The organism is Campylobacter sp. RM9331, from assembly GCF_020137685.1.
In the GTDB taxonomy this organism is placed as follows: Bacteria; Campylobacterota; Campylobacteria; order Campylobacterales; family Campylobacteraceae; genus Campylobacter_E.
Genome location: NZ_JACGBA010000001.1, coordinates 1 through 57,671, shown reverse-complemented (window position 1 = coordinate 57,671; position 57,671 = coordinate 1). Strand labels below are relative to the sequence as shown.

At 27.7% G+C, this 57,671-nt stretch carries 62 protein-coding genes (1 of these 62 running past the window's edge); 53 read left to right on the top strand and 9 right to left on the bottom strand.

Features of this window, described 5'->3' with window-relative positions:
• Both AVBRAN9331_RS00310 and AVBRAN9331_RS00305 read left to right on the top strand, forming a co-directional pair.
• On the top strand, window positions 1-65 hold the 3' portion of the coding sequence (locus AVBRAN9331_RS00310) for a molybdopterin-dependent oxidoreductase (RefSeq protein WP_336612188.1). Its footprint begins 2,329 nt before the window's first position; 65 of the gene's 2,394 nt are visible here — the last part of the coding sequence; its start codon lies beyond the left edge, outside the window; the stop codon is at window positions 63-65.
• A 1-nt stretch (window position 66) separates the two neighbouring features.
• Window positions 67-648, top strand: a complete 582-nt coding sequence (locus tag AVBRAN9331_RS00305) for a hypothetical protein (RefSeq protein ID WP_336612187.1) — start codon at window positions 67-69, stop codon at window positions 646-648.
• Window positions 649-692: 44 nt separating this feature from the next.
• Here AVBRAN9331_RS00305 and topA read toward each other — a convergent pair whose 3' ends face one another.
• Entirely contained in the window at window positions 693-2,780 is a 2,088-nt protein-coding gene (topA, locus tag AVBRAN9331_RS00300; protein ID WP_336612186.1) for a type I DNA topoisomerase, read from the bottom strand.
• Window positions 2,777-4,519 carry an invasion protein CiaB gene (gene ciaB, locus AVBRAN9331_RS00295; protein ID WP_336612185.1) on the bottom strand — a complete coding sequence of 581 codons (1,743 nt, stop codon included), beginning with the start codon at window positions 4,517-4,519 and terminating at the stop codon, window positions 2,777-2,779. The genes topA and ciaB overlap by 4 nt, the downstream gene beginning before the upstream one ends.
• A gap of 93 nt (window positions 4,520-4,612) precedes the next feature.
• On the opposite strand from ciaB, the gene AVBRAN9331_RS00290 reads away from it, so the two are divergent.
• The 4 genes from AVBRAN9331_RS00290 (at window position 4,613) to AVBRAN9331_RS00275 (ending at window position 9,007) form a co-directional block, all read left to right on the top strand.
• Window positions 4,613-5,428 (top strand): flagellar hook capping FlgD N-terminal domain-containing protein, encoded by an 816-nt coding sequence (locus tag AVBRAN9331_RS00290; protein ID WP_336612184.1) that lies wholly within the window; start codon window positions 4,613-4,615, stop codon window positions 5,426-5,428.
• Window positions 5,425-6,972, top strand: coding sequence for a flagellar hook-basal body complex protein (locus AVBRAN9331_RS00285; RefSeq protein WP_214115776.1), 1,548 nt, complete (start codon window positions 5,425-5,427; stop codon window positions 6,970-6,972). The genes AVBRAN9331_RS00290 and AVBRAN9331_RS00285 overlap by 4 nt, the downstream gene beginning before the upstream one ends.
• Before the next feature lie 845 nt (window positions 6,973-7,817).
• Window positions 7,818-8,693 (top strand): permease, encoded by an 876-nt coding sequence (locus AVBRAN9331_RS00280; RefSeq protein ID WP_336612183.1) that lies wholly within the window; start codon window positions 7,818-7,820, stop codon window positions 8,691-8,693.
• Window positions 8,694-8,701: 8 nt separating this feature from the next.
• Window positions 8,702-9,007: an ArsR/SmtB family transcription factor gene (locus AVBRAN9331_RS00275; RefSeq protein ID WP_214115774.1), complete on the top strand. Its 306-nt coding sequence runs from the start codon at window positions 8,702-8,704 to the stop codon at window positions 9,005-9,007.
• A gap of 12 nt (window positions 9,008-9,019) precedes the next feature.
• Here the strand turns inward: AVBRAN9331_RS00275 and gltS are convergent, their stop codons facing one another.
• The 5 genes from gltS to nth form a co-directional block, all read right to left on the bottom strand.
• The gene (gene gltS, locus AVBRAN9331_RS00270; RefSeq protein WP_239803479.1) at window positions 9,020-10,321 is read right to left on the bottom strand and encodes a sodium/glutamate symporter; all 1,302 of its coding nucleotides are present in this window, start codon (window positions 10,319-10,321) and stop codon (window positions 9,020-9,022) included.
• A 178-nt stretch (window positions 10,322-10,499) separates the two neighbouring features.
• Window positions 10,500-10,688: a hypothetical protein gene (locus AVBRAN9331_RS00265; RefSeq protein WP_214115772.1), complete on the bottom strand. Its 189-nt coding sequence runs from the start codon at window positions 10,686-10,688 to the stop codon at window positions 10,500-10,502.
• Between the two features lie 212 nt (window positions 10,689-10,900).
• Window positions 10,901-11,701, bottom strand: coding sequence for a YihY family inner membrane protein (locus AVBRAN9331_RS00260; RefSeq protein ID WP_214115771.1), 801 nt, complete (start codon window positions 11,699-11,701; stop codon window positions 10,901-10,903).
• A complete protein-coding gene (locus AVBRAN9331_RS00255) occupies window positions 11,698-12,942 on the bottom strand; it encodes a ComEC/Rec2 family competence protein (RefSeq protein WP_336612182.1) in 1,245 nt (414 codons plus the stop codon). The genes AVBRAN9331_RS00260 and AVBRAN9331_RS00255 overlap by 4 nt, the downstream gene beginning before the upstream one ends.
• A complete protein-coding gene (gene nth, locus AVBRAN9331_RS00250; protein ID WP_336612181.1) occupies window positions 12,905-13,546 on the bottom strand; it encodes an endonuclease III in 642 nt (213 codons plus the stop codon). The genes AVBRAN9331_RS00255 and nth overlap by 38 nt, the downstream gene beginning before the upstream one ends.
• 74 nt (window positions 13,547-13,620) lie before the next feature.
• Between nth and AVBRAN9331_RS00245 the strand changes: the two genes are divergently transcribed.
• The 8 genes from AVBRAN9331_RS00245 to AVBRAN9331_RS00210 all read left to right on the top strand — a co-directional run bounded on the left by AVBRAN9331_RS00245 (window position 13,621) and on the right by AVBRAN9331_RS00210 (window position 20,640).
• A complete protein-coding gene (locus AVBRAN9331_RS00245; protein ID WP_214120118.1) occupies window positions 13,621-14,430 on the top strand; it encodes a peptidylprolyl isomerase in 810 nt (269 codons plus the stop codon).
• Between the two features lie 9 nt (window positions 14,431-14,439).
• Window positions 14,440-15,489 carry a class II fructose-bisphosphate aldolase gene (gene fbaA, locus AVBRAN9331_RS00240; protein ID WP_336612180.1) on the top strand — a complete coding sequence of 350 codons (1,050 nt, stop codon included), beginning with the start codon at window positions 14,440-14,442 and terminating at the stop codon, window positions 15,487-15,489.
• 2 nt (window positions 15,490-15,491) lie between these two features.
• Window positions 15,492-16,571 carry a MotA/TolQ/ExbB proton channel family protein gene (locus AVBRAN9331_RS00235; protein ID WP_214115766.1) on the top strand — a complete coding sequence of 360 codons (1,080 nt, stop codon included), beginning with the start codon at window positions 15,492-15,494 and terminating at the stop codon, window positions 16,569-16,571.
• Window positions 16,564-17,553, top strand: coding sequence for an OmpA family protein (locus tag AVBRAN9331_RS00230; RefSeq protein ID WP_214115765.1), 990 nt, complete (start codon window positions 16,564-16,566; stop codon window positions 17,551-17,553). The genes AVBRAN9331_RS00235 and AVBRAN9331_RS00230 overlap by 8 nt, the downstream gene beginning before the upstream one ends.
• Window positions 17,534-18,481, top strand: a complete 948-nt coding sequence (locus tag AVBRAN9331_RS00225; protein WP_336612179.1) for a glycosyltransferase family 9 protein — start codon at window positions 17,534-17,536, stop codon at window positions 18,479-18,481. Before AVBRAN9331_RS00230 ends, AVBRAN9331_RS00225 begins: the two co-directional genes overlap by 20 nt.
• Window positions 18,478-19,353 carry a lipid A biosynthesis lauroyl acyltransferase gene (locus AVBRAN9331_RS00220; RefSeq protein WP_336606781.1) on the top strand — a complete coding sequence of 292 codons (876 nt, stop codon included), beginning with the start codon at window positions 18,478-18,480 and terminating at the stop codon, window positions 19,351-19,353. Before AVBRAN9331_RS00225 ends, AVBRAN9331_RS00220 begins: the two co-directional genes overlap by 4 nt.
• Window positions 19,350-20,231 (top strand): glycosyltransferase family 9 protein, encoded by an 882-nt coding sequence (locus AVBRAN9331_RS00215; RefSeq protein WP_336608427.1) that lies wholly within the window; start codon window positions 19,350-19,352, stop codon window positions 20,229-20,231. Before AVBRAN9331_RS00220 ends, AVBRAN9331_RS00215 begins: the two co-directional genes overlap by 4 nt.
• Window positions 20,232-20,292: 61 nt before the next feature.
• Window positions 20,293-20,640 carry a cupin domain-containing protein gene (locus AVBRAN9331_RS00210; RefSeq protein WP_336606779.1) on the top strand — a complete coding sequence of 116 codons (348 nt, stop codon included), beginning with the start codon at window positions 20,293-20,295 and terminating at the stop codon, window positions 20,638-20,640.
• 30 nt (window positions 20,641-20,670) lie between these two features.
• Here AVBRAN9331_RS00210 and glnA read toward each other — a convergent pair whose 3' ends face one another.
• Entirely contained in the window at window positions 20,671-22,101 is a 1,431-nt protein-coding gene (gene glnA / locus AVBRAN9331_RS00205) for a type I glutamate--ammonia ligase (protein WP_214115760.1), read from the bottom strand.
• A gap of 83 nt (window positions 22,102-22,184) precedes the next feature.
• Between glnA and AVBRAN9331_RS00200 the strand changes: the two genes are divergently transcribed.
• The 37 genes from AVBRAN9331_RS00200 (at window position 22,185) to AVBRAN9331_RS00020 (ending at window position 55,079) form a co-directional block, all read left to right on the top strand.
• On the top strand, window positions 22,185-22,901 hold the full coding sequence (locus tag AVBRAN9331_RS00200; RefSeq protein WP_214115759.1) for a chemotaxis protein: 717 nt from the start codon (window positions 22,185-22,187) through the stop codon (window positions 22,899-22,901).
• The gene (locus tag AVBRAN9331_RS00195) at window positions 22,901-24,148 is read left to right on the top strand and encodes a peptidase U32 family protein (RefSeq protein WP_214120110.1); all 1,248 of its coding nucleotides are present in this window, start codon (window positions 22,901-22,903) and stop codon (window positions 24,146-24,148) included. Before AVBRAN9331_RS00200 ends, AVBRAN9331_RS00195 begins: the two co-directional genes overlap by 1 nt.
• A gap of 8 nt (window positions 24,149-24,156) precedes the next feature.
• Window positions 24,157-24,639 (top strand): DUF3972 domain-containing protein, encoded by a 483-nt coding sequence (locus AVBRAN9331_RS00190; RefSeq protein ID WP_214115757.1) that lies wholly within the window; start codon window positions 24,157-24,159, stop codon window positions 24,637-24,639.
• A 2-nt stretch (window positions 24,640-24,641) separates the two neighbouring features.
• Complete coding sequence (locus AVBRAN9331_RS00185) at window positions 24,642-25,358, top strand: tetratricopeptide repeat protein (protein WP_336608423.1); 717 nt, start codon at window positions 24,642-24,644, stop codon at window positions 25,356-25,358.
• 99 nt (window positions 25,359-25,457) lie between these two features.
• Window positions 25,458-25,901: a 50S ribosomal protein L9 gene (gene rplI / locus AVBRAN9331_RS00180; protein WP_336612178.1), complete on the top strand. Its 444-nt coding sequence runs from the start codon at window positions 25,458-25,460 to the stop codon at window positions 25,899-25,901.
• On the top strand, window positions 25,901-26,437 hold the full coding sequence (gene hslV / locus AVBRAN9331_RS00175; protein WP_214115754.1) for an ATP-dependent protease subunit HslV: 537 nt from the start codon (window positions 25,901-25,903) through the stop codon (window positions 26,435-26,437). The genes rplI and hslV overlap by 1 nt, the downstream gene beginning before the upstream one ends.
• 2 nt (window positions 26,438-26,439) lie before the next feature.
• Window positions 26,440-27,759 (top strand): HslU--HslV peptidase ATPase subunit, encoded by a 1,320-nt coding sequence (gene hslU / locus AVBRAN9331_RS00170; RefSeq protein ID WP_214150108.1) that lies wholly within the window; start codon window positions 26,440-26,442, stop codon window positions 27,757-27,759.
• Window positions 27,756-28,625: a GTPase Era gene (gene era, locus AVBRAN9331_RS00165; protein ID WP_336612177.1), complete on the top strand. Its 870-nt coding sequence runs from the start codon at window positions 27,756-27,758 to the stop codon at window positions 28,623-28,625. The genes hslU and era overlap by 4 nt, the downstream gene beginning before the upstream one ends.
• Window positions 28,626-28,643: 18 nt before the next feature.
• Window positions 28,644-30,332: a hypothetical protein gene (locus AVBRAN9331_RS00160; protein ID WP_214150106.1), complete on the top strand. Its 1,689-nt coding sequence runs from the start codon at window positions 28,644-28,646 to the stop codon at window positions 30,330-30,332.
• Window positions 30,329-31,024, top strand: coding sequence for a hypothetical protein (locus AVBRAN9331_RS00155; RefSeq protein ID WP_214115750.1), 696 nt, complete (start codon window positions 30,329-30,331; stop codon window positions 31,022-31,024). The genes AVBRAN9331_RS00160 and AVBRAN9331_RS00155 overlap by 4 nt, the downstream gene beginning before the upstream one ends.
• Window positions 31,024-31,392: a hypothetical protein gene (locus tag AVBRAN9331_RS00150; protein WP_214115749.1), complete on the top strand. Its 369-nt coding sequence runs from the start codon at window positions 31,024-31,026 to the stop codon at window positions 31,390-31,392. The genes AVBRAN9331_RS00155 and AVBRAN9331_RS00150 overlap by 1 nt, the downstream gene beginning before the upstream one ends.
• Window positions 31,370-32,992, top strand: a complete 1,623-nt coding sequence (gene mshL, locus AVBRAN9331_RS00145) for a pilus (MSHA type) biogenesis protein MshL (RefSeq protein ID WP_214115748.1) — start codon at window positions 31,370-31,372, stop codon at window positions 32,990-32,992. The genes AVBRAN9331_RS00150 and mshL overlap by 23 nt, the downstream gene beginning before the upstream one ends.
• Window positions 32,993-33,001: 9 nt before the next feature.
• Window positions 33,002-33,829, top strand: a complete 828-nt coding sequence (locus tag AVBRAN9331_RS00140; RefSeq protein ID WP_214115747.1) for an ATP-binding protein — start codon at window positions 33,002-33,004, stop codon at window positions 33,827-33,829.
• A complete protein-coding gene (locus AVBRAN9331_RS00135) occupies window positions 33,822-34,694 on the top strand; it encodes a CDC27 family protein (RefSeq protein WP_336612176.1) in 873 nt (290 codons plus the stop codon). The genes AVBRAN9331_RS00140 and AVBRAN9331_RS00135 overlap by 8 nt, the downstream gene beginning before the upstream one ends.
• Window positions 34,691-35,227, top strand: coding sequence for a hypothetical protein (locus tag AVBRAN9331_RS00130; protein ID WP_214115745.1), 537 nt, complete (start codon window positions 34,691-34,693; stop codon window positions 35,225-35,227). Before AVBRAN9331_RS00135 ends, AVBRAN9331_RS00130 begins: the two co-directional genes overlap by 4 nt.
• A gap of 44 nt (window positions 35,228-35,271) precedes the next feature.
• Window positions 35,272-36,963 carry a GspE/PulE family protein gene (locus tag AVBRAN9331_RS00125; protein WP_442862230.1) on the top strand — a complete coding sequence of 564 codons (1,692 nt, stop codon included), beginning with the start codon at window positions 35,272-35,274 and terminating at the stop codon, window positions 36,961-36,963.
• 3 nt (window positions 36,964-36,966) lie between these two features.
• Entirely contained in the window at window positions 36,967-38,202 is a 1,236-nt protein-coding gene (locus AVBRAN9331_RS00120; RefSeq protein WP_214115743.1) for a type II secretion system F family protein, read from the top strand.
• Window positions 38,203-38,435: 233 nt separating this feature from the next.
• Entirely contained in the window at window positions 38,436-39,113 is a 678-nt protein-coding gene (locus AVBRAN9331_RS00115) for a response regulator transcription factor (protein ID WP_214115742.1), read from the top strand.
• On the top strand, window positions 39,110-40,363 hold the full coding sequence (locus AVBRAN9331_RS00110) for an ArsS family sensor histidine kinase (RefSeq protein WP_214115741.1): 1,254 nt from the start codon (window positions 39,110-39,112) through the stop codon (window positions 40,361-40,363). Before AVBRAN9331_RS00115 ends, AVBRAN9331_RS00110 begins: the two co-directional genes overlap by 4 nt.
• A 120-nt stretch (window positions 40,364-40,483) precedes the next feature.
• Window positions 40,484-41,254: a 30S ribosomal protein S2 gene (rpsB, locus tag AVBRAN9331_RS00105; RefSeq protein WP_214115740.1), complete on the top strand. Its 771-nt coding sequence runs from the start codon at window positions 40,484-40,486 to the stop codon at window positions 41,252-41,254.
• Window positions 41,254-42,318, top strand: coding sequence for a translation elongation factor Ts (gene tsf, locus AVBRAN9331_RS00100; protein WP_214115739.1), 1,065 nt, complete (start codon window positions 41,254-41,256; stop codon window positions 42,316-42,318). Before rpsB ends, tsf begins: the two co-directional genes overlap by 1 nt.
• On the top strand, window positions 42,318-42,938 hold the full coding sequence (locus tag AVBRAN9331_RS00095; RefSeq protein ID WP_336609571.1) for an ABC transporter ATP-binding protein: 621 nt from the start codon (window positions 42,318-42,320) through the stop codon (window positions 42,936-42,938). Before tsf ends, AVBRAN9331_RS00095 begins: the two co-directional genes overlap by 1 nt.
• Entirely contained in the window at window positions 42,931-43,638 is a 708-nt protein-coding gene (locus AVBRAN9331_RS00090) for an SIR2 family NAD-dependent protein deacylase (RefSeq protein WP_336612175.1), read from the top strand. Before AVBRAN9331_RS00095 ends, AVBRAN9331_RS00090 begins: the two co-directional genes overlap by 8 nt.
• Window positions 43,626-44,384, top strand: a complete 759-nt coding sequence (fliR, locus tag AVBRAN9331_RS00085; RefSeq protein WP_214115736.1) for a flagellar biosynthetic protein FliR — start codon at window positions 43,626-43,628, stop codon at window positions 44,382-44,384. Before AVBRAN9331_RS00090 ends, fliR begins: the two co-directional genes overlap by 13 nt.
• A gap of 9 nt (window positions 44,385-44,393) precedes the next feature.
• Window positions 44,394-46,214 carry a hypothetical protein gene (locus AVBRAN9331_RS00080; RefSeq protein WP_336612174.1) on the top strand — a complete coding sequence of 607 codons (1,821 nt, stop codon included), beginning with the start codon at window positions 44,394-44,396 and terminating at the stop codon, window positions 46,212-46,214.
• 2 nt (window positions 46,215-46,216) lie between these two features.
• Window positions 46,217-46,828, top strand: coding sequence for a guanylate kinase (gene gmk, locus AVBRAN9331_RS00075; protein WP_214115734.1), 612 nt, complete (start codon window positions 46,217-46,219; stop codon window positions 46,826-46,828).
• A gap of 1 nt (window position 46,829) precedes the next feature.
• Window positions 46,830-47,060, top strand: a complete 231-nt coding sequence (gene tatA, locus AVBRAN9331_RS00070) for a twin-arginine translocase TatA/TatE family subunit (RefSeq protein WP_214115733.1) — start codon at window positions 46,830-46,832, stop codon at window positions 47,058-47,060.
• Window positions 47,060-48,652, top strand: coding sequence for an arginine--tRNA ligase (gene argS / locus AVBRAN9331_RS00065; protein ID WP_336612173.1), 1,593 nt, complete (start codon window positions 47,060-47,062; stop codon window positions 48,650-48,652). Before tatA ends, argS begins: the two co-directional genes overlap by 1 nt.
• The gene (locus tag AVBRAN9331_RS00060; RefSeq protein ID WP_239803498.1) at window positions 48,649-49,710 is read left to right on the top strand and encodes a YeiH family protein; all 1,062 of its coding nucleotides are present in this window, start codon (window positions 48,649-48,651) and stop codon (window positions 49,708-49,710) included. The genes argS and AVBRAN9331_RS00060 overlap by 4 nt, the downstream gene beginning before the upstream one ends.
• Window positions 49,710-50,645, top strand: coding sequence for an agmatine deiminase family protein (locus AVBRAN9331_RS00055; protein ID WP_336607558.1), 936 nt, complete (start codon window positions 49,710-49,712; stop codon window positions 50,643-50,645). The genes AVBRAN9331_RS00060 and AVBRAN9331_RS00055 overlap by 1 nt, the downstream gene beginning before the upstream one ends.
• A gap of 78 nt (window positions 50,646-50,723) precedes the next feature.
• Entirely contained in the window at window positions 50,724-51,632 is a 909-nt protein-coding gene (gene cysK, locus AVBRAN9331_RS00050) for a cysteine synthase A (protein WP_336612172.1), read from the top strand.
• Window positions 51,625-52,146 (top strand): serine O-acetyltransferase EpsC, encoded by a 522-nt coding sequence (gene epsC / locus AVBRAN9331_RS00045; RefSeq protein ID WP_214115729.1) that lies wholly within the window; start codon window positions 51,625-51,627, stop codon window positions 52,144-52,146. Before cysK ends, epsC begins: the two co-directional genes overlap by 8 nt.
• A 42-nt stretch (window positions 52,147-52,188) precedes the next feature.
• On the top strand, window positions 52,189-53,127 hold the full coding sequence (locus tag AVBRAN9331_RS00040) for a carbon-nitrogen hydrolase (protein WP_442862284.1): 939 nt from the start codon (window positions 52,189-52,191) through the stop codon (window positions 53,125-53,127).
• A 61-nt stretch (window positions 53,128-53,188) separates the two neighbouring features.
• On the top strand, window positions 53,189-53,659 hold the full coding sequence (locus AVBRAN9331_RS00035; RefSeq protein WP_336612171.1) for a hypothetical protein: 471 nt from the start codon (window positions 53,189-53,191) through the stop codon (window positions 53,657-53,659).
• Between the two features lie 37 nt (window positions 53,660-53,696).
• Window positions 53,697-54,128, top strand: a complete 432-nt coding sequence (locus AVBRAN9331_RS00030) for a hypothetical protein (protein ID WP_214150257.1) — start codon at window positions 53,697-53,699, stop codon at window positions 54,126-54,128.
• 2 nt (window positions 54,129-54,130) lie between these two features.
• The gene (locus tag AVBRAN9331_RS00025) at window positions 54,131-54,538 is read left to right on the top strand and encodes a hypothetical protein (RefSeq protein WP_336608416.1); all 408 of its coding nucleotides are present in this window, start codon (window positions 54,131-54,133) and stop codon (window positions 54,536-54,538) included.
• Between the two features lie 229 nt (window positions 54,539-54,767).
• Window positions 54,768-55,079 carry a hypothetical protein gene (locus AVBRAN9331_RS00020; RefSeq protein ID WP_336612170.1) on the top strand — a complete coding sequence of 104 codons (312 nt, stop codon included), beginning with the start codon at window positions 54,768-54,770 and terminating at the stop codon, window positions 55,077-55,079.
• 97 nt (window positions 55,080-55,176) lie between these two features.
• Here the strand turns inward: AVBRAN9331_RS00020 and AVBRAN9331_RS00015 are convergent, their stop codons facing one another.
• Entirely contained in the window at window positions 55,177-55,578 is a 402-nt protein-coding gene (locus AVBRAN9331_RS00015; protein ID WP_214150614.1) for a hypothetical protein, read from the bottom strand.
• Window positions 55,579-55,803: 225 nt separating this feature from the next.
• Between AVBRAN9331_RS00015 and AVBRAN9331_RS00010 the strand changes: the two genes are divergently transcribed.
• Both AVBRAN9331_RS00010 and AVBRAN9331_RS00005 read left to right on the top strand, forming a co-directional pair.
• Window positions 55,804-56,802, top strand: a complete 999-nt coding sequence (locus AVBRAN9331_RS00010) for a c-type cytochrome (RefSeq protein ID WP_214150613.1) — start codon at window positions 55,804-55,806, stop codon at window positions 56,800-56,802.
• Window positions 56,803-56,915: 113 nt separating this feature from the next.
• On the top strand, window positions 56,916-57,671 hold a 756-nt coding region (locus AVBRAN9331_RS00005), incomplete at its 3' end, for a cache domain-containing protein (RefSeq protein ID WP_336612169.1).

The following is a 57,671-nucleotide window of genomic DNA, read 5'->3' as shown; positions in this document are numbered from 1 at the left end:
TAGGTAAAAACGAAGCTGTTAAACCATATAAAAACACAACACCACCAACAATTATAGGAGCGTAAAATGAGAAAAATTATAGGATTATCATTAATTACTTTAAGTGCTTTTGCATATAAGCCTGATTATCAGCAAATATTTTTACCAACTCCTGCAAAAGTTGAGATAAAAAAGCAAGAATTTGCTAAAGATATTAGATTTATCTTAGATGAAAAAGCGACAATGCTAGATGAAAATCAAAAGCAAATCGGAACGATTTATGAAGGAACTATGGTAAAGCTAATTGAAACTAAGGGAGATTTAGCTAAGGTTAGCATTAGTGGAGAAGTTGTAGGAGATAAATTAGCATTTAATAAAAATGCGGAATTTGTCTATTTAGAGAGTAAAGACGCTAAGCCTGAAATGAGCTTTTGGGTAAAATCAAGCTCTTTAACTACTGATAAAGACGCTGCTTTTGAAGGTGTTGAGGTGTTTTATTATGATTCTTGCACGAGTTGTCACGCAGCACACGCTCCAAGCGAACACGCAATAGATGAATGGGACGCTTATTTAGGAGCAATGCAAATGAATGCAAAAATTACTGACGAGCAAAAGGATAGAATATTACGCTATATGCAAGCACATTCTAGCAATGGAGCTTTTAAGTAAATTAAAATAGAATTTGTAATTAGGATTAATTACAAATTCTTTTATTATTTTTCTATTTTTGTTTTACAATCTAAGCACTCTATAAATGTGCCTTTTTTAAGTTCTTTTATAATCATTATTCCGCCACAATTAGCGCATTTTTCTTTAGCTAGTGGGTATGAGCTAATGAAATTACACTTAGGATAAGAACTGCACCCATAAAATGCACCCCTTTTAGAAAATCTTTGCACCAAATCGCTACCACATTTAGGGCAAGGGACATCTAGTTTTACTAATTCTTTTTTAGGTTTTTCTTCTTTGTTTTCGGTTTTTGTATCGTTTAAATTCCTTGAATATTTGCATTTTGGATAACCACTACAAGCTACGAATTTACCGAATTTGCCTTCACGAATTAGCAATTCTTTACCACAATCAGGGCAATTTTCTCCTAGTTTTTCTACTTGTTTTTGACTTTGAATACTTGTTTTTCCATCGTTGATTTTAGTGATAAATGGCTCATAAAATTCATTTAAAACCTCATCTAAATCACGCCCATGAGTTGCAATCTCATCTAAACGCTCTTCCATATTGCTAGTAAATTTCGCATCTACTATTTGCATAAAATGTTCTTCTAAAAATTCTATGATTTTTTCGCCTTTTTCTGTAGGGATTAGTTGTTTTTTCTCTAACTTCACATAATCTCTATCAATTAAAAGGCTTGTTGTAGGTGCGTAAGTGCTAGGACGACCTATGCCTAATTCTTCAAGTTGCTTAATAAGACTTGCTTCGTTGTATCTTGCAGGTGGTTCTGTGTGTAAGGTCTTTATTTTTGAGCTTTGTAAAGTCATTTTATCGCCTTTATTTAAAGCAGGTAAAATCTTATCTCCACTAGCATCATCATTCAATCTTAAATGCCCATCAAATAGCACTCTTCTTCCACTTAGTTTAAACTTCGCCTTATTACTTGTGATATAAATTGTATTGTTTTCTATCTTCGCATCAGACATTTGAGTCATTAAAAATCTATCATAAATTAATTTATACAATTTATATTCATCAGACTTTAAATACTCTTTAGCAATTTCAGGAGTAAAGCTAACATTAGTTACACGAATAGCTTCGTGAGCTTCTTGAGCGCCTTTGCTTTTAGTCTCATAAACTCTTGCTTTAGTCGGTAAATATTCTTTGCCATAGTCTTTTGCGATTTGTTCTCTTGCTGATTTTATTGCTTCTTCGCTTAAGTTTAAGCTATCAGTTCTCATATAAGTAATTGCACCCATAAATCCTGCGTGAGTTTGAACGCCTTCATATAAAGTCTGTGCTAACATCATAGTTTTTTTAGGAGAAAAACCTAATTTAGAACTAGCAGCTTGTTGTAAAGTAGAAGTCATAAAAGGTGGCTTTGGACTATCTTTACGCTCTTTTATACTGATTTCATCTACGATAAAATCCGAGCTTTTAATATGTTTTAGGATTTCTTCGGCTAAGGCTTTTTCAGTAATGCTTGTTTTTGATAATTTCTTGTTATCAAATTCTATTAATTCTACTTCTAAATCTGTTTTAAACTTAGTATCAAGTTCATAATACTCAATGCTTACGAAATTTCTTATTTCTCGCTCTTTTAAGATAATTAATCTTAAAGCCGCACTTTGAACCCTACCAGCACTAAGCTTGCTTGCTACCTTGCTTGATAATAAGCCACTTAATTTAAAACCCACAATTCTATCTAGCATACGCCTAGCTTGTTGAGCATTTACGCTATTTAAATCTATTTTTCTTGGGTGTTTAATAGCGTTTAAAATAGCGTCTTTTGTAATTTCGTGAAAAACTATTCTATCATAGCCTAAAACATCTCCGCCTAAGATATTTGCTAGATGATATGCAATTGCTTCTCCTTCTCTATCTTCATCGGTTGCTAGTAAGACTTTAGCACCTTTGCTAAGGCTTTTTAATTCTTTTACTATGCTTGAGTGAGTTTTACTGATTTCATAATTAGGTTTAAAATGTCCGTTTTCTATATCAATTCCTAATTTATTTTTAGGCAAATCCCTAATATGACCTTTAGATGCAATTACACTATATTCACTACCTACAAATCTTGAAATTGTTTTAGCTTTGCTTGGTGATTCTACTATTATTAGGGTATTACTCATTCGTTCTCCTTGATTAAAACATTGGCAAATTCATCATATAATTTTCTATATTCATCGCCAAGTTTTACTAAATCTTTATTTGTGCTAATGTATTCTAAATCCTTTAACACTGCATAATCTTTTAAAAAATTATTTGCATTTTCTTTTTTAAGATAAGTTTTTGCAAGTTCGTTATATACATTTAAAAATTCCTTTTGAAAATCTTCAAATTTTTCTAAATCAACACTTAATAAAGTATCATTTGAAAAGCTTAAAACCTTGCTTTTAAATAATATTGCTAAAAATATCAAACCTTCACAATAATAAGGCTCTATTTCTTTAGTGCTTTTATAAGCCATTAAAGATACTGCTCTACTTGTTATATTTGCTAATAAGGCCTTTTTGTATTTTTCATCAAAATGATTGCAAAAATCATATATCCCACCAGCACTTGCTTTAAATTCTTCAATATTTTTAAATACCCCATTAGTATTCATTAAGCTTTCTGTATCGCTACCTATAAAGAAAATATGTCCTGCTTCGTGTCCAATGGTGCTAATCTCATAAATCTTTTTCCATAAAAACTCATTATTTAATACGCTTTTATTGTAGTCGTTAAAGGCTTTATCAAATACTTTTTGATTTAGCATTGTTCTTGGTTTTGATTTTGTTTTTTTATAGACAAAATCTAAAAATGCAAATATTTTTTTGCCATAATTTGCTGATACAAATTCATCATTTGGCACAACTTGAGCTGAAAATAAGCCATTTAATTCTGCTCCATAATAAAGTATAGGTTTGCTAATATGAAGCTCAATTTTGTCTAAATTAGCTAAGCTTAGATTTAATGCGTTTTGATTAGTTATATTAGCGTTTTTATAAGCTTTATTTAAGCTATTTTTCATCTTATTAACAAAACTTTCACTATTAAAATCATAATTATCATCAATTCTAATATCCCACTCAAGTGCTACTGAATGAGTAAAAGCGTCTTCGTAATATTCTAAAAAATGCCCAACTTGAATGAAGTCTTTTGCCCCCATCCAAGCTATTTCAGCATTTTGCCAAGGCTTTAGGCTAAGCTCTTTACTCATTAAAGCATTTTGCAAGGCTTTAAGATATTTTATATATGCTTCATTTTTATGATTTAATTTAAAAAACTCATTAAAGTATTCATCAATCTTTTTAAATTCTTCTTCAAAATATAAAGAATATGGTAAAAGCTCTGGTTTAGTATCCAAATTAATTGCTATTGCATAAATCCTAGTAGCTATTTCATCATTTTCATCAAGATAATAAAGCTTATTATTTTTTATAAACTCATAAGGATTTTCTAAACTTTTAAAAAATTCATTATTTTTTTCAATTGCCTTATCCCATTTAGGCTGAATACTATTAAAAACAAGACCGATTTTATGCACTAGATTTAATAAATCTACATAAAATTTATCTAAACAAGGGCTTAATTTTTCAATGATTTTTATATGTCTTTGCTCGTAAAATTCTTTAACTCTTTTATATGCTAAATCTTTTGCTTTTGCTAAGTTTATATTATTTTTTTTGCAAGTATTTTCATAATTTGTAGTATTTAGCTCAATAATTCTTAATAAATATGAATTGAAATTCATATCATTTATTTCTAAGCCAAGTTCTTTTAAATCATTATTTATAAGTCTTGCTAAATCGTGATTGCTTGATGAGTTTAATTTGTATAATGAGAATAATTCTTCTTCGTGCTCTTTTATGATTTTTCCTAACATTTTTGCTCCTTTTTTCGCATTTTGCCAAAAAATATTTAAATATGGAACACACTTTGCTATATAAGTAAAAATATTTTTAAACAAGGATAGAAAATGGCAATTTCACCTATGAATAATACTGCTATGAGTGTTAATACAAGTATCGCTGCACAAAATGCTAATACGCTTTCTGATAAGCAAAAATCAGAAGGTTTTAGTCTTGATAATACCGTTCATACAAGTGATGTAAAAAAGCAAGAAGCAGATGCAAAAGCCTTAAAAGAAGCTGATGGGACTAATCCAAATTCTAAGATTTCTCAAGAAGCTTTTATGAGATTATTGCTTGAAGAATTAAAGCATCAAGACCCAACAAGTCCAATGGATAGTGATAAAATGCTAACTCAAACAAGCCAACTAGCAGCTCTTGAAACTCAAGAAAAAACTAATAAAACTATGGATGAATTAGCTAAGAGAATGGAATTGCTTAGTAATAGTGTAGGAATTGGTATGATTAATGCAGTTGGTAAAATGGCTGTGCTTAAAAAAGATACCTTTACTCACGATGGTAAGGCTGTTGATTTGCCGTTTAACTTATACTTTCCAAATGGTGCTCCAAATGATGTAGTAATAGGTGTATTTAACTCAAATAAAGAGCAAATTGACGCAATTAAAGTCAATAAAGACATTATTCAAAAAGGTAATAATAATTTTATTTGGGATACTAGATATGAAGATGGAACTATTAGAGAGAAAGGCGATTTTAAATTCGTAGCTCAATATGAAGATGAACATGGAAATATAGTTCAAATTCCTAGTGGTTATTTTAAGGTTGATGGGGTTACTTTTGAAGATGGCAAGGCTTATTTAAACGCTTCTGGTATTAAAATCAGCTTTGATGATATAGCACAATTTCAGGATGAAAAACTATGATGCGTTCATTTTATAACGGGGTTAGTGGGGTAAAAACTCATAGTTTTGGAATGGATTTATTAGCTAATAACATTTCAAACATAAACACCGTTGGCTACAAGGCTGCTATGCCTGAATTTAAAGACATATTTTATCAAACAGGCAATGATGTTGGTGGCTTAAATAATTTTGGGGCAAATCAAGTTGGACTTGCTGCAAGTGGTTTAAGCTCAACTTTTTCTCAAAAACAAGGAGCTTTAGTTTCTAGTCAAAATACCTTTGATGTAGCACTTGAAGGCAAGGGATTTTATGGCATAAAAGATTACGATGGTAATACTTATTATACTAGAAATGGGGCTTTTAATATTGATAGCGATTTTAATTTGGTTGATAGTTTTGGAAGATTTGTGCTAGGGACTATGAATGCTGGATTTAATGCGAGTGCTATGAGTGAAAATATTAAAGAAATGTTTGGAAAAGTTAGTTCAAATGCTGGTTTTACAATATCTAATAATGATTTAGATATTAAATTAAACGCACCAAACGCACAAACTCCTATAACATTGCCAAGAACACTTTTTATGAATGCAGTAGCAACTACAAATGTAAATATTAAAGCAAATCTTAGTAATGCTTTTCACGAAGAAGATAAGTATATAAATCTTGATAATATTGAATTAGAAATTGATAATAATAAAAGCACTTTTAAAGCAAGTAATCTTGAGCCTAATGCTAGAATTTTATTAGAAGTTGATAGGGGAGATGGAAGCGATACTATAGAAGCATTTGCTGATGAGTTTGGGAATTTAGAAAAGACAATTAGCGGGAATGTAAATAGCTTTAGTGCAAGGCAAGTAAAGACTATTAATGTAGGTGCTAATAATAAATTTGATATAGCAACTTATGATGCGAATGGAAATATTAGAAAAATTGATTTGCAAATACAAGCTATTGATAAGCTTAATTTTAAAGCTACTGCTATTTTAAAAGATACTCAAGGAAATACTATTAGTGAAGCTAGTGGGAATATTATTTTTAATACCGATGGTTCATTAAATACAAATGAATTAAATCAAATAGATGGAATAAATCTAAATCTAGGAAGCCCAAGAGTTGATGGTAAGGGTGGATATGATGGATTAACTTGTATTGATAATGCAAAAATAGAGCGTTATGTAGAAGCAAATGGCTATCCAGCAGGAGTTTTAAAAGATTACGCTATTGATGAAAGGGGCAATATATTAGCTAATTTTACCAATGGTAAATCTCAAGCTGTAGCTAAGTTTGCAGTGTTTAATTTCGTAAATGAGCAAGGCTTACATAAAAATGGAGAAAATGAGTTCAGCACTACTCCTGATAGTGGAAATCCTATATTTTTTACCGATGCAAATGGTAATGTAATAAACTCATATAAAATCAAATCAAATTATTTAGAGCAAAGCAATGTGGATTTAGGCACGGAGCTTACTCAAGTGATTATTTTTCAAAAGGCTTATGAAGCAAACGCTAAGAGTATCACAACAGCCGATCAAATGCTAAAACGCGCAATAGAGATGAAAAAATAATACAAAATAAATTATATTTAGCACAATTTTTCGTGTTAAATATAATTAAAAATATATTTTAAATAAATTATTTAGTATAAAAATATTTAAAAATTGTGTGTTTAATACTATTTTTAAAATATTTTCTACTAAATATTAGATATAAATGCTTTATTTTTAAGAGATAAATTATTAGTTTTACTTAATTAGTATTTTGGAATTATTTTTGATTTATAAGAACAATATTTTATGGTAATTTTTAATATGTTTTGATTTTGTGACTTTACAAAGTTTTATTATTTATACAATTTATTTTACTTATAATTTAACTTTATATCAATTTAACTTATACATAATCATATAGTAATTAGACTAAACATAATTTTTAATTTTACTTATTGCTATTTTTAAGAAAGATTAATTTATAGCTAAAATTAAGGATTATTTAAAGTATGTTTTAGACTTGTTTGATTATAAATATATTTTTAGTGAGTATGTTTTTATTGTAGGTGGTATTTTTGATAATCAGTTATTATTAAAGCATTAAATATATAAATGAGCTAATTTTATTACCTTTTAAAAGAGCAAAATTAGATATTTTGTTATAAGAAGATAAAGAGCTTTTGAGTATGATTGTAATAGCAATGGTTGATGAATTGCCAAATCCTAAAAAGAAGCTTAAAAATAGTATAAATTGTATTAGTAATTAAAATATTTATAAAAATTCTTAATTTTAAATTCTCATAGCTATTTTGATTGAAATCTTGTGAAAAGTATTTAATATATTTATAATATATCAAGATAACTTGATATTTAGAATACTATAATAAATTTTCAAAATTATTTTATTTTGAAAAAGGATTTTTATGGAATTTACAAGTGAGAAATTATTAGAAACTTTTTATGAGTTTTTGTTTTTAACTGCTGAAATAAGCTTTTTATTTATTTTTATCAATATGATTATGTTTTATATTAATTCAAGATATAGCTTTAATAAATATTTAAAAAATAATGTTTTTTCATATTTTATAGCAATATTTTTAGGCTCAATTACTACTTTTTGTTCTTGTTCAACTATACCTGTTTTTAATTCTTTAATTAAAAACAATATTAATCACGGAGTAGCTAGTGCTTTTTTACTAACTTCGCCATTAATTAATCCTATGCTAATTACTATGCTACTTAGTGCATTTGGTTTTAGCATAACTTTTTATTACATTATTTATATAGTTATATTTGTATTTATTATAAGCTATTTAATAGGTTTAATACCTGCAAGATTGCTATTAAAAGATATTGTAACTAAAGAATTTCAATTTAATCAAAATACCAAGCTTAATTTGTATGAATGTTTATACAAGTCTTTAAAATCATATAAGGATATTTTTTATTATGTATTATTTGGTATGTTAATAGGTGCTTTTTTGCATAATTTTATGCCTGTTGAATTTATTAAAGATTATTTATCTAGTTTTGGAATTTATGGTATATTTTTGGCTAGTTTTGTTGGTTTGTTGCTTTATATACAAACTTGCTTGATTATTCCATTGGGAGTAACTTTAATAAATGTTGGGTTTCCTATCGGTATATTTTTTAGTTTTTTAATAGCTGGTGGGGGTTGTTCTTTACCTGAATTAATTTTACTTAGGTCAATGTTTAAAATTCGTATGATGATAATATTTATCATTAGTATTTTATCAATGGCAAATATTTTTGGAATTTTACTTTATTTATTTTACTAAGGATTAAAATGAAGAATTTATTAAATTATACAGCAGCTATAAATGATGAAACTAGGCTTAAAATATTAGCTTTTTTAGATATTCATAAAAAATGTTGCGTATGTGAGATATGTGAGAGTTTTGAAATGCTTCAGTCTAGGATTTCAAGGCATTTAAAGATATTAAAAGATGCTGATTTATTAATAGCTAGTAGAGATGGGGCGTTTATTTATTATGAGATAAATTATGAAAATACTAAAGAGATTTTAGAGCTTTTAAAAAAGGCTAATTTTACTTTACCTGATTTAAAAACCCCAAAAGAATGTAATTCCTAGAAAATCTAGGAATTAAAATAAAAATCCAACAAAGCCATTAACAACAAGAGCATTTACAATGTCTACTAAAAATCCACCCATAATAGGAACGATAATAAATGCTATTTTGCAAGGTCCGAAGTGATTTGTTACTGCTTGAAGATTTGCAATCGCAGTTGGAGTTGCACCCATACCAAAGCCACAATGTCCTGCTACAAGGCAAGCTGCTGCGTAGTTTTTGCCACAAATAACAAAGGTTACATATCTTACATAAATAATAATTGCTATTGTTTGAATTATTAATAAAACGCTGATCGGAACAGCTAATTTTATAAGTTCAACGATATTTAAAGTCATAATTGACATAGCAAGGAATAATGATAAAGCCACATTTCCTATCACACCTACTTCTCTATCAAATACTTTATGAATATTTAGTGAGCTAAAGCCATTTCTAATAATAATACCTGAAAATAAGCACCATACAAATGTCGGCATACTATCTAAGAATTTTAAAAAGCCAATTTCTTTATTGGTAGCTACATTTGCTGCTTGGCACGCATAATCAATTGCATTACCAATCACTAAAGCAAGAGCAATTAAACTTAAGCTTGTAATAAAACTATAACTTGTAATTAATCTTACTTTTTGCGGACTTGTAAATGCTTCATCACTTGATGTTTCGTTGTTTTCTACTTCATCGCTTTTTAGATTAAATTTTTTGATTAAATAATTCGCCATAGGACCACCAATAAGCCCACCAGAAATTAATCCATAAGTAGCACACGCCATTGCTATATCAGTTGCTTGTGCGAAATTATAAGGTGATTCTTGAAATGTAGCTCCCCAAGCAGCACCAGTTCCGTGTCCGCCACTAAGTGTAATTGAGCCACCAAGTAAGCCTATTAATGGATTTTCACCCATAGCACTCATTACTCCAACACCAATTGCGTTTTGAACCACTAATAAGACGAAAACAGCAATTGAGAAAGTAATTAGTAATTTCCCGCCCTTTTTGATACTATCAAAATCAGCACTAAGCCCAACCGTTGCATAAAATGCTAATAAAAGTGGGGTTTTTATATCTTCTGCGAATTTGATTGTAAAATTTGCATAATAACTAGATAAGAATAAAATAAATGCTACTATGATACCACCAGTTACAGGCTCTGGAATATCGTAATTTCTTAAAAAGCTAGAATATTTAGTAATTATTCTACCCAAAATTAAGACAAGCATAATACAAATAAATGTGCTATAAAAATTAAGTTCAAGCACACTAGTGCCATTATCATTGCTAAGCAAAGTTGCAATACCGAGATTGATTTTTTCCATTAAAACTCCTTTTATTAAATCGCTTTATTTTGTCTTAAAATATTTAATTTGTTACAAATATAAGCAATTAATTTTGTTTTTTTAAAAAAGTGAGTAATTTTGTAATAATTTTGAGATTTTATTTAATAAAGTTTTGATTGATATATAAAGAGGAGCTACCTAAAAGGTAGCTTAGAAATTATTTGCTTTCAGCGTCTTTTTTTTCTGCTTCTGGCTCAACTGCAACTGCTTGTGCGTTTGCATCAGCATTTTCTACTGATTGAGTTTGTTCTACTGGTTGAACTTTTGTAGCGTCTGTATTTTCTTCTGCGAATAAACCTGCACTAAATGCACCTAAGATAGCTGTTAAAACTAATAACTTTTTCATTTTTTCTTCCTTTTTAATTAAAATGCGCCGGCATTCTACTCCTACAATCTTAAACTTTACTTAAAAAAAATAAATTTTGAAAAAATATTCTGAAATTCCTAATATATAGTCAAATTAGCGATTTTAAATTAGCAAAATATTTATAAAATTATTAAATATATTTATATAATTTAAATTAAACAATTATGGATTTTAAAATAGGAATTTAGTTCCTATTTTGTTGATTTTGTTTTTGCATTATCTGTGTTTAGTAAAGAACTAATTCTTACTCCATTAAGATAAATTATCCAAGAAAAATAAAGCCATATAAAGAAAAATAAAACAGCAGAAAAACTACCATAAATGCTAGCATATACTTTATTTAGTGATATATAAAATACAAAAAGACTTTTAAAAATGCTCCAAACTAAAGCTACTAAAAAGCTTACTAGAGCTATGATTTTAGGATTTAAATGTTTATTGATTGATATATGAAAACATACAAAAAATAAAGCCCAAATGATTAAAAAAGGTAAAATTCCTAAGAAATTAAACTTAAGTCCTATTGCATCTATATATTTTTGAATTTTATAACTTAAATAAAAGCTAGTTAATAATCCTAAAGGCGCTAGAGTAATTAGCGACCAATATGTGCTAAGTGATGAAAAAAAGCCCTTTTTAGGAGTATTGCTAATGTGCGAGATGGTATTTTCATAAGCATTAAAAAACATAAATAAAGCAAAAACCATAGCGATAATTCCTGCTACATCAAGTTTTGTGCTATTTTGTAAAAATTGCTCTATGTAATTTACAGAATTTGCTTCTTGGTTTGGCAAAATTAAGCTAAATATAAAATTATTTAATTGGCTGCTTTGTTCTTTAAAACTTGGCATATGAGCGAATACAAAAAAACTTAAAGATAAAATCGGAATAATATTTAAAACACTATAAAAAGAAAGCGAGCTAGCGTGTTGTAAAATACCTTTATCACTTACATTAATAATTGTTTTTAAAATGTGTAAAATCTTTTTCATAAAAATCCTAGATAAATAAAAAATATTAAGTTCAAACTTATAACAAAAATTGCTAAATACCTATGAAAAATTGATAAAAAACTAAGTATTAAATAAATGAAAAAATATTTAAATTCCAATTTAAAATTAGTTGCAAACATTTTAAAATCTAAAAATATTAATAAGTATTTATCCAATAAATCTCCTAAATTAATAATATGTAAAAACAAAACTAAAGGATAAAAAATCACAAAAATAGGAGTTAAAATAATCCCTAATAATTGTTGAAAGCTAAGCAATGGAAAAAAGTATAAAACAGGTGCAACCATTGCAAAAAAGGTGCTAAGTTCAAGGCAGATTAGTTTTGTAAGTGAATTAGCATTAAAATGATAAATAAATAAAAATATATAAAAGACCCCAAGGCAAGAGAAGAAAAACCCTACATTAAATAAAAAACTAGGATTAATAGCAATGCAAATAAAAAATGCTAAAAATAAATGCGAAAAACTAAGAATTTTAATTGCTCTAATTATAAAATAAAATCCCAAAATAGCCATTATAAATGAGCGAAAATAGCTTGCAACTAGACCAATTTCATAAAAATATAAGGCTAAGATTATGAAAATAATTATTCCTAAATCAAAATGAATTGACCTATATGGGAAAAATCTTTTTTGAAAATACTTATAAATAATTGAAAATATAAAGAAAAATATGGAATAAATAAGCCCTAAATGATAGCCTGATATTGCTAGTAAATGTGCAATTCCATAGTAATTTACGCTATCCCTTAAATCCTTGCTAATGCTTTTTGCAAAAAATAAAGCTCCAAAAAATTGCTTCATAGTTAAATTTTCGTGCTGATTTATAAAATAATTTACAAATGCGTTCTCTTTAATCTCATCTAATTCTTCTAAAGCATAGCTTGGCAAATAAAATCTAGCTTGTAAATATTCATAAAAATTAAGCTTATTTTTAGCTGCGAATTTTAAGCTGATTTGATTGGATTTAATTTCTTTTTTAGTAGTTGTGTATATTAAAACATCTTTATATGCAAGTGCTAGAACATAATAACTTTTATTATTTTTAGTTTTTAAATAATTATTGTTTATTTTTAACTCATAACTATCTTGTTCTAAAAACTCGCAAAAATCTAAGAATTTCAAATGCACTTGCAAACAAAATACAGCAATTAAAACAATAAATATTATAAAATAATGTTTTTTATTGATTATTAGAGTTCTTTTGCTCTTTATATTCATCACATAAATCGTTTAAAAAACAATTATTACAATCAGGTTTTTTAGCCTTGCAAATATATCTTCCAAACAAAACCATTCCTTTATGCAATTTATCAAGGTCGGTTTTAAATAGTTTCGTAAGCTCTTTAGCACAATCATTAGGAGTTTTTGCATTTGATATTTTTAATCTTTTGCTAACTCTAAAAATATGAGTATCTACAGCCATTACATTTGCACCCAAACTCTCGCATAAAACCACATTAGCAGTCTTTTCTCCAACCCCTGCAAGATTTATCAAATCATCAAATCTCATAGGTATAATTCCTGAATGAAATTTCACAACACTTTTTGCCATTTTGATAAGATTAATTGCTTTATTTTGATAAAAATTACAACTTTTAATTAATTCTTTTATATTCATTAAATTTGCATTTGCTAAAGAATTTATATCAGGATAGTTTGCAAATAAACTTGGTGTTATTAGATTAACCCTACTATCAAGGCATTGAGCTGATAGCATAACACAAACTAAAAGTTCATAATCATTATTAAAAATTAATTCACTTTTTGCGTTTTTATAATTACTTAAAAATCTATTTTTAATTTCTTTTTCTCTTCTTCTCATAATTACTATCTTACTATTTTTTTACACAATATTTGTAAAATGATATATCAAATCAATTGAAAAAGGAAGATATTATGAAAAAAATTTCATTAGTTCTAGCAGGACTTTTATGTGGTGTAAGCTTAAATGCAGCTGTGGTTGCAACTTATAAAGGTGGAGAAATTACAAGCGATGATTTAGCACCTTATTTAGCTCAATTTCAAATAAGCGATGTAAGTGCGCTTCCAAAAGAAGTTAAAGATGGTTTAATAAGAGATGTATTATCAAAAAGACTTTTTGCTAAAGAAGCTGAAAAGATGAAATTAGATAAAGATGCGAAATTTCAATCAGCTTTAAATAGTGCAAAAGAATTATTACTTGCTCAACAATATTTATTGAAAAAATTTGAAGGTATCAAGGTAAGTGATGCTGAAATTAAAAAATATTATGATGAACATTTAAATGATTTTAAAGTTCCTGAAGCTGTAAAAACTAAACATATTTTAGTTGCTAGCGAAGCTGATGCTAAAGAAATATTAAAACAATTAAAAGGTCTTAAAGGAGATAAATTAGTAGCTAAATTTAGCGAACTTGCTAAATCAAAATCACTTGATAAAGGTTCAGGAGCAATGGGTGGCGATTTACCTTATATGAGTGCAAATGAATTAGTTCCTGAGTTTTTCAATGCAGCTAAAAAACTTAAAAAAGATGAAGTGTCAGAACCTGTAAAATCTCAATTTGGTTTTCATGTAATCTTAGGAGAAGATTTTAGAGCTAGCAGACAAGGAAGCTTACAAGAAGCAACTCCATTTATTGAAAATGGTTTAAAAAATGAAAAACATAAAGAATTAATTAAAAACGAAGTTGAGAATTTGATTAAAAATTCAGGCTTACAAGTTAAATAAGGATTTATAATGGGTGTTTTAGAATTAGTAAAACCAGGTGTTATTTATGGTAAAGATTTAGAGCGTGTTTATGCTTACGCAAAAGAAAATAAATTTGCAATTCCAGCAGTAAATGTTGTAGGAACAAATTCTATAAACGCCGCATTAAAAGCTGCTCGTGAAGCAAATTCGCCTATTATTATTCAATTTAGTAATGGCGGAGCTAGTTTTTTTGCAGGAAAAGATTGTCCTAATTCAGCAGTAATTGGAGCAATTGCAGGTGCAAAGTATGTGCATGAAGTAGCAGCTGCTTATGGGGTAGTTGCTATTTTACATACTGACCACGCAGCAAAAAAACTTTTACCTTGGATAGATGATTTAATTAAGGCAAATGAAGAATTTTATGCAATTCATAAAAAACCTTTATTTAGTTCTCATATGCTTGATTTAAGCGAAGAAAGTTTAAACGAAAATATTGAAATTTCTTGCGAATATTTTAAGAAATTTAACGCATTAGAAATCGGTATAGAAATTGAATTAGGTTGCACTGGTGGAGAAGAAGATGGAGTTGATAATACAAATATTGACAATGCTAAATTATACACTCAACCAAGCGATGTAGCACTAGCTTATAAAGAATTAAGCAAAATTGGGACAAATTATACAATCGCAGCAAGTTTTGGTAATGTTCATGGGGTTTATAAACCGGGAAATGTAAGACTTGAGCCAGTAATTTTGCATAATTGTCAAGAATATTTACAAAAGGGTGCAAAACCACTTAATTTTGTATTCCACGGCGGAAGTGGTAGTGAAGCAGAAAAAATCACTGAAGCAATCAATTACGGCGTAATTAAAATGAATATAGATACTGATACTCAATGGGCATTTTGGGATGGTGTTCGTGAATATGAAGTAAAAAATCACGGATATTTACAAGGACAAATCGGAAATCCTGAAGGCGATGATAAGCCTAATAAGAAATATTATGACCCAAGAATGTGGTTAGTTGCTGGAGAAAAATCTATGCAAAAACGCCTTTTACAAGCGTTTAGCGAGTTAAATTGTATGAATAGGAATTAATCTTGCAAACAATAATTATTAAAAAGAAGAAAAGTGTATTTTCTTCTTTTTTGTTTTTAATCTTTTTACCTTTATTAGTCTTCGTGTTAGCGATTTTAGCTTATTTAAATATTATAAAACTTATTATGCCATTACATACTATTATAATGTGTGCTGTGCTCTTAGTATTTGCTATGTTTTTTGCACCGCAAAATGAATATTGTGTATATGCAAAAATTAAAAAAAATTCGTCAATTTTTGAAAATGATTTAAAAGATTTTATTAAAGATAATTCTTTAAGAATTGATGAAATTAGTAAGGCTAATGTGAGTTTTGATGAATTTTTTGATAATTATTTACATAAGCTAAAGCCACTTTCATTTGGATATATTGCTAGTGCTGTTTTTCCAATGATTGGAATTTTAGGAACTTTTATAAGTATTGCAATATCTATGCCTGATTTTAAAGTAGGTAGTTCGGCTGCGCTTGAAGGAGAAATTAGCTTATTGCTTAGTGGAATTTCAACTGCTTTTTATGTTTCAATTTATGGGATTTTTCTTACTATTTGGTGGATGTTTTATTCAAGACTTGGTATTGCTAAAATTAATAATTTTAAAGAAAATTATAGAATTAATAGTAAAAAATATTTTTGGAGTAAAGAAGAATTAGAAAGAATTTCTCTTAGAAAAAATAGTGAGTTATTTTCTAATACAAATTTATTATTATCAAAGCTTTATGATAATGAGTTTTTTAATGAAATATCAAAACTCCATCAAGATAAATTTACGGGTTTTAAAGAATTATTTAAATCTTATGAAAAAATTGCGATAGTTCATACAAATTTAGCTCAAAAATCTTTAGAATTAAGCAATAAAAATACTAAGCAAATGCAAGAAAAGATAGATGAATTTTCATTAAGAATTGAAAATAGCTTGAAAGAATTTGCTAAATTAAAAGAAGATTTAGAAGCTAAATTATTAGATTTTAAAAATATTTATGAAGATGAAAAACACGAATTTAGAATAGTTGATGAATTAAAAGCTGATATTGAAAACCTTAGTAAAGAAGCAAATCAGGTATTAAATAAAATAAATAATGCGTAATAAAGATAATAATAATTTTTGGATAGTTTATGCTGATTTGATGGCTGGATTGTTGTTTGTATTTATTTTAGTTCTTAGTGCTATTGTTTTAAAATATATTTTTACACAAAATGAGCTAAAAAATGAACAAAAACATTTAGATGAATCAAAAGCTTTAATAATTAGTAAAGATGAGCTTTTGAGCTCGTTAAATGAAGAGCTTGAAAAACTCAATATTTCATTAAACGATGAGCTAAATAAAAATAAAGATGCAAATGATTATATTAAAAAATTGCTTCTTAATTTAGATGAAAATGCAAAAAATAAGGAAGAATTATTAAGCAATATTGACAAAAAAGACGCACAGATTTTAATGCTACTTAAAAATCTTGAAGATACTGAAATAAAAATAAAAAATAAAGATGATAAAATAGACGAATTAGCAAAGCAATTGAGTGGGTTTAAGGTTGAATACGAAAAGCTTAAAAATAATAAAACAAAATTAATTCAAGCTTTACAAAATAAATTATCAAATGATATTTTAATCAATCTGAATTCAGGCAGTATTAGCTTAAATGCTAGTATTTTGTTTGATAGTGCGGAGTATTTGATTAAAGATAGTGCAAAAGAAGAGCTTAAAAAAACTCTAATTAAGTATTTTGATGCCTTGCTTAGCTCACCTGAAATTCTAGCTAATATTGATAGTATAGTGATTGAAGGACATACTGATAGTGTTGGTGGATTTACTTATAATCTTGAGTTATCTCAAAAAAGAGCTTTGGAGATTATGAAATTTATTAATTCGTTTTATAATGATAAAAGATTAGAAAAACTACTTGTAGCAGTTGGCAAAAGCTATAATGATTTAAAATTTAAAGATGGCGTTGAAGATAAACAAGCAAGCAGAAGAATAGAAATAAAATTACAATTTTCAAATGAACAAGCAATCAAGGAATTTGAAAGCGTAATTTCAAAGGATTTAAGTGAAAATAGCAATAATTAGACTTAGTGCAATGGGCGATATTTTTCATATGCTATGGCATATTAATTATATAAGAGCTGCATATCCTAAAGCTAGGATTGATTTTTTTGTGGATTCTAGGTTTTATTTTTTACTTGATGGACTTATTTGGTTTGATAATATTTATTCATTACCACTCAAAAAACACCCAATAAAAGCATTAAAAGAGATAAAACATTTAAAAAAATTATATGATATTAGTATTGATTATCAAGGAAGAATAAAATCAGGTTTTTTAGCAAATTATTTGAGTGCAAATTCTTATGGATATTCTAAAAATGGCTTAAGAGAAAAATTAGCTTATTATTTTTATAAAAACCATTGCAATTGTGATTATTTAGAAAATGTGTATAAAAGAAGCCTTGAATTAACTCGCTTTGCTTTAAAAGAATTTAAAAATGATGAGTTGGTAACTAGCGATGTATTAATTTATGATGATATAAAAACTCAAAATATTATGAATAAAATAAAGCCTTTAGTAGAAGATGAATTTATATTATTACATAATGGTTCAAGCAAGATAAATAAAATGCTTCCTTTAGAAAAATTGATTGATATTTGTAAAAATTGTGATTATAAAATATTGCTTAGTTGGGGTTCTCAAATAGAACTTGATAGAGCAAATGAGATTGTAAAAGAATGTAAAAATGCTAAAGTTTTGCCTAAAATTTCATTAAATGAATTAGTGTTTTTAAGCAAATTAGCAAAATTAATCATAGGAAATGATAGCGGGACTACTCATATTGCTGTGGTTTTAAATCGTCCTAATATAACTTTTTTAAACGAATGTGATAAAAAACCTGCAAAAAGATTAATAAGTCCATCTAATTTACAACATTATTTTTATAAATTTAGCGATGTAAATAAAGAAAAAGTTTTAGATATTATTAGTAAGGTTTTTAGCAAATGAGAGATTATTTATATATTTTTATTTTTTATTTTTTTAATTTTTTACTAAAATTAATTCCCAATAAGATTTTAAAATTCTTTGCTAATTTAATCGGTAGCCTAGCATTTAGAATTAATAAAAAACATAAAAATATAATCTTAAAAAACTTAGAGCATTTTTGCAAACTCACACAAGCTCCAAAAAGTATAGAAATTACCAAACAAGTTTATAAAAAATTTGCCTTTTATATATTATCAATGGTAAAAAATCAAAATATAAGCCAAGAAAAATTATTAAAACAAATAAAATTATTCAAAAACGAAGAATATTTACAAGATTTATTAAGTGCTAATGCAAAAATAGTTTTTACAACAGCACATTATGGATATTGGGAGATTTTGCCATCTGCTGTTGCTATTAAGTATAATTGTAAAATTAATATAATTGGAAGAGCCTTAGAGAGTGCAAAAATTAATGCCATACTTACTAAATATAGAGAAAATTTCGGAGTAAAACTAATAGAAAAAACAAATGCTTTAAGACCTATGATTAAGGCTTTAAACAATAATGAATTAGTAGGAATTGTAAGCGATCAAGACGCACATATTAAAGAAAGTAGCGAGTTTATTTTATATGGTAGAAAAGTTACTCAAAGCAATGCAGCAAGTCTTATAGCTAAAAGGTGTGATGCTTATTTATTGCCTGTTTATATTTATGAAATTAGCGATGGTTATTGTATAGAGTTTTTTAAGCCATTAAAGGCTAGTGAAAAAACAATAGAAGAACTTAGTTTTTATCAATTAGAATGCACGAAAAAAATGTGGGAAAAAAATCCTAGCGAGTATTTTTGGTTTCACAAAAGATTTAAGACATTTTATGGGGATGAGTATTGAAAATTTTTATATATTTACCTAATTGGCTAGGCGATGCTATTATGGCTGCTGGTGCTATTAATGCTTTAATTAAAAAATATCCTAATGCAAAAATTACTTTTTATGGAAGTTTTGTAGCTTGTGAGCTTTATAAGGATTTAGGTGAAATTGTAGTAGAGATAAAAAAACAAAGATTAAAACAAATTAAAGCTTTAAAAGAAGAATTTGATTTAGGAATTTCATTTAAAGCAAGTTTGTCATCTAAGTTTTTATTATTTATATTAAATGCTAAGAAAAAATTTTATTTTAAAGCAAACAAAAGTGATAATACTCATCAAGTTTTAAAATATTTTAATCTAATAAAGCCACTTGGATTAGACGAGCAATTAAACACAGCTTTACCTTTTAAAAAGCTTAAAACAAGAAAACTAATAGGAATAGCAGCTGGTGCTAATTATGGTGCTGCTAAATGCTATGAGCCTAGTTATTTTGCAAAAATTGCTAGCACTTTTAAAGAGCATAAAATAATACTTTTTGGGACTAAAAATGAAGCTGGAATTTGTAATTTTATTGAAGATGAGCTTAAAAAATACGATATAAAAGCCATTAATTTGTGTGGTAAAACTAATATTAAAAGATTGGCTTTAGCAGTTTCTAGCCTTGATTATTTATTGGCAAATGATAGTGGAATTATGCATTTAGGTGCTAGTTTTAATATAAAAGTTCTAGCATTTTTCGGACCTACGAATACAAAACAAACATATCCTTTTTGTAATAATGGTAAGTTATTTTCATTGTTTTTGCCTTGTTCTCCTTGTGCTAAAAAAGTATGCCCTTTAAAGCACCACAATTGTATGAAACAAATGACACCTGAATTTGTATTAGAACAAATGAGATAAATCAAGTCTTTTTATTTCTTTAAAGAGTAAAATACTCCTAAAATTATTCAAAGGAGATTTTATGAAATTTAATGTAATTTATGAAGTAAAAGAATGGCAAGGCAATTCAAGTGAGTTAAAAATAACTCCAATTTATGATGATGAAGCAAACAAAGAAATCCAAATTATTTTACCAAAAGGTAAAATTATGCAAGAGCATAAAGCTCCAGGAGTGATTGTGGTTCAGGTTTTAAAAGGGGATATTGAGTTTGTAATTGATAATAAAAGTATAAATCTAAAAGATTTGATGAGTATAAAAGTAGCTGCTAATATTAATCATAGTTTAATTGCTAATGAAGATAGTATAATTAGACTAAGTCTTGCAAAAAATGATAATTTTAGTAGGGTAAAAAGCGTTCAAATTGATTAATACTTTAGAGGTTTTTCAACCTCTAAATAATTAGCAAGAATATGTAGTTTTAAATTCGTATGCAGTTGGGCGTTGTTCTACTGGCCAAACTTGATTTTTAAACTTCATATGTTGATAATCTTGTATGCAAACATCAGTAAATGCAGGTTTTAAATAAGCATTATCACGGATTAAGCTCTCTAAAGCACCCCTTAGAGTATGTGGTAATTGTTCTATTCCTTTTTCTCTAATTTCATCAAGGCTTAATTTAAATAAATTCTCATCCATAGGTCCAGCTGCAGTAAGCTCATTTTTAATTCCATCAAGACCTGCTAAAAGCATTGATGAAAATGCCAAATACACATTGCTAGAACTATCAGGAAAACGCATTTCAACTCTAGCACTTTTTTCGTTAATTCCATAAGGCACTCTACAACTAGCTGAACGATTTTGACAAGAGTAAGTTAGAATTGATGGAGCTTCAAACCCTGGGATTAATCTTTTATAAGAATTAGTAGTTGGATTTGTAAATGCTGTTACACTTCTTGCGTGTCTTAAAACCCCACCTATATAATGAATTGCAGTCTTGCTAAGTCCTGCATAGCCACTTTTATCATAGAATAAGTTTTTACCATTTTTAAATAAGCTCATATGAACGTGCATTCCGCTACCATTATCAAGATGAAGTGGTTTTGGCATAAATGTAGCAGTTTTACCATTTAGATGAGCTACCATTTTTACTACATATTTATATATTTGAACATTATCAGCAGCTTCTACTAAAGTATTAAACTTAACCCCAATTTCTCCTTGACCTTGTGCGTTTTCGTGGTGATGAACAAAGCATTCAATACCAACACGCTCTAAAACTTGAACCATTTCAGCTCTTAAATCTTGCATACTATCAACAGGAGGAACTGGAGTGTAACCACCTTTTCTTCTTGGGCGATGACCGGTGTTATAAGCGTCTTCATAATGCTTACCATCATTCCATTCACCTTCTTCTGTGTCTATTTGATACATAGCATAATTCATTGTATCTACGATTTTGATATCATCAAAGATGAAAAATTCATTTTCAGCACCAAAATACGCAGTATCAGCAATATCGCTACTTTCTAGCATTTTAAGAGTTCTTTTTGCTATTGTTCTTGGGCATTTTTCATAAAAATCATTTTTATAAACATCAAAAATATCACAGATTACAATAACGGTATTGTCGCTTGTAAATGGGTCAATAAAAGTTGTTGTAACATCAGGGATTAATATCATATCACTTTTTTCAATTGGTTGCCAGCCTTTATATGAGCTTGCATCAAAAGGAATTCCATTAGTAAGTGTATCTTTTGTTACACTTTTCATAGTGTATGTATGATGATTCCAAGTGCCATCAAGAGAAGTAAATCTAAAATCTACAAACTTTATTTCATTGCTTATGCAAAAATCAAAGAATTCGGTAACATTATTTACAAATTTAGCCATTTTTTTAACCTTAAGTTAGATTTGATTAGCTATGATTTTAGCTAATATTTTTTAATTAAGTATTATTTTAAGGAAGAAAAATAATGACGCAAGAAGAATTAGATGCTTTAATGGCTGGTGGGCTTGATGATTTTGAAGATGAAATTGTTAATGATATAAAAGAAGAAGTTGTAGAGCCTAGTGAAGCAATTGAAGATTTAGAAGATGAAGAATTGAGTTTAGAAGAAGAATATAAATCATATAGACCAGATTCAAGGAAATCTTGGCCACCACCACCACCAACAGAAGATCATAAAGTTGTAAATCAATTAGATGATGTAACTCGTGATAGTGAAGTTAAAGCTACTGAATTACTTGAAAAAATTGAAACAATGATGGATTATTTTGCAACTGCTGAAAAGATTATAAAAACCTTTAAAAAATCAGTTCAAAATCAAGTTGAGTTATTTACAACTTTAAATGAGAAATTTCCTAATGTTAATAAATTTAGTGAATGTTTAGCTGAATGTAAAGAACAATTAGCAAAAATTGATGAAGCATTAGATAATTTAGCAATGGGACAAGATGAAGCTATGATGGCAATGGATGCTATGCAATATCAAGATATTCATAGACAAAAAATTGAGCGTGTAATTAATGTAATGAGAGCGTTATCTAAGTATATGAATAGCTTGTTTGAAGGTAGAATTGATGATGAAAAAAGAGTTAGTAGTGCTGTTCATATTGAAGGAGATAGCACAGCTGATTTGGTTACAAATGATGATATTGAAGCATTAATTGCGTCATTAGGTAAAAAATAATGCTAACTCCACAAATAATTGCTCCAGCAGGTAATTTAAAAAAATTAAAAATTGCTGTAAATTATGGTGCTGATGCTGTTTATGCAGGACTTTCATCGTTTTCTTTACGCTCTCGTGCTGCTAAAGAATTTGATGAAACTAGCTTTGCAGAAGGTATAAAATATGCTCATAGCAAAGGTGTGCAAGTTTATGCAACGGTTAATGGTTTTCATGTGAGTGCTCAATTAGAAGGTCTTAAAAGACATTTAGCCTTACTTGCCGAGCTAAAACCTGATGCTTTAATAATCGCTAGTATAGGTGCTATGAGATTAGCAAAACAAATAGCTCCTAATATTCCTATCCATGTTAGCACTCAAGCAAATATTTTAAATTATGAAGATGCTTTAGTTTATAAGGATTTAGGTGCAAAAAGAGTTGTAATTGCTAGAGAATTAGGCTTAAAAGATGCTTGTGATATAGCAAAAAATGCAGATATTGAAATAGAAGCATTTGTGCATGGCTCAATGTGTTTTGCTTATAGTGGAAGGTGTTTAATATCAGCAGTTCAGAGTGGAAGACGCTCAAATCTTGGTGCATGTGCTAATGATTGTAGATTTCCTTATGAATTATATGCGAAAAATCCAGAAAATAATGCTTTATTTAGAATAGTAGAAGATGATTTAGGAACACATATTTTTAATTCTAAAGATTTAAAGCTTGCTAATTATATAGACAAAATTATGGAAAAAAATGCCATAAATGCCTTTAAAATAGAAGGAAGAACTAAGAGTGAATATTATGTAGCTTGTGCAACTAGAACTTACAAACAAGCTGTAATTGATACTTTAAATAATCAATTTGATGCGAAAAAATATGATGATGAGTTAAATACTTTAAAATCTCGTGGATTTACTGATGGGTATTTAATGGCTAGACCTTATGAAAAAGATGATACTCAAAATCACGAAACTTCAATAATGCAAGGCACAATGCAAGTGCATGGGTTTAGCGAAAATGGTAAAAGCATAGCTAGTAAGGGAATTATTAAAAAAGATTATGAATACGAAATATTTGCTCCATTAAATGCAAATATTGAATTAGTGAATAATGAAATAGGCGAAATTTATAAGCGTGATGATAAATATTTTTGCAAATTTAAAAAGCTTATAAATGAGAACAATAAAGAATTTAGCGAATTACATAGTGGCAATATAAATGAGATTTTAAGCCCATCTTTATTGCCAGAATTTAGCTTTTTAAGAGCATAGGAGTTTTTATGCAAACATATCTTGAACTTAGTGAATTTTGCAAATTAGTTCATTTGAATGAAGAAGTTGTAATGGCTATGATTAAAAGTGGTTCATTAAAACACAAATATGAAAATGAAAAGCTTTTAATAGAAGCAAATGCAGGGACTTTTGCAATCGTTCCTGTAAAAGATAAAAACATAGAAGTTCAAGATATTGCAAATACCCCTGCAGGTAATTTTATAGAAAAGACAATAGGAACTATTCTTAATCTTCACGAGAAAGTCTTAGATGCAAAAGATGAAACTTTAGAAGTTTTAAGGGGTGAAAATGCCTTTTTAAAAGAAGCACTTTATTCTATGCAAGAGCTTTATGATGAAGATAGAAAAGTAATAGATACTCTAAATAAAGAATTAGAATTAGCTAGAGAAGAAATTGAATATCTTAAACGCAAATATAAACTAATGTGGAATAAAGCTGTAGAAAATTATCAAAAAGATATTAAAGAATAAAAATGAGAAAATTATTATTATTTGTATTTATTAGCGTGTTTTGTTTTGCTAATCAAGGTTTAGAGTATTATAAAAATAAAGAATACGAAAAAGCTGCTAAAATTTGGGAAAAAGAATGTGCTAAAGATAATTTTAAGTCTTGCAGTTTTTTAGGTTATATTTATAGTCAAGAAAAATATGTAAAGCAAGATTATTCAAAAGTAATTAAGCTATTTAAAAAAGCTTGTGATGCAAATGAGTTTGGTGCTTGTTTTGGTTTAGGCTGGATATATAAAAATGGAAAAAGTATAAAACAAGATGATAAAAAAGCAAATAACTTATATGAAAAAGCTTGTAATGCAGATATTTTTGAAGCGTGTTATAATTTAGGTAATTCTTATTATATTGGACAAGGTGTAAAGCAAGATTATAGTAAATCAATCAAGTTGTATGAAAAAGCTTGCGATGGAGAAGTTTTTAATGCTTGTTATAATGCTGGCGTTTCGTATAGCGAAGGAAAAGGCGTAGAACAAGATTACAATAAAGCAATTAAATTATATGAAAAAGCTTGTGATGGAGAATATCCTATGGCTTGCAATAATTTAGCTCTTGCTTATTTTAATGGCGAAGGTGTAAAAGAAGACTATAATAAAGCGCTTAAATTAAGTAAAAAAGCTTGTGATTTAGGCGAGCAGATGGGTTGTTATAATTACGACATACTTAATCAAATAAAGTATTAGAATTTAAATCATTCATTATAGATTTAAATTCCACATAATAATTTGCGTAAAATATACTTTTTTTTATTACAATCAATAATATTACAAAAAGGAGAAATTATGAAAGTTTTATTAATTAAAGATGTAAAAGGCTTAGGTAAAGCCGGAGAAGTTAAGGAAGTAAAAGATGGTTATGGTCAAAATTTCTTAATCGGTAAAGGTTTTGCAAAAGTTGCTAGCACAGAAGTGCTTAGAAAACACGCAAGTGATTTAAAGAAAAAAGAAGAGCAAGACAGATATGAACTTGAATTAATGAATAAATTAAAAGATAGTTTAGCTGATAAAAAAGCTATTATTAAAAAACAATTAGGTGCTAATGGAGCATTATTTGGTGGAGTTACAAAAGATGAAATTTCACACGCTATTAAAGAGCAATTTAACCTTGAACTTGATAAAAAAAGCATTCAAGATTATGCTATTAAAGCAGAAGGTGAGTATAAAGTGAGTGCAAAATTAGGTCATGGCATTGTTGCTGAATTTGTAGTAGTGGTAAAAGGTGCTTAATGTTTCACGCTACTACGATTTTAGCTTATAAAGGAAAAGACGCTTCAGTAATTGGTGGTGACGGGCAAGTTACTTTTGGAAATACGGTTTTAAAGGGTAATGCAGTAAAACTTAGAAAGCTTTATGAAGGAAAAGTATTAGCAGGTTTTGCAGGAAGCACTGCTGATGCTTTTACTTTATTTGATATGTTTGAAAAAATGCTTGAGAGTAAAAAAGGAGATTTAGAAAGAGCTGTTATTGAGTTTTCAAAAGAGTGGAGAAAAGATAAATACTTAAGAAAACTTGAAGCTATGATGATAGTTTTAAACAGAAAACAAATCTTTTTATTAAGCGGGACAGGCGATGTAGTTGTGCCACAAGATGAGTGCATTTGTGCTATTGGAAGTGGTGGAGCATACGCACTTAGTGCTGCAAGAGCATTGCATAATCATGCGAATTTAGATGAATTAACTTTAGTTAAAGAAAGTCTTAAAATTGCAGGAGAGATTTGTATTTATACAAACACAAATATAACTACTTATGAATTAAGGGATTAAGAATGCAGATGTTACCTAAAGAAATTGTTGAATTTTTAGATGAATATGTAATAGGTCAAGAAAAGGCTAAAAAGGTAATTGCTATTGCTTTAAGAAATAGATATAGAAGATTAAAGCTTGAAGAAAGTATGCAAGATGATGTTGTTCCTAAAAATATTTTAATGATAGGAAGCACAGGTGTGGGTAAAACAGAAATTGCAAGAAGAATTGCTAAATTAATGGGCTTACCTTTTATTAAAGTAGAAGCTAGTAAATATACTGAAGTTGGTTTTGTTGGTCGTGATGTAGAAAGTATGGTAAGAGATTTAGCTAATGCGGCTTTAACTTTAGTAAAAAACGAGCATTTAGAAAAAAACAAATCAAGATTAGCTGAATTAATAGAAAATAAAATTTTAGAAAAATTATTACCGCCATTACCAAAAGGTGTTAGTGAAGAAAAACAAGCAGAGTATGAAACTAGCTTAGAAAAGATGAAAGAGCGTCTAAGAAATAAAGAATTTGAAGATAAGGTTATAGAAATTTATGTAACCCAACGCTCACTTGAGACAAATCCAAATCTACCACCAGAACTTGCAAGTATGCAAGAGATGGTAAAAGTAATTGGTATTGCTGATAAAAAAGTGAAAAAAGAGTTAAAAATTAAAGACGCTAGAAAAGTTTTAGAAACTGAATTAACAGATAGTGTTTTAGATAATGAAAGTATTAAAGATGAAGCCTTAAAAAGAGTTCAAAATGAAGGCATAATCTTTATTGATGAGATAGATAAAGTTGCGGTAAGCTCGGGTAATTCAAGTAGACAAGACCCTAGCAAAGAAGGTGTTCAAAGAGATTTGTTACCTATCGTAGAAGGTAGTGTAGTAAATACTAAATTAGGTAATGTAAAAACTGATCATATATTATTTATTGCAGCAGGTGCATTTCATTTAAGTAAGCCAAGTGATTTAATCCCTGAATTACAAGGTAGATTTCCACTAAGAGTTGAGCTTGATAGCTTGGGTGCTGATGAATTGTATGAGATTTTAACAAGACCTAAAAACTCACTTTTAAAACAATATAAAGCACTTTTAGAAACTGAAGGAGTTAATTTAGTGTTTGAAGATGATGCTATTAAAAAAATTGCAAAAATAGCAGCACAAGCAAATGAAAGTATGGAAGATATAGGTGCTAGACGCTTACATACTGTTATTGAAAAATTAGTAGAAGATATTTCTTATGAGTGTGATAAATACAAAGATAAAGATTGTGTAATAGATACAAAATTAGTTGATGATAAATTAGGCTCTATTATAGAAAATCAAGATATAGCAAGATATATTTTATGAAAAGCGGTTTTGTAAGTGTAATCGGCAGAACAAATGCCGGTAAAAGCACAATGATTAATTCTTTACTAGGCGAAAATATTTGCCTAGTATCACATAAAGAAAATGCCACAAGAAGAAAAATGAATGTGGTAATAATGCACGATGAAAATCAAATAATATTAATAGATACTCCAGGCCTACACGAAAGCAATAAGAATTTCAATCAACTATTAATAGAAGCTGCTAAAAAGAGCTTAGATGAGTGTGATTTGATTGTATTCGTTATGAGTATTTTTGATAGTTTAGATGAATATAAAAAATTTTTAGATTTAAAGCCAAAGGTTGAGCATATTGTAGTTATAAACAAAGTTGATTTGGTTGAACCTAAAAAATTGTTAGATAAATTAGAAGAATTTAATAAATTAGATATTGTTCCTAATATCATTCCTTATTCATCAAAAAGTAAATTCTATAAAAATAAATTATTAGATGAGATGGTAAAGTATTTACCAGAACACCCATATTTTTTTGACCCAGAATTTAGCACTGATAAAACAACTAAAGATGTTATTAAAGAATTAATAATAGAAAGCATTTATCAAAATCTTAGTGATGAATTGCCATATTGTTGTGAAGTGTTAATTAATAAAATTATAGAAAAAGATAATTTTTTAACTATTTATGCCGATATTATTACAGATTCAGAAAATCATAAAGCAATGCTAATTGGTCGAAATGCTAATACAATTAAGCGTATTGGAATAGTTGCTAGGAAAAGAATTGCTGAAGTTTTTTTATTAAAAATTAACTTAAAGTTGGTTGCAAAAGTTCAAAAAAAATGGTACGATAATGAGAACTTTTTAAAAAAAGTAGGCTTAAAACAATAAAAAATAAAAGGTATTTAAATGGCGAAAACAGCGAAAAAAAGAGAATTGGTCGCTTTTGATTCAAGTACAAAAAAACTCTATAAACTTGCTGATAATGTCCTTAGTGAAATTACCGTTAAGGAAAAAAGCAATTCTGCTTACAATATTACCTATATGCCAGGTGAAAATGTAAAGTATGCTTCTGTTGAGGTTCCAAACGATACAGATGAGGATGAAATCAGTATAATTACAAATAAAACTTATGAAGTGTTAGAATTAGATATAGACAAGGATTATAAGATATCTTATAGTATTTCTAATGCTAGTATGGGAATTAATACAGTATATAATGTATTTGTAGTAGAAAATGAAAAAATTGAAACAGAATTTAAAGATGTAGCTAATAAGCTTCAGTATATTGATTATATAGATATTGAACCATTGATGTATCAAAATTATTATACAAGCAAACTTATAGAAAGTGATGGAGTTCAAGTATTTATATATTTTCATAAAACATATACAACACTTACTGTGTATAAAGATGGAGAATTAATAAACTATAAGATTATTAATAAACTTAGCATAGATATGTTACATGGTAGTTTTTCTCATGATTTAGGAGAGAGAATTCCTGAACATATGTTTTTAAATGAATTATCAAAATATGGTTTTGACCATGTAGACGATGCAAAAAGAGTTTCACTTAATAAGGTTTTAAGCGAGTCTTTTAAATTCTTAATTAACAATTTATCTTTAATATTAAGAGGTGCTCAATTAGATAATGTTACTATTACAAAAGTATTTGTAGGAACTGATATTGGGTTAAGTCAAAATTTCTTAAAAAAAGTTGAAGTATTGTTTTCTTGCTTTAGGTGTCTTGATGATGATATTATACTTGAAACTATGCTTAATAATAAAGTTGAAATCGGAATTAATAGTCTTGAAGTAGCAGAATTTGTTAATATCCATAAAATTAAATATGATTTATTTAAAAATATTAGAAATTTTACCGTTGAGGTTAATACACCTTCTGAATTTACAACTACTCCTGAAAAAGAAGGCGGAGAATTAAGGATTAATCCATTTGTTTTATTAAGCTTGTTAAGAGCTAATGAACAATTAAAAATGCCAAATGATGTGTTCAACATATCTACATTCTTAAGACCACCACCTTTTGCGAAGAGATATTCTGGGAAGTTAATTTTATCAATTTTGGCTGTTATTGTATTGGCTAGTATTTATCCTATATATAATTACATAAATGGTAAATTTATTGAAGTAGAAGAAAGAGATACTAGTGAAAAAATTCCTGCTAAACAAACAGAATATACAAGAATTGATAATGAAATTAAAAACCTTGAAAGTAGATTATCTAGTTTATCAGCTGAAGTAAATGAAGCTAGAAGAACTTTAGAATTTAGATATACACTTTTAGATAATATTTATGATAAAAAAGTTAATTATCTATCAAAAGCTAGTGCAGCTACAAAAATGGCTAGTATCTTAAATCAAAGCAATATTAAAGTAACAAGTATGTCTTTTGATAATGATATTATAAATGTTAATTTAAAAGGAACTTCAACAGGTATAACTTCATTCTTAAAAGAAATAGGTGCTGATGATACTTATAGTATTGAATCAAGAGATGTATTGATTAAGATATTAAATCTTGATGATAAAGATAAAGAGCATGAAAGTAATATTGTAATAAAGGTTTTAAGATGAAACAAGGTAGTATTTTTGATAAAATAGATAATTATTACGAAAAGCAGCCTAATACTAATATATTCTATATGAGTATATTTATGTGTGTATTTTTATTTGGTTATTTAATCTATGATTATACATATGAGAGTTCAGAGCAGTATGTGGCAGAACAAACAGAATTATTAAATAAAGCTAAAGAAGAGTTAAGAAGACTTGATGATTTTATTGAAAGAGAAAAGCAAAACTCAAGAATACAAAAATTAACACAAGATATCATTAGTGAAGAAAAAGCAAGAAAAGAAATCAGTGATGAGAATATGTATTTTGATGATAAATTAAAAGAAGCGTCAAAATTATTATATAATCAAAAAAATTGGTCTGAGTTTATGGCTAAAATTAATGAATTATCTAAAAAATATCAAGTAGTTTTAGGTGATGTAAGAAGTAGTGTAAATGATTTGGTAAGTCAAAAAGTAGAAGAAGTTTTTAATGTTCAATTTTCTTTAACTGGTAAATTCCAAAATATTTTACATTTTGTAAATAGCTTAGAAAAATCAATTGATGTTGTAGATGTAAATATGCTTAAACTATATAAAATTGAGCCTACAGATAATCCTAATAATGATAATAATGGTGGCGAAAATAACAAAGTTTATACAAATGACATTCAAGCTGATGTTAAAATCTCAATATGGGGGATTAAATATTAATGAAAAAAGTATTATGTATATTAGTTTGTATTCAAGCAATTTTTGCTATGACAAGAACAGAACTTGACAATAAATTTAATGAATTAGTTCAAGTTAGAAATACAATAGACTATCTTGAAATTACAAAAACAAATGATCCTTTTTATAAGGACAAAATCAAATCAGACGAGGTTATAACTTTTACTTTATATGCTATTGTAGATAAAAGAGTGAAAATCAATCAAAAATGGTATGGTTTAAACGAAATAATTACTGCAGGTTATAGGGTAGTTAGTATTAATAATGAAAGAGTTGGTCTTTCAAATTCAATTAATTATGTAGAACTTAATTTAAAGGATAATCAGAATGTTCAAATCAGTGTTAAATAAAACTATTATATCTTTAAGTGCAGCGCTAATGCTATCTAGCTCATTAAGTGCAGCAGATTGCTCAAAAAGAGCTTTTGATATTAAAGTAAATAAAGAAGATACTTCAGCTTACGAAATAATTAATCAATTATCAAAAGTATGTGATTTTAGTGTAGTTTATAAAGATTCATATTCAAAAGGAATATTGAGTACTAGACAAGATGGAATAAGTATTAAAAATATGCATATTAATGGCATTTTTGATTTGCTTATTGCTGAACAAGGTTTAGATTATGATTTTTCAAATAATATCTTAAAAATTCAAGGTTTAAATACTAAAACATTTAAATTAGATTATATTACTTCAGTTCGTAAGGGTAGTGCTATTACTAAGGCAAATGTTGAATCTCAAGCAAGCAGCAGCGATAGCAGTAGCTCAAGTTCAAGTTCAGGTTCAAGTTCAGATAGTGATAATATGATTGAAACTAAAGAAGAATTTGATTTTTGGAAAAACATAGGTAAAGAGATTTCAGAAATAGTTCAAAATTCAGGTCAAAATATTCCTATTACCCCTCCTACAATCAATGCTAATGCGGGTTTAATCACAGTTACTTCAAGTAATGAAATTTTAGATAGGATTGAAACTTATTTAAATCAAGTTCAAGAATCACTTAAAAAACAAGTAGTAATTGATGTTTCAATTATTGAAGTAAGCCTTAATAAATCTCATAAAACAGGTATAGATTGGACACAATTTAATTTAGGATTTGATACTACTGGAGCATCTCTTACAAATCTTATTGGAAACACTGCTAATGGCACTATTATTTTAGCTGATAAAAAAAATACTTCTAATGTATTTTGGGGTAAAACCGATAAAGGTAGATGGCACGGAGATGAAAATATAGCTATAAATATGGGTATTAACCTAACAGGTATGATAAATTTTCTTAAAGAAAGTGGAGATGTTAAAGTTGTTTCAAGTCCTAAAATCGCAACTTTAAATAACCAACAAGCATTAATCACGGTTGGTGATACATATAATTATAAATTAAAAGGAAGTAGCACAACTACAGATAGTGGTAGCACGGGTGATGCTGATGAAGAAAAATCAATTTTCGTAGGTATTTTATTAAATATCTTACCTGAAATATCAGATGATAATAAAATTATGCTAAGAATTAATCCAAGCATTAGTGAGCTAATAAATATTGAAGATAAAAAAGTTAAAGATGGCTATAGGGTTGTTGCTCCAGATACAAAACAAAAGAAATTATCAACAGTTGTTCAAGTAAGAGATGGAGAGACTATTGTTTTAGGTGGTCTTATTACTGATTCTGAATTATTTAGTAAAAATGGAATTCCGGTATTACAAGACATTCCTTTATTAGGAAAATTATTTGGCTCTAAACAAAAATCAAAAGAAAAAACAGAATTAGTGTTTGTTATCACTCCGCATGTTGTTGATTTTACTAAAGATAAAGAAGAAGTAAGAAAATCTTTAGAAGATTTAGGATACTCTTTAGCACTAGATTATAAAGAAGATTTAAAACCTACTGCTACTAAAAACTTATTTAAAGAAAAAGCAGAAGAATTTGATTCAATAAATAATGTTGAATAAGGGTTGCTATTGAATAAATATACATTAGCTAAAGAATTATTTATAGACAATTTAGAAAGCCTTAGATTTATCAATCTTGATAAATCTAAGATTGCTTATCATAAGATTATAACTTCATTAGAAAAGCCTTTAAAATTAGTATTGTTTTATGGTAAGCCAGGTTGTGGTAAGACTTTTTTATTAAATAAAATAGAAAAAGATTTAAAAGAAAAAAATAAAAAGATTATATTATTAGAACAGCCATTTTATTCAGAATCAGGATTTTACACAGAGTTGCATAGAAAAATTTTTAATGAATATGTAGAGATTGAAAAATACGAAGATTTTTTAAGAATTTTTAAGGATAAAGTTACTCAAACTCCCGAAGAATTAAAATACGATGGATATATGGTAATGCTTGATGAAGCTCAAATGTATCCTAATATATTAATAGAAAAAATTAGACTATTATCAGATACTAGAATGTTTAAATTCTTATTTACAGTTCATAAGACAATTGCTGATGAGGATATTTTAGCTCAAGAGCATTTTACTACTAGAATTTGGGAAAGTATTGAACTTAGTGAATCTAGTGAAGATGAAATTAAAACTTATATTAATAAGAAATTAGAAACTTTAAAGAATGGTTTGGATAAAGGATTTTTTAGTAATAAAAATTATAAGTTTATATATAGCGTTACTAAAGGAAACTTAAGAACTGTTAATATGTTATTGTATAAAGCATTTGAAATATATGAATTTTACGAGCAAGAAAGATTTAGTGAGTTTAGTAATCCAAAAATCAATGAAAAAGTATTAGAAATGGCTGCTCTTGATAAAGGTTTATTAAATGCTTAATTTACATGAAGTTATAGAATTAGAAAATAAATGGAAAATTTATTCAAGTAAGAAAAAAAAGAAAAAGTATATCTTTTTATACATATTAGCTTTTATTATATTTGTTATTTTTATATTTGCTTTAATATATTTTGCATACTCAAAAGGTGCTAGCGAATTAGAAACTAATGTAAAAAAAAGTAATAATGAAGTTAAAAAGATTATAAATGATACTAAGGTTAAATTAGAAAAAGAAAAAATATTAGATAATAAAAATATTATCAATAAACCAGTAGAAGTAATTAGTAATAAGCCAGATAATGATAAAAAATTAGTAGATATGCCTAAACAAGAAGAAGTTAATACTACTACTTTATCAGATACTACAAATAATGAAACTATATCATTAAGTATTATGAATATAGATGTTAAAAACTCATCTTTTAAATCAAATATAAGTGAAACAAAATCAAGTAATATTAAAAATAATAACATTATTAAAAATATACCTAAAAATATAGAAACTAACACAATAGTTATTACTGATTTAAATTCTAAGGCTACACCTAAGGTAGAAAGCAAAAAAGAATTAGATGATTTAGAATATTTGAAATTAAAATTTTCTGAAACTAATAGTATATATTTTGCTTTAGATATAGCTGATGTATATTATTCTAAAGGAGATTTTAAAAACGCTAGAGAATGGGCATTGACTGCAAATAAATTAGATGTTAAAAATGATAAATCTTGGGTTATGTTTGCAAAAGCAAGTTATAAATTAGGTTTAAAAGAGCAAGCTATTAATTCTTTAACTAATTATTTAAATTCTAATAGTTCAACTCGTGTTAAACAAACTTTAGACTTAATTAAAGAAGGTAAATTATGAGAAAAATTATTTTTTTATTAATAGCTTTAAATTGTTTTGCTATTAGTTTAGCAGACATTAATAAAGCTATTGAAAATCAAGAATATTCAAAAGTATGCAATAATTTAGTATATGATTTAGCTGTAAAAAATCAAGATGATGGATTGATGAATTTGTATGGTATTGCATGTTTAAGAACAGATTATATAAACAAACTATCAGCTGTTATTATTGCACTTAGAAATTCAAAAGAAGCAAGAGCTAATGCTGTTTATTATTCAACTATTTTATATAAGAAAAAATTATTGCATTCAGCACTAGTTGATAACCTTAATATAAGCTCTATTAAGCTACCTAAGTGCGATTATATTTTATCTGATATTTACGATGATTATATATCAGGTAATTATATAAAGGAAAATGATAAATATATTTTTAGATATAATGATAAAATCTATGAAATGAGTTTGAGATTTGATAAACCATTTACTAAGATGGTTTTAACTATTTTAAATTCAAACAATCAAATATTAGAAGTGAAAGAGTACTGGTAATGGAATTTGTAGATCGTTTAGGAGTTTTAGTATATAGAAGAAAAATGGAATTAAAAGACACTATTATGTCTTTTGAAAATCCACAAGATAAGTTAAATTATTTAAAAAGCGTTTTAGATGAAAGCACATTAGAATCTTTATTGATTGACCTTTATAAGACTAATGGTATTACTTTAGATGATATTGCATTACATTTTGAAATAGGTAATAAAGAATTTTTAGAAAAAATTGCACAAAAATTAAGATTTGAATATATAGATTTAGATTCGGTTGATATTAATTATAAGATTTCTGAAAAAATTCAGTATTCAGTTTTATCAAACTATGGATTTTTACCTTTTAAAGAAGATGAAATTAATTTATATGTAGCATATAAAGAACCATTTAATTTAGAAACTCAAGATAAAGTTCAACATTTATTTAGTAGAAAACTTGTTAAAAACTATGTCGCACATCCATCTCAAATTGATAGATATTTAAGTAAAATTCAATTAAATGAAAGCATAAAAGATATTATCAATGATATTAGAAAAGAGTTAAGCTCTGATCCTACAATGACTGGTGGAGAGCAAGATAGCTCTGGAATTTTAAAATTAATTGAAGTTATCCTTAGAACTTGTATTGTAAATCGCTCAAGCGATATTCACATTGAACCAACCGAGACAAACTGCATTGTTCGTGGTAGGATTGATGGTATGCTAACTGAAATATTTATTTTTGATAAAGATATATATCCACCAATGGTTTCTAGAATGAAACTTTTATCAAATATGGATATTGCAGAAAAAAGAAAACCACAAGATGGTAGATTTTCTGCTAGGGTTTTAGATAAAGAATATGATTTTCGTATTTCAACATTACCTATTATAAATGGCGAAAGTATAGTTTTAAGGATACTTGATAAATCAAAGATTTTAATTAGTCTAGGCAATCTTGGAATGCACCCTACAAATCTTGAAAGATTTCAAGCAGCAATGCATGCACCTTATGGGATTATTCTTGTAACTGGTCCAACAGGAAGTGGTAAAACAACTACTCTTTATGCTGCGCTTAATGATATGAAAAGCGTTGAAACTAAAATTATCACGGTTGAAGACCCTGTAGAGTATCAGTTGAATTTGATTCAGCAAGTGCATGTTAATGAAAAAGCAGGGCTAACATTTGCAGCTGCACTTAGGTCTATTCTAAGACAAGACCCTGATATTATAATGATAGGTGAGATTAGGGATGCTGAAACATTAACAATTGCTATTCAAGCAGCACTTACAGGACACTTAGTATTTTCAACTCTTCACACGAATGACGCAGTTTCAGCCGTTACTAGGATAGTTGATATGGGGGTTGAGCCTTATATGGTTAGTGGTGCATTAACAGCAATTGAAGCACAAAGACTTGTAAGAAAGCTTTGCCCTAATTGTAAGCAAGTTACAAAAATACCTGATAATTTTTATTCAAGAATTGAAAAGTATGTAAAAGAAGTAGAAAATCCACAATTTTATAAGCCTGTAGGTTGCCCTAAATGTTCTCAAACAGGCTATACTGGTCGTGAAATGATAAGTGAAATTCTACCAATCAGCGATAGAATTTCTTCTATGGTTGCAGCGGGTGCATCTAAAGAAGAGATTAGAAAAGTAGCTTATGAAGAAGGTTTTGTTGATATGTTTCATGATGGTATAGTAAGAGCTGCTAAGGGTGTTACTAGTGTTGATGAAGTATTAAGAGTTGCGAAAGAGTAATAAATGAAGAAATTTCAAGTTGAGTATATTAGTAAAGGACAAAAAAAGGTCTTAACTCTAACAGCACAAAGCAAGGCAAGTGCTGTTGAACAAGCTAAAAATAAAAATTTAGGTCGTATAGTAAAGGCTGGCGAAGTTCAAACCGTTTCGCTAGGAAGTGCTGTTGATAAATTAAAAAATTTATCTTTTTTTAAACCTACTATAAAATTACCTGATTTGATTGCTTCAATTAACCAATTAGGTGTTATGGCTGGTGCTGGTATTTCTATCCATGATAGTGTGAGAGAAGTTGCAAATTCAAGTGCAAATAAAAGGGTAAAAGAGATTTTTTCTAAAGTTTATGAGGACTTGAATGCTGGTCTTAGTATAAGTTTATCACTTGAACCATTTCAAGCTGAATTAGGTGATATTACACTAGCTATGGTTAAGCTAGGTGAAAGCACTGGTAAATTGGGTGAAAGTTTAAAAAAACTTGCAGAAATTTTACAAGAATTATATGACAATCAACAAAAGTTTAAAAAGGCTTTAAGGTATCCTATAATAGTTGTTACAGCTATTGCTATAGCATTTACTATCTTAATGCTTGTTGTTGTTCCGCAGTTTAAGGAGATATTTGAACAATTAGGGGCTAATTTACCACCTGCTACTAAGGCTTTGTTATTTATTGAGCATACTTTAAGAAATTATGGGATATATGTTTTAGTTGTGCTTATTGGTGGGATATTTGCTAGTAAAAGATTTTATGGAATTAATGATAATTATAAAGCTTTAGTTGATAGATATGCTTTAAAAACTTATCTAATAGGAAAGATTATTTTATTTGCTACTATGAGTAGATTTAATCTTATTTTTACAGAGCTAGTAAGAGCAGGTATTCCTATTGCAGATGCACTTGATACTTCACTTAGAACAATATCTAATACAACTATGAAAAATAAATTAAATGCTACTAAAGTTTCAATTTCAAGAGGGCTTAGCTTAACTGAATCTTTTAAAGAAACAGAACTTTATGAGAATATGCTTATTCAAATGATTAAAGCAGGTGAAGCCAGTGGTCAATTAGATGCAATGCTTGAAAAAGTTACTGGGTATTATAAGGAAAGATTTAATAATATTATAGATAACCTATCAAGCTATATTGAGCCAATTCTTATGTTATTTATTGCTGGTATGGTTCTTTTCTTAGCACTTGGTATTTTTATGCCTATGTGGGATTTAGGAAGCGCTGTAAAAAGCTAAATAAAATCTTTAGTCAAGAATTTGACTAAAGATAATACATTTCTTTATTAGTTTGAATTTACAATAATTTAACTAAGTTCTATACAATCACTAAGCTACAATATTTTTTAATTTGATAAATAGTTTTAATTTTAATGAATTAAAATAATCTTTGTAAGCTATTTGGTTTATAATATGAATTATAGATTTTGATAAGGTTTTATCTGTATTAGTAATTATTTAAAGGAGTTAAAATGACTAGAATATTAATGATTGAAGATGATTTAGAATTAGCAGAAATTTTAAAAGAATATTTAGAGCAATATGATATGAAAGTTGATATTGCTGATGAGCCATATATTGGATTGTCAAAATTAAATCTTACTACATATGATTTGATTATATTAGATTTAACATTGCCTGGAATGGACGGACTTGAAGTATGTAAAGAAATTAGAAAAAAATATACAAGTCCAATTATAGTATCATCTGCAAGACACGATATAAATGATAAAGTAGAAGCTTTAGAATTAGGCGCTGATGATTATTTACCAAAACCGTATGATCCAAAAGAATTAAAAGCTAGAATTACATCGCATTTAAGAAGATTTGAACAAATTCAAATAAGTGCAAACGAGCATAGCAACAAGACTTTAGAATATGATGAATTTAAACACGCTATTTATTTTAGGGGCAAAGAATTAGTTTTAACAAATGCAGAATTTGATATTTTAAGTTATTTAATTAAAAAAGAAGGTGGTGTAGTTAGCCGCGAAGAATTAATTTACAATTGTTCTTCAATTAATGAAGAAAGTTCTAATAAAAGTATAGATGTAATTATTTCTAGAATAAGACAAAAAATTAGTGATGATAGCAAAACTCCAACTCATATTCACGCAATTAGGGGAATTGGTTATAAGCTAACACAATGAAATCTAGTATTTTTTATGTAATTACTTTTATTTTTATATTAGCTACTTCAACTATAGGAATGGCGTTTATTTGGTTGATTAATTATGATAAGGATAATTATTCAAACGAACTAAACGCTAGATATTCTTACTTAGCGAATTTAAAACTCCAAGAATTAAATAATGCAATTACTGAAGATGAATTTAATTACAAACAAAATCAATTTAAACTTAAATTAATAGACCAAGATAGTAAAAAATTAATTTTATTTGATGCTATAACATTGGCTGAAGATAGTAATAACTTAGGAGCAAGTAAAATTCTTACAAGTAATGGTAAGAATTATTTATATATAATAGCAAATGATAAAGATTTCTTATATGAAGATACGAATTTTAATTCTTATAGATATATGAGTATTCAAATAATATTATGTATAGTTATTTTGGTTTTATTAATTAGTTATATATTCGTTATAGGTAAATTAAGACCTATTAGAAGACTTAAAAGACAAATTACAAAATTTGCTAGCAATGATTTAGATAATATAGAAAATATAAGCAAGGGTAATGATGAGATTTCTCAAGTTTCAGATGCTTTTTATCAAGCTATTAAAAAAATTAAAGATTTAAATACTTCAAGACAATTTTTTTTAAGAAATATAATGCACGAGCTTAAAACTCCAATTACAAAAGGTAGAATTACAGCTGAAATGCTAGAAGATACGAAATTTAAGCAAAGACTTATAAATGTATTTGATAGAATGGTTATTTTAATAGATGAATTAGCCGCAGTAGAGCAAATAACAAGTGGAGTTGCAAAAAATCCAAAGAAAATTTCAATTACTCACATTTTTAATGAAGCAAAAGAAATGTTGCTTTTAGAAAATGAAAAAATTAATATTATAAGTGATAATACTTTTGTAGTTTATGTTGATTTTAAACTATTTACAACTGCAATTAAAAATTTATTAGATAACGCTATTAAATATTCAGATGATAATGCTGTAAGAGTTATAATTTGCCATGAAAGTATAAAGTTTTATAACAAAGGTAAAAAATTAGATAAAAATATTGAGTATTATTTAGAGCCTTTTACTCAAGGTGGTAATAAGAGTTCAAATTCTTTTGGCTTGGGGCTTTATGTTGTAAATACGATTTTAGAAGCTCATAAATTGAAATTAAATTATAACTATGATAATGGTTATAATATTTTTGCTATTACTAATCTTGATAATATAATCAAAGAAGAAAAAACTCAAGAAAAATAACCTTTATTAACTTTAAAAAAGCTAAAATACTCGCTTATTTCACACACACCAATCCTTATTTGTTGCAACGCTAGTTGTATTTGGGTGTGGAGGTAAAAACAATTTTTTAAGGAGAAACCTATGGTTACAATGAGAGATTTATTAGAATGTGGTGTGCATTTTGGGCATCAAACAAGACGCTGGAATCCTAAAATGAAAAAGTTCATTTTTGGTGAGAGAAAAGGTATTTATGTAATTGATTTACAAAAAACAATTAGATATTTTAGATATACATACAATATCGTTCGTGATGCAGCAGCAGAAGGTAAAACAATTTTATTTGTTGGAACTAAAAAGCAAGCAACAGATGCTATTAAAGAATATGCAATTAAATGTGGAATGCCATATGTAAATCACAGATGGTTAGGCGGTATGATGACAAACTTTGAAACTATTCGCCAATCAATTAGAAAACTTGAAGTTATTGAAAGTATGCAAGAAGATGGAAGCATTAATTTATTAACTAAAAAAGAAGCATTAATGCTAAATCGTAAAAAAGAAAAATTATTAGATTATTTAGGCGGTATTAGAGACCTTAAAACTCGCCCTGATATGATTTTTGTAATTGATACAGTAAAAGAAAAAATTGCAGTTGCAGAAGCAAATAGATTAAAAATCCCAGTAGTAGCTCCAATTGATACAAACTGCGATCCTGATGTTGTAGATTTTCCTATCCCAGGTAATGATGATGCTATTCGTTCAGTTCAATTATTCTGCCAAGAAATGTGCGAAGCTATATTAGAAGGTAAAGCTTTAAGAGAACAAGATGGTGAAGTAGTTGAAAGAGCAGAAGTTAGCGAAGATGAAAAACAAGAAGTATTAGAAGAAGCTATGATGGAAGGGGAAATGTAATGGCAGAAATTACAGCAGCAATGGTAAAAGACCTGCGCGAAAGCACAGGTGCAGGAATGATGGATTGTAAAAACGCACTTAAAGAGTGTGATGGAGATATGCAAAAAGCAGTTGAATACTTAAGAGAAAAAGGCTTAAGTAAAGCTGCTAAAAAAGCTGATAGATTAGCAGCTGAAGGTTTAATTGGTGTTAAACTTTCAAATAATTTAGCAAGTTTAGTAGAAATCAATTCAGAAACTGACTTCGTTGCTAAAAATGATAAATTTATAGATTTAGTAAATAAAACAGTTGAACAAGTTCAAGTTAGTGGAGTTTGCGATGTTGAAAGTTTATTAAATAGCAATATTGATGGGGCTAAATTTGAAGATTATCTAAAAAATCAAATCGCAACTATTGGAGAAAATTTAGTTGTAAGAAGATTTGCTACTTTAAAAGCAAATGATAATGAAGCTTTAAGTGGTTATTTACACACAAATGGTCGTGTAGGTGTTATCGTTAAGGCTAAATTTAATAATGCTGCTAATAAAGCAAAAGTTGAAGAATTTTTAAAACAACTTTGTATGCATATTGCAGCTATGAAACCAAGTGTTTTAAGTTATAAAGATTTAGATAAGGAATTTGTAGAAGCTGAATATAGAGCTTTATGTGCTGAACTTGAAAAAGAAAATGAAGAATTAGTTCGCCTTAAAAAGCCACTTCATAAAATTCCACAATTTGCAAGTAGATTACAAATTACTGATGCAGTTTTAAAGAAAGCTGAAGAAGATATAAAAGCTGAATTAAAAGCTCAAAATAAACCAGAGCAAATTTGGGATAAAATTGTTCCTGGTCAAATGGCAAGATTTATAGCTGATAACTCAATTTTAGATTCTCGCCTTACATTAATGGGACAATTTTATGTAATGGATGATAAAAAAACAGTAGAGCAAGTTATTGCTGATAAATCAGCTGAATTAAAAGATGAATTAGTAATTGAAAGCTTCGTAAAATATGAAGTTGGCGAAGGCTTAGAAAAGAAAAACGAAGATTTCGCAGCAGAAGTTGCAGCTCAAATGGGTAATTAATGTTAAAAGCAAGCGGTATTGGTAAAAAATACGATGCCGTTTTATTTAACAATTTAAATTTAACTTTAAATCCGCAACAAACTTTAGCCGTCTTAGGCAAAAGTGGTTGCGGAAAATCTACATTATTGCATATTTTATCAACACTTTTAGCACCTGATAGCGGGGAAGTCTTTTATAAAGATAAGAATATTTATAAACTTAGCGAAGATGAAAGATTATTAATAAGAAGAAATGATTTTGGAATTATTTTTCAGCAGCATTATCTTTTTAAAGGATTTTCAGCTTATGAAAATATTGAATTAGCAAGTGTTTTATCAAATAATAAAATAGATGATGAGATAATTAATTTTTTAGGTATTAAAGAAATTCTAAATAAAAAAGCAAATGAATTAAGTGGCGGAGAGCAACAAAGAGTAAGTATTGCTAGAGTTCTTTGCAAAAAACCTAAAATTATTTTTGCTGATGAGCCAACTGGAAATCTTGACCCAACAAATGCAAAAATAGCTATGAAATTATTGATTGATTATGTTAAATTAAACAATTCAGCCTTATTTTTAATTACTCACGATGAAAATTTAGCTTTAATGTGTGATGATATTTTAAGGATAAATAATGGGTAAGTTAGTTTTTTTAAGTGGAGCTGGTCTTAGTGCACCATCTGGCTTAAGCACTTTTAGAGATAATGATGGTTTGTGGGAACAATATGATTTAGATATAGTTTGTAATTATCAAACTTGGATTAAAAATTTTAATTTAGTTCATGAATTTTATAATAAAAGAAGACTTGAATTAAGAAAAGTTAAACCTAATAAAATGCACGAGAAGATTGCTGAAATATCAAAGCGTTTTGAAGTTATTAATTTTACTCAAAATGTTGATGATTTATTAGAGCGTGCAGGGTGTGAAAATGTAATTCACTTGCACGGAAAATTATTAGAATTACACTGCACTAATTGTAATGATATTACTAAGCTTAATTTAAATGATGATTTGGAATTTAAATTTGAAAATTGTAAAAAATGCCAAAGTAAATTAATTAAGCCTAGTGTGGTGTTTTTTGGAGAACAAGCGCCATTTTATACTGATTTATATTCAACATTTTATAATCTTAATGAAGATGATTTGGTGGTTATCATAGGAACAAGTGGTGCAGTTATTAATATAAATTATTTATTAAGGTTTGCAAAATCTAAAAACATACTAATTAATTTAGAAAAAAATAAATATATAAATGAAGCTTTATTTTCTCATATTATTTATAAATCTTGTGATGAATGTATAGATGAATTAGAGCAAATTATTCAAGAATGGAACTCGTAAGATTATTTAGTGAGCAAAACATAGTTTTGTTTATGCTATTACTTGCTAGAATGAGCGGACTTTGCTTGTTTTTTCCATTTTATTCGCATTTACAAATTCCTGTGGTTATTAAGTCTAGTTTTGTTATTATTATGACTTTTTTTTTCTATCCATTAGCTCATACTAATATAACGCCAAATTATTTAGTTATTGCTCTTATAACTGAGCTTTTGTTAGGACTTGTTGCAGGTCTTTGTTTGCAGCTTACTTTTACGATTTTACAAATGAGTGGAGAACATATTAGTTTTATTATGGGTTTTTCTATGGCTAGCGTGCTTGATCCAAATACTGGTGCAAATACTCCTATCATTGGTCACTTTATTTCTCTTATTGCATTGCTTTTGTTTTTAGCTTATGATGGACATCATTTGGTTTTGTTATTTTGGGCAAAGAGTTTAAATGGTATTGCTTTAGGTGATTTTGCTTTGCATGATGGTTGGTTTAGACAGATAATGAATGAGACTAAAGACATATATTTAATTGGTCTTAGCCTTGCGTTTCCAATAATTGCTATATCAATGCTTAGTGATTTTGTATTTGGTTTGCTTATGAAAACAATGCCACAATTTAACCTTTTAGTGGTAGGCTATCCTATAAAAATAACGATAGCATTTATTGTTTTGATGACAATTTTAGCTACAATCTTGTTTTATTTTAAAGAATTGGTTTTAAAAGTGTTTTTACAACTTGAACTATTTGTAAGTTAGGAAGGTATAATGAATGCAATATTAATTAATAAAAATCCAGCAATTTCAAGATTAATAAGCCTTAGTTTGCAAAAATTAAATATTACTTATAAAGAAATAAATAATTTAGAAGAGCTTGAACCTTGTGATATTATAATAGCTGATAATGAGTGTGAAGTTGATATTAAATTATGTCAACAAATGTCTAAAAAACTAATTCTTATATTAGCAAAAAATGAAACAAGTAATGATGCAATAGTTATTCATAAACCATTTTTACCTACTGATTTTATAGATTTGATAAATAGTTTTAAAGACGAATTAAAAGAAGATTTTAATACTAGCGATTTAGATAATATTGATTTATTAAGTGATGATATTGATTTGGAAGAATTCAAAATAGATAATATCACTGATTTAGATAGTTTAGACTTGAATGATTTTGGTAATAGTTTAGGTTTGGAAACTAAGCTTGATTTAGATAATACTGATGAATTAAATTCTATAGATGATTTTAACATAGATAGTATTGAAGAACTTGATAATTTAAATAATGATGAATTATTGCAAGATGTAGATAGTTCTAATGATTTAACTTCTTTAGATGATGAATTACTGCAAGATTTAGAGAATTTAGATGATGTTGATAATAAATTTAGTGAAGAATTGGATAATATTGAAGAACTTGATAATTTAAATAATGATGAAGTATCTCAAGGTTTAGATGATATTAATAATGAATTAGATGAGAATTTAAGCACTCTTGATGATTTAAATTCTTTAGATAATGAATTAGATACTAAATTATCTGATTTTAATGAAGATGAGAATTTAAATAATGATGAATTATCGCAAGATTTGGATAGTTTTAATGATTTAACTTCTTTAGATGATGAGTTACCACAAGATTTAGATGATATTAATGATGAATTAGATGAGAATTTAAGCACTCTTGATGATTTAAATTCTTTAGATAATGAATTAGATACGAAATTATCTGATTTTAACGAAGATGAGAATTTAAATAATGATGAATTATCGCAAGATTTGGATACTTTAAGTGATATTGAGAATTTAGATGAATTAAGTAATGCTATTGTTTTAGAAGAAGATTTAAAAACTACGAAAGACATAGATGATTTAGAAGAGAATTTAAATAATGATTTAAATTTAGATGATTTGAATAACATTGATGAATTTTCATTACCTGAAAGTTTTGAAGAATTAAGTAGAGATTATCAAGATTTATTGCAAGATGATATTGATTTTACAAGTTCAAATGATTTAGAAGAAGATATAAACAATAGTTATGAAGATGATAATTTTAAAGATTTAGAAGATGATTTAAATACAGAAATAACAAATGATTTTGATGTTGTTACGGGTGATTTAGATGTAGCTGAAGATATGAAAGATGATTTTATTGATAGTGGTTTAGAAGAAGAATTTGAAGATGTGAAAGAAGATTTGAATGTTAATAATCATTTAGAAGATGTTCAAGATAATGAATTAGGTTCTTTAGCTGCTTTTGATGATATTAAAGATGATATTGAAGATATTCAAGAAATTGTAGGAGATGAAAAAGTGAGTGATTTTGATGATTTAAATGAAATTGAAATTAAAAAAGCGTTAGGGGAGGAAGTTGTAGAATTATTAAACAATAATGAAGATATAAAAGAACAAAATAATGATTTTACTAATAGCATAGAAGCAAATGTTGATGATGACATTAGTGAAGTTAGCGAAAATGTTACAAAAGCAGTAAATCAAGCTATTATCAATAGCACAAAAGGCACGAAAAATCGTATAAAAGATATAAATATATCAATTAATATAAGTTTTAAAGATTAATTATGGCAGGAATTTTATTAATATCAGGCCCAAGTGGTGCGGGCAAAAGCACACTATTAGAGCGTTTAGCACAAGATTATAATGATTTTTATTTTTCAATATCAGCAACCACTAGAGCTCCTAGAGCAGGAGAAAAAGAGGGTGTAAATTATTATTATTTGACCCACGAAGAATTTGAATTAGGAATTAAAAATGATGAATTTTTAGAGTATGCTAATGTTCATGGGAATTATTATGGAACGCCATTAAAACCAATTTATGACGCTTTAGAAAATGGTAAAAATGTTATTTTAGATATAGATGTTCAAGGTTTTAGAATAGTAAAAGATAAATTAGGTAAAGATTTTTTATCAGTTTTTATAAGTCCTGAGAATGAAAAAGTATTAAAAGAACGCCTTGTTTCTCGTGGCACAGAAAATCCTGATGTAATTGCTAAAAGACTTCATAATGCAACTGCTGAAGTTCAAGCTATTGGAAGATATGATTTTTTTATTATAAATGATGATTTGGAAAAAGCTTATAAAGAGCTTAAATTACTTTACCAAGCAGCAAACTTAAAAGTGTTAAATAAAGACATTAAAAAATTTATTTCAGAATGGAAAAAAGGAGAATAATATGGGAATAGGTAGTGGATGGCACTGGATTATTGTTTTATTAGTAATCATTTTATTATTTGGTGGTAAAAAATTACCAGAACTTGCAAAAGGCTTAGGAAAAGGTATTAAAACATTTAAAAAAGAAATGGCAGATGATACTACTGCAAAGCCTGTGAATGAAATTGATGAATTAGCTGATAATACTAAAAAAACTGAAGCTAATGAAGTAAAAAGCGAGCAAAAAGCCTAATGCTAAAGGAAAGTATTAAAGAGTATTTATCAAAAGTATTAGAATGCGAATTTAGTTTAGAAAGTCCAAAAGATAGAAATTTAGCTCATTTTGCAATGCCTTGCTTTAGCTTTGCAAAAGAGCTTAAATTAGCCCCAAATAAAATTGCAACAGATTTTGCAGAAAAATTGAAAAATTGTGAGATTTTTAGCAGTGTTGAAGCAGTGAATGCTTATGTCAATTTCAAATTATCAAATGATTTTTTAGATAAATTATGTAAAAATGCTTTAAATAACCCAGAAGATTTTGCAAAAAGTCCTAAAAAAAATTATAAAATCTTGCTTGAATATGTAAGTGCAAATCCTACAGGACCACTTCACATAGGGCACGCAAGGGGTGCTATTTATGGAGATAGTTTAAATAAAATTGCAAAACATTTAGGCTATACATTTGATACAGAATATTATGTAAATGATGCAGGTAATCAAATAGATTTATTAGGCGAAAGCGTTATTTTAGCTATAAGAGATTTTGTTTTAAAAGAAAATGTTGAATATCCCGAAAGTTTTTATGGTGGCGAGTATATGCAAGAACTTGCTAGGATTTTTTATGATAAATTCAAAGATGATTTTATAAATAACAAAACCAAAATAGCAAGTTTAGCTAAAGATGAAGTCTTAAAAGAAATCAAGCAAACTTTAGCAAATGCTAGAATTAAGATTGATAATTATGTAAGCGAAACTGCTTATTATCCAAAGCTTGAAGAAACTTTAGAAAAATTAAAAAAAGCCGAAGCAACATATTTAAAAGATGATAAATTATATTTAGCATCTACAAAATATGGAGATGACTTAGATAGAGTTATCGTGCGTGAAGATGGTAGGGGGACTTACTTAGCAGCTGATATTGTTTATCACGATGATAAATTAAGTAGGGGATATGATAAAGTTATTAATATATGGGGAGCTGATCATCACGGCTACATTGCTCGTGTAAAAGCTGCTATGAGTGCTTTAGGGCACGATGCTAATAATCTTGAAGTAATCCTAGCTCAAATGGTTAATTTGCTAAAAAACGGACAACCTTATAAAATGAGTAAAAGAAAAGGTAATGTCATTTTATTTAGCGATGTTTTAGATGATATTGGCGTAGATGCTTTAAGATATATTTTTATAAGCAAGCGTTGTGATAGCCCGCTTGAGTTTGATGTAGATGAGTTTAAAAAGCAAGATAATTCAAATCCTATTTTTTATATAAACTACGCACACGCAAGAATTCATCAAATATTTGCAAAAGCTAATAAAAACTTTAATGATGTAATTAATGTTAGTTTAAGTAATTTTAAGGATGAAAATGCACTTAATTTATTATTTGATGCTTTAGCTTTAAATGATGTTTTAGAAGACGCTTTTAATAGCAGAACTCTTTCTAAATTATGCGATTATTTAAAACAAATCGCAAGTTCATTTCATAAAATTTATAATGAAACTAGAGTTATTGGACATGAAAATGAAGAGCAATATTTAAAAATATTTGCTCAAGTTGCTTTATGTATAAAAACAGGTTTTAGCTTAATTGGTATAAATGCAGTAAGTAGAATGGAAAAAGAGTGAGTAAAAAACACAACAAATCCCCAGAGCAAGTAGCTTTGGGGGTAAATAAAATTTATAAAAGTAAAAAAATAGAAAGTTATGTAGTATTAGTAGTTTTAGCATTTTGTTCTTATGCTATTGGTGAATTAAGCTTTTTTAAGAACTTTGGAATATCAGCTTTAATAATTGCCGTAATTTTGGGAGCTGTTATTGGAAATTTCGCACATCATAATGTAAGCTTATTAAAAAAAACAGGTGCTTTAGGAGTATGCACTAAGCAGATTTTAAGACTAGGGATTATTCTTTATGGCTTCAGAATTTCTTTAAGTGATATTGAAAGCATTGGTTTAAGTGGAGTTGGACTTGCTTTTTTTATAGTTTTTTCTACATTTTTTATTGGCTTATTAATAGGAAAATTATTAAAAATAGACTTTTTACAATCAGCATTAATTGCTAGTGGTTCTAGTATTTGTGGAGCTGCTGCTGTTTTAGCTAGTGAGAGTGTGCTAAAAGGTGGTTCGGCAAGAGTTGGTATAGCAGTTTGCACCGTAGTTGTGTATGGTTGTATTGGAATGTTTGTTTATCCATTGGTTCAAAATCTATTTGATTTAGATGGTAGATTATTTGGCTTTTTAGTAGGCGGGACTTTACACGAAGTTGCACATGTTGTAGGAGCGGGTTCAAGTATAGGAGTTGATGGGGCAAATTCAAGTATAGTTATAAAAATGGTAAGAGTTTTAATGCTTGTTCCGTTTTTATTAATGCTTAGTTTTGGATTTAAAAAAGAAGAAAAAAAAGGCAATTTCTTAAATCAAATTCCTTGGTTTGCTTTAGGATTTTTACTAGCTTGTGGCATATCAAGTTTGCCTATTTTAAATACAGAATATGCTTTAAATGTTATAAAGCCTAATATTGCTATTTTTGATACATTTTTATTAAGCTTAGCAATGGTGGCACTTGGAGTAAATATTAGAAAGGATATGTTAAGCAAAGCTGGTCTTAAGCCATTTATTATGGCAGCAATTTTATGCGTATGGTTAGTGGTTGCGGCTTATGCTTATATAAAGGTGTTTTGTTAATGAGAGCAGAATGGCAAAAATGTGAATATATATTATTAGCATTACCTCATAAAGATAGTGATTGGTCGCCTTATTTAAATGAGATTTTAAATTCTTATTTAGAATTTGCAAAAGCTATTACAAATCATTGTAAGGTGCTTTTAGTTCATCACGAAAGTGCAAATCTTGATGAGTTTAAAAAGTTAAATAATATAGAGTTTTATTGTTTTAATACTAATGATACTTGGATTAGAGATTTTGGTCCAATTGATAATAATTTGGATTTTGTTTTTAATGCTTGGGGGAATAAATTTAGTTCTAATTTAGACAATGCTTTTAATGAAAATTTGTTTAAAAATTATCTTAAAAAAGACCTAAATAAAATTGATTTTATTTTAGAAGGTGGTAGCATTGATACTAATGGCAAGGTATTATTGACAACTACTGAATGTTTATTAAACGATAATAGAAATCAACAAAGCAAAGAAGAAATAGAAAATACACTTAAAAAATATTTAAAAGTTCAAGAAGTTTTATGGCTTGAAAATGGTGTAATTATAGGTGATGATACGGATTCTCATGTGGATACTTTAGCTAGATTTATTGATGAAAATACTATCGCTTATAGTTCTTGCGAAGATGAAAATGATGAAAATTACGCTAGTTTAAAAGCCTTAGAAGATGAGCTTAAAAAAACTAAATATAATCTAATCTCACTACCAATTCCTAGCCCAAAACATTATAATGGCAAAAGATTAGGCTGCACTTATGCTAATTTTGTGTTTGTAAATGATGCTTTAATAATGCCTTGTTATGATGATAAAAACGATGAATTAGTAAGACAAAAATTACAAAAAGCTTTACCTAATCATAAAATTATTTTAGTGAATGCCTTAGTCTTCGTAAGGCAAAATGGTTCATTACATTGTTCTTGTATGAATATATTTGAAGAATAATTTTATTTTCATAATTACTCTTTTTAATTAATTTTTTAATTTATAATAAAATTTTTATTTTAAAAACAAGGGGTAATTATGAAAAATATTTTAGATTTAGTAGGCAATACACCAGTAGTTAAACTCAATGCTTTAACAAATGACAAAATGGCTCAAGTTTATGTAAAACTTGAGAAATTTAATTTAAGTGGCAGTGTAAAAGATAGAGCTGCTTTAGCTATGATAGAAGAAGCTAAATTACAAGGAAAATTAAATTCTAATTCAATCATTTTAGAGCCAACTAGTGGAAATACAGGTATTTCTTTAGCGTTGATTGCTAGATTAATGGGCTATAAAGCTTGCATAGTAATGCCTGATACTATGAGTAAAGAAAGGCGAGATTTAATAAAAACTTTCGGAGCTGATTTAATTCTTACGAGTGGAAAAGATGGTATGAAAGGTGCTATTAATAAAGCTTTAGAATTAGCAAAGAGTGATAATAGATATATAATCTTACAACAATTTGAAAATCCAGCAAATACAAAAGCGCATTATACGAAAACAGCAGAAGAAATCATAAAAGAATTTAAAACTCTTGATTATTTTGTAGCAGGAGTAGGCACAGGCGGGACTATTAGTGGTGCTGGTAAGAGATTAAAAGAGCATTTTAAAGATATTAAAGTAATAGCAATAGAGCCAGAGCAATCTCCAATGCTTAGTAAAAATACAGCAGGAGCGCATAAAATTCAAGGAATAGGGGCTGGATTTGTTCCTGCTATTTATGATGCTAGTGTGGTTGATGATATTGTTTGTGTAGATGAAGCTGATGCAATTAATATGGTAAGATTATTAGCTAGTAAAGAAGGATTATTATTAGGAATTTCATCTGGTGCTAGTATATTTGCAGCTTTAGAATTGGCAAAAACTTTACCAAATGATAAAAAGATTTTAGCAATAGCTCCTGATGGCGGAGAAAAATATATTTCTATGGGGATTTTTGATGTTTGATAATTTAAAATATGATTTAGAAAATATTTTAAAAAACGACCCAGCAGCAAGAAATAAATTAGAAGTTTTTTTATTATATCCTGGCGTACATTCTGTGTTGTTTCATCGTTTAGCGCATTTTATGTATAAGAAAAAATTATTTTTTATAGCTAGATTTATATCTCAATTTTCAAGATTTTTAACAGGTATAGAAATACACCCAGGAGCAATAATTGGCAAAGGCTTATTTATTGACCACGGAATGGGAGTTGTGATTGGAGAAACGACTATTATAGGAGATAATGTTACTATTTATCACGGGGTTACTTTAGGTGGCACAGGTAAAGTTAGTGGTAAAAGACATCCTACCATTGAAGATGGAGTAATAATTGGAGCAGGCGCTACTATCTTAGGCAATATCACAATTGGTAAAAATGCAAAAATCGGTGCGAATGCTACTATTTTAAAAAATGTATCGCCAAATACAACAATGGTAGGAACTATAGGAAAGGAAATAATCAAGAATATAAAATAACTAGAATTTGATAATATCTTGAAAACTTATAAGGATAAAAATATGTTAAAAATTGGTTTAGTATCACAAAAATATAGCGAAAATATGAGAGAAATCACAAAAGCAAAGATTAAAAATGTTGCTAAAAAAGGTGCAAAATTAGTAATTTTACAAGAATTACACCAAAGTGCTTATTTTTGCCAAGTGCAAAATACTAATAATTTTGACCTAGCTAGTGATTATGAAAATGATTTGATTTTTTGGAGCGAAGTAGCAAAAGATAATAATATCGTATTAGTTACATCTTTATATGAAAAACGCCTAGAAGGTTTATATCACAATACCGCTATAGTTTATGAGAGTGATGGAAGTATTGCAGGAAAATATCGTAAAATGCACATACCTGATGATCCGCATTTTTATGAGAAATTTTATTTTACTCCAGGTGATTTAGGTTTTCATGCGATTGATACAAGCGTAGGAAAATTAGGAGTTTTAGTATGTTGGGATCAGTGGTATCCTGAAGCTGCAAGACTTATGGCTTTAGATGGAGCGCAGATTTTAATATATCCTACAGCTATTGGTTGGCTTTATGAAAACGGCGTTAGTGATGATAGTGAAACTATGCAAGACCAATTAAATGCGTGGCTAGGCGTTCAAAGAGGACATGCAATAGCTAATTGTTTGCCTGTTGTGGGGGTAAATCGTGTTGGTTTTGAAGATATAAGTCTTAGTGGCGAAAGCAGCATTACTCAAAATGAGAAAAAACATTTTATAAATAACAATGAAACTACTAAAAATGGTATTGATTTTTGGGGTAATAGTTTTGTATATGATGCACAAGGTAAAGAGCTATTTAGAAGCAATGAAAGCGAAGAGCTTGAAGTAGTAGTTGCTATAGATATGAAAAAATGCGAACAAATAAGACGCTGGTGGCCGTTTTTAAGAGATAGAAGAATAGAACATTATTCTAATCTAACAAAAAGAGCTATAAAAGAATAAATTATTTTGGAATTTAATTAGGAATTAGCATCAAGCTAATTTCTAATTGCTAGGATATTTTATGGCTTTTAAAAACGCAATTATTGATGATAGATTAGATAAAAAATACTCACTTTCTTATATCTACGGAGAACATACTAATAGTTGGTATGGCAGACAATGTCATAAATTTCCTTATGATTGGTATATTGTAATAGATGAAGAATTAGACTGCTGGTTTATGAATTGTATGTATTTTGATGACCCTAAACTAGACCATGCAGAGCTTAATAAATCTTTGTGGATTTTATATTATAAAGGCGAGCATATAAGGATAATTTTAGATTATGATATCAAACAAGAGATTGATAATGTAGTTTATAATAGAGTTTATAAAATTCTTTCTATAAAAGATAATAAAACATTAAGTGAAAAAGAAATAATAGCTTTATTGAAAGAAATATTAGCTGTTTATAAATGGAATGGAAGCTTAAATAATGATAAAGAATTTAAAGCATATATAATAGATGAAGTGTTTGAAGATATTTTGTAAAAAAAATTAAATCATTTTAGAAATATAAAGGATAAAAATGTTTTATAAAGAATGTGAGCTTTGCTCTTGTAAGATTTCAAAATTAAAATTATATACCTATAAAAAGGATTTAGGAATTTATACTTTAAAATGTCCTAATTGTAATGCTTCTTATGGATTGAAACTTAAAGTATATTTTGTAATGATTTATGCTATTTTGAATGAGATTTTAGGATGGACTGCGTTTTTGCTACCATTTTTTTGTGTGTTTTTATGCAGTGATTTTGTGAGTAAGAATGTTGCTTTTTTAATCTTTGTATGGCTTGTATCTTTTTTAGGTATTGGGCTTTTTGTGGTAATACTTGAGCATTATTTAAATTTATTTATATTTTCTAAATTTGTTTTAATTGATGATAATGAGAAGTTAGAAGTTAAAAAAACTAGATTAATTAAATTAAAAGATTTTTTCATAAAGCTTATAAAAAGATGAAAATGTTTTATAAAGAATGCGAGTTTTGCTCTTATAATATTTCAAAGCTAAAATCATTTTCTTATAAAAAAGACTTAGGTATTCATACCTTGCAATGTCCTAATTGCAAGGCTTTATATATTTTAAAAGGCAAAATATCAAGATTAAAAATTAGCGAAATGATAAATATTATTTTTGGTCTGTTAGATTTTAGTATTGCATTTTTTATAGCTAGGGCTTTTGTTTATGATAATATTTTAATTTTTATAATTTTGTTTTTCTTAGTTTTTGTGATTTTATCTTTTATATTCTCTATTATTCAGCGTTATTTGGATTTATTAGTATTTGCAAATTTAAGTTTAATTAAAGATATAAAAACTAAAGATAATTGGCTTAAAAAAATAAAATATTATATTTTTTATAAAAGCTAATTCTTATTTTAAATTCCTTAAAATTTTAAAGAATTAAAATATGAATTTTATTTTCAAAAAAAGGAGAAATAATGGCTTTTAAAAACGCAATTATTGGCGATAATTAGATAAAAAATACTCACTTTCTTATATTTACGGAGAACATACTAATAGTTGGTATGGCAGACAATGTCATAAATTTCCTTATGATTGGGATATTGTAATAGATGAAGAATTAGACTGCTGGTTTATGAATTGTATGTATTTTGATGACCCAGAACTTGACCATGCAAAGCTTAATAAATCTTTGTGGATTTTATATTATAAAGGCGAGCATATAAGGATAATTTTAGATTATGATATTAGTCAAGAGATTGATAATGTAGTTTATGACAAAGTCTATAAAATCCTTTCTATAAGAGATAATAAAACATTAAATGAAAAAGAAATAATAGCTTTATTGAAAGAAATATTAGCTGTTTATAAATGGGACGGAAGCTTAGATGAAAAAGAAGAATGCACAATTTATGTAAGAGAAGAAGTATTGAAAGATGAAGTGTAAAAGAATTTGATTGTTGGTTTAAAGATTTTATTTTTTAGTTTTTTGATTAATAAATTATGCTTTAAAAAGTTAAAGGCATAATTTATTTAATCTTTTATTAATCTTCTATCAATTTATATCCTAATGACGCATTATATATTATAAAACTATGGCAAGTATCAACTTGAAATTTATCAGAATCAGATTTAGGTTCTAAATCTACATTGTCATACCATTTTTTACACCAATCAGGCAAGCACGCATCTTGTATAACATAGCCTACTTCTACAACTTTATTATTTCTAGGGTCTGTTTTGAACGCACATTTTTTACCATAATTCATATTTCCTTGAGTTACTATGGTTTTATCAGGATATGTTCTTATGATTTTAGCTGTGTTAGTATTAGAATTGTTGTTATGGTTTATAACATTATTTACATTTAAAAGTTCTGGCATAACGCAACCTGTAGATATAAAACATAACGCACTAGCCATAATTATATTAATTTTTTTACTCATTTTCTCTCCTTTATATTAGTTTTTTATTTTAATAATATAATACTTATAATTGACTTAATACAGAATATCAAAATTAATACTTCATCTTTTTAAATTCTCTTAGTTTTATTTATTTTTTGTAAATTTGTAACAATTTTGTAATTTTTTACGATTTTTATGCTTATTTTTCACATTAAATTCACATAAAAATCCTAGCATTTTCTTAAATCAATTTAAGGAGAAGTTATGAAAACTAAAATTAGTATGATTTTATTATTATCATCTTTTGCATTTGCGATAGACCCAAGTGTGAATAAAACCAAATCAGAAACAGGCATTAAACAAGCTAAAATGAATTGGGTAGTGCCAAGTGCTATGAATGATGATGGGTATTTAGATGAAGAAAAATTACCTAAAGGCTCAAAATATATTGAAGCAGTGATTTTAGGCAATAAAATCCTAAATGAAACCACATATTACATAGGTCCAAAGGCAAAAGATGAGAGTAAAAGATATGCAGGAAATAATTTATCTTGCAGCAGCTGTCACGCAAATGGCGGGACTATTCCTTATGAATCAGGTTTTGTAGGAATTTATGCTAGATTTCCACAATACTTAGCTAGAGGCGATGTAGTCGCTACTCTTGAAAATCGTATAAATGGCTGTATGGAACGCTCTATGAATGGTAAGCCATTGCCTATTAATTCAGTAGAGATGAAAGCAATTGTAACTTATATGCACTATTTAAGCCAAGGTGTGCCAGTAGGTGCTAATGTTGAAGGGCAAGGACTTACTCAAGTAAAATTATTAAATAGAGCGGCTGATCCTAAAAAAGGTAAAGTTATTTATGAAGAAAAATGCTCAGCTTGTCACGGCGAAGATGGAGCAGGAATGCTAAATGACGAGCAAAAAGGTGGATATTATGTATATCCTGCTTTATGGGGAGATGATAGCTATAACACAGGTGCTGGAATGTATAGACTAATAAAAGCAGCTTCGTATATTAAAGGTAATATGCCAAAAGGTGATGCTACTTTAAGTGATGAAGAAGCTTTTGATGTAGCAGCTTATATTAATTCAAAACCAAGACCAATTAAGGCTAATCGTGAAGCAGATTTTCCCGATAGAAGGACAAAACCACTTGATATGGATGTAGCTCCTTATGATGATGATTTTAGTATAGAGCAACATAGATTTGGACCTTATATAAAAATGCAAGAAGTTAGCAAATCTAAAGCAAAATAAGTAAAAAAGGAATTTCAATTTTGAAATTCCTAAAATCTTAATTAAATTTAACATTATTTATATTTTTAAATTTTAAAATTATGTTTTATTTAAAGTTTCAAAAGGAGTATGTAATGTTAAAAACTATAAAAGCAAAACTTGGTTTTGTTATTATTTTAGGATTGTTTGTTTTATTTTTGATGCTTTATTTATTTTACAATAATAATCAAAAGACAATTCAAGCTAATTCAAATGAGGTAGCAAGAATTATGCAAGTTGATATAGAAGAAAAATTAAAAATATCAACTGATGCAATGATTAATGCGCTTTCAATTCATTTAAAAGATTTACAGAGTGAAAAAGAGAAAATTGATTATATAGCACAAGCTATAGAAAATTTTAGATTTGACAATGGTAATGGGTATTTTTTCGTTTATAAAGATACCACAGCAGTAGCTCACCCAGTTAGCAAAAAGCTAATAGGACAAGATTTAAAGGGAATGCAAGCTCCTGATGGGACTTTTTTTATTCAAGAATTAAGCAAAAAGGCTAATTCTGGTGGTGGTTTTGTAACCTTTCCTTTCCCTAAACCAGGCACTGATATTACAGCACCAAAATTATCTTATGTAGCATTAATACCTAATACAAATTCTTTATGGATTGGAACAGGTGTTTATTTAGATGAGATTGATAAGAATACTCACGAGTTAGAAAATTTAATCAATAGTAGTTTTGTTACGACATCTATTATTGCTTTATTTGTATTTATAGTGGTTTTTATCCCTTATATTGTATATGTGATGATGTTAATAGTAAAATCTTTAAGCAAATTAAATAATGGTATTAACGAATTCTTCTCTTTCCTAAACCACGAAAAAGAAGACGCTCAT

Bases quoted from the DNA above. Each gene is read 5' to 3' on its own strand.
- AVBRAN9331_RS00305 (WP_336612187.1), top strand. From the start codon at position 67: ATGAGAAAAATTATAGGATTATCATTAATTACTTTAAGTGCTTTTGCA.
- topA (WP_336612186.1), bottom strand. From the start codon at position 2,780: ATGAGTAATACCCTAATAATAGTAGAATCACCAAGCAAAGCTAAAACA.
- ciaB (WP_336612185.1), bottom strand. From the start codon at position 4,519: ATGTTAGGAAAAATCATAAAAGAGCACGAAGAAGAATTATTCTCATTA.
- AVBRAN9331_RS00290 (WP_336612184.1), top strand. From the start codon at position 4,613: ATGGCAATTTCACCTATGAATAATACTGCTATGAGTGTTAATACAAGT.
- AVBRAN9331_RS00285 (WP_214115776.1), top strand. From the start codon at position 5,425: ATGATGCGTTCATTTTATAACGGGGTTAGTGGGGTAAAAACTCATAGT.
- AVBRAN9331_RS00280 (WP_336612183.1), top strand. From the start codon at position 7,818: ATGGAATTTACAAGTGAGAAATTATTAGAAACTTTTTATGAGTTTTTG.
- AVBRAN9331_RS00275 (WP_214115774.1), top strand. From the start codon at position 8,702: ATGAAGAATTTATTAAATTATACAGCAGCTATAAATGATGAAACTAGG.
- gltS (WP_239803479.1), bottom strand. From the start codon at position 10,321: ATGGAAAAAATCAATCTCGGTATTGCAACTTTGCTTAGCAATGATAAT.
- AVBRAN9331_RS00265 (WP_214115772.1), bottom strand. From the start codon at position 10,688: ATGAAAAAGTTATTAGTTTTAACAGCTATCTTAGGTGCATTTAGTGCA.
- AVBRAN9331_RS00260 (WP_214115771.1), bottom strand. From the start codon at position 11,701: ATGAAAAAGATTTTACACATTTTAAAAACAATTATTAATGTAAGTGAT.
- AVBRAN9331_RS00255 (WP_336612182.1), bottom strand. From the start codon at position 12,942: ATGAATATAAAGAGCAAAAGAACTCTAATAATCAATAAAAAACATTAT.
- nth (WP_336612181.1), bottom strand. From the start codon at position 13,546: ATGAGAAGAAGAGAAAAAGAAATTAAAAATAGATTTTTAAGTAATTAT.
- AVBRAN9331_RS00245 (WP_214120118.1), top strand. From the start codon at position 13,621: ATGAAAAAAATTTCATTAGTTCTAGCAGGACTTTTATGTGGTGTAAGC.
- fbaA (WP_336612180.1), top strand. From the start codon at position 14,440: ATGGGTGTTTTAGAATTAGTAAAACCAGGTGTTATTTATGGTAAAGAT.
- AVBRAN9331_RS00230 (WP_214115765.1), top strand. From the start codon at position 16,564: ATGCGTAATAAAGATAATAATAATTTTTGGATAGTTTATGCTGATTTG.
- AVBRAN9331_RS00220 (WP_336606781.1), top strand. From the start codon at position 18,478: ATGAGAGATTATTTATATATTTTTATTTTTTATTTTTTTAATTTTTTA.
- AVBRAN9331_RS00210 (WP_336606779.1), top strand. From the start codon at position 20,293: ATGAAATTTAATGTAATTTATGAAGTAAAAGAATGGCAAGGCAATTCA.
- glnA (WP_214115760.1), bottom strand. From the start codon at position 22,101: ATGGCTAAATTTGTAAATAATGTTACCGAATTCTTTGATTTTTGCATA.
- AVBRAN9331_RS00200 (WP_214115759.1), top strand. From the start codon at position 22,185: ATGACGCAAGAAGAATTAGATGCTTTAATGGCTGGTGGGCTTGATGAT.
- AVBRAN9331_RS00195 (WP_214120110.1), top strand. From the start codon at position 22,901: ATGCTAACTCCACAAATAATTGCTCCAGCAGGTAATTTAAAAAAATTA.
- AVBRAN9331_RS00190 (WP_214115757.1), top strand. From the start codon at position 24,157: ATGCAAACATATCTTGAACTTAGTGAATTTTGCAAATTAGTTCATTTG.
- AVBRAN9331_RS00185 (WP_336608423.1), top strand. From the start codon at position 24,642: ATGAGAAAATTATTATTATTTGTATTTATTAGCGTGTTTTGTTTTGCT.
- rplI (WP_336612178.1), top strand. From the start codon at position 25,458: ATGAAAGTTTTATTAATTAAAGATGTAAAAGGCTTAGGTAAAGCCGGA.
- hslV (WP_214115754.1), top strand. From the start codon at position 25,901: ATGTTTCACGCTACTACGATTTTAGCTTATAAAGGAAAAGACGCTTCA.
- hslU (WP_214150108.1), top strand. From the start codon at position 26,440: ATGCAGATGTTACCTAAAGAAATTGTTGAATTTTTAGATGAATATGTA.
- era (WP_336612177.1), top strand. From the start codon at position 27,756: ATGAAAAGCGGTTTTGTAAGTGTAATCGGCAGAACAAATGCCGGTAAA.
- AVBRAN9331_RS00160 (WP_214150106.1), top strand. From the start codon at position 28,644: ATGGCGAAAACAGCGAAAAAAAGAGAATTGGTCGCTTTTGATTCAAGT.
- AVBRAN9331_RS00155 (WP_214115750.1), top strand. From the start codon at position 30,329: ATGAAACAAGGTAGTATTTTTGATAAAATAGATAATTATTACGAAAAG.
- AVBRAN9331_RS00150 (WP_214115749.1), top strand. From the start codon at position 31,024: ATGAAAAAAGTATTATGTATATTAGTTTGTATTCAAGCAATTTTTGCT.
- mshL (WP_214115748.1), top strand. From the start codon at position 31,370: ATGTTCAAATCAGTGTTAAATAAAACTATTATATCTTTAAGTGCAGCG.
- AVBRAN9331_RS00135 (WP_336612176.1), top strand. From the start codon at position 33,822: ATGCTTAATTTACATGAAGTTATAGAATTAGAAAATAAATGGAAAATT.
- AVBRAN9331_RS00130 (WP_214115745.1), top strand. From the start codon at position 34,691: ATGAGAAAAATTATTTTTTTATTAATAGCTTTAAATTGTTTTGCTATT.
- AVBRAN9331_RS00125 (WP_442862230.1), top strand. From the start codon at position 35,272: ATGGAATTAAAAGACACTATTATGTCTTTTGAAAATCCACAAGATAAG.
- AVBRAN9331_RS00120 (WP_214115743.1), top strand. From the start codon at position 36,967: ATGAAGAAATTTCAAGTTGAGTATATTAGTAAAGGACAAAAAAAGGTC.
- AVBRAN9331_RS00115 (WP_214115742.1), top strand. From the start codon at position 38,436: ATGACTAGAATATTAATGATTGAAGATGATTTAGAATTAGCAGAAATT.
- AVBRAN9331_RS00110 (WP_214115741.1), top strand. From the start codon at position 39,110: ATGAAATCTAGTATTTTTTATGTAATTACTTTTATTTTTATATTAGCT.
- rpsB (WP_214115740.1), top strand. From the start codon at position 40,484: ATGGTTACAATGAGAGATTTATTAGAATGTGGTGTGCATTTTGGGCAT.
- tsf (WP_214115739.1), top strand. From the start codon at position 41,254: ATGGCAGAAATTACAGCAGCAATGGTAAAAGACCTGCGCGAAAGCACA.
- AVBRAN9331_RS00095 (WP_336609571.1), top strand. From the start codon at position 42,318: ATGTTAAAAGCAAGCGGTATTGGTAAAAAATACGATGCCGTTTTATTT.
- AVBRAN9331_RS00090 (WP_336612175.1), top strand. From the start codon at position 42,931: ATGGGTAAGTTAGTTTTTTTAAGTGGAGCTGGTCTTAGTGCACCATCT.
- fliR (WP_214115736.1), top strand. From the start codon at position 43,626: ATGGAACTCGTAAGATTATTTAGTGAGCAAAACATAGTTTTGTTTATG.
- AVBRAN9331_RS00080 (WP_336612174.1), top strand. From the start codon at position 44,394: ATGAATGCAATATTAATTAATAAAAATCCAGCAATTTCAAGATTAATA.
- gmk (WP_214115734.1), top strand. From the start codon at position 46,217: ATGGCAGGAATTTTATTAATATCAGGCCCAAGTGGTGCGGGCAAAAGC.
- tatA (WP_214115733.1), top strand. From the start codon at position 46,830: ATGGGAATAGGTAGTGGATGGCACTGGATTATTGTTTTATTAGTAATC.
- argS (WP_336612173.1), top strand. From the start codon at position 47,060: ATGCTAAAGGAAAGTATTAAAGAGTATTTATCAAAAGTATTAGAATGC.
- AVBRAN9331_RS00055 (WP_336607558.1), top strand. From the start codon at position 49,710: ATGAGAGCAGAATGGCAAAAATGTGAATATATATTATTAGCATTACCT.
- cysK (WP_336612172.1), top strand. From the start codon at position 50,724: ATGAAAAATATTTTAGATTTAGTAGGCAATACACCAGTAGTTAAACTC.
- epsC (WP_214115729.1), top strand. From the start codon at position 51,625: ATGTTTGATAATTTAAAATATGATTTAGAAAATATTTTAAAAAACGAC.
- AVBRAN9331_RS00040 (WP_442862284.1), top strand. From the start codon at position 52,189: ATGTTAAAAATTGGTTTAGTATCACAAAAATATAGCGAAAATATGAGA.
- AVBRAN9331_RS00035 (WP_336612171.1), top strand. From the start codon at position 53,189: ATGGCTTTTAAAAACGCAATTATTGATGATAGATTAGATAAAAAATAC.
- AVBRAN9331_RS00030 (WP_214150257.1), top strand. From the start codon at position 53,697: ATGTTTTATAAAGAATGTGAGCTTTGCTCTTGTAAGATTTCAAAATTA.
- AVBRAN9331_RS00025 (WP_336608416.1), top strand. From the start codon at position 54,131: ATGTTTTATAAAGAATGCGAGTTTTGCTCTTATAATATTTCAAAGCTA.
- AVBRAN9331_RS00020 (WP_336612170.1), top strand. From the start codon at position 54,768: ATGAATTGTATGTATTTTGATGACCCAGAACTTGACCATGCAAAGCTT.
- AVBRAN9331_RS00015 (WP_214150614.1), bottom strand. From the start codon at position 55,578: ATGAGTAAAAAAATTAATATAATTATGGCTAGTGCGTTATGTTTTATA.
- AVBRAN9331_RS00010 (WP_214150613.1), top strand. From the start codon at position 55,804: ATGAAAACTAAAATTAGTATGATTTTATTATTATCATCTTTTGCATTT.